We start from the raw sequence: 45,683 nt of genomic DNA, 5'->3' as shown, positions 1-45,683 counted from the left end.
TTTTTCTGAAGGGGTAAAATACCCACGACGGTATAGGGATGCTCATCATGAGCATGGCCGCCACCACCCACACCATGGGAGCCGATGATCTGATCGCCCAGCTTTAAGCCCGTTTTTGCGGCTACCGCAGCACCCAAAACGATTTCAAAAGGTTTTTCCCAGCGTTTCCCTTCCCCTACTTCGGCCTCATACAGGTCCAGATAGTCGTAATTCGTCCCCACGATACGATAGCCTTGGTAGTTATCCCCTAAACCGAGTGGGATCACCTGCTTGACAAGCCGGTTTTGCGTAAGCTTCTGCGCTTCTTCCAGGTCAATATTCCCTGTAGGGAAATCAATATGGTAAATGCTAGAGAGTATCAGCTGCAGCGGGCTTCCTTTAGCGCCTACGACCAAGTCTATTCCCTTCGCATCCCGAGTCATTTTTCCTTCGAACTGATCCTGGACGAGCAGTAAGACAGTGATGATGGCCAGTCCCATGGCTAAGAGAACGATGTTTAACGTGGTGTGGAGTGGCTTGGCTACCAAGTATTTCCAGCTTAATTTAAACATATTCATCGGGTACCTCCTACTTCTAATTGTGTGGAAATATGCTGCTTCACCCGCTGATCATGGGTCACGACGATCAGCGCTGCATGATGTTTTTCGGCCTGTTCTTGGAGTAACGCGATGACACGCGCAGCATTCGCATCGTCTAAGCTGGCTGTCGGCTCATCGGCTAAAATAAGTTGTGGGCTGTTCGCCAAAGCTCTGGCGATGGACACCCGCTGGGCTTCTCCTTCGCTGAGGGTGGTGACTTTTTGGTCGCGCTTATGCCAGATATCCAAGTCTTTCAGCAGGGTTTCATTCCGCTTTCCATCGCGCTTTCCGAAGAAATTCGCCATCTGCAGGTTTTCCATCACTGTGAGTGGGGCTAGAATATGCGGTTTTTGGAAGATAATACCGATGTGCTGCCCTCGAAATTTGTCTAAGGCAGCCCCTTTTAAGGCATAGAGGGACTGTCCTGAGATGTGGACCGAGCCGGCCTTTGGGGCGAGAAGCCCCCCTATAATGTGTAACAAAGTCGTCTTTCCACTTCCAGACTGCCCTAAAATGAGCAGCTGCTCTCGCTCCCGAAGTTGCACCTCCGGTAGCTGAAAGGGCTTGCCCTCTACATAAGAGAAGGAGAGTTGGTTCGTTTCTACAAGCATGTTTAAGGGTTATGATTGGGTAATGACTGCGGCAGATCGAGGAAAAAGGTCGTTCCTTTCCCCTCTTCCGACTGAAAGGAGAGCAGGCCGCCGAGTTCCTCCACGCAGCGTTTTACGATCGCCAGGCCGAGTCCGTAGCCCTCGACTAATCCGACATTCGTGGCGCGGAAAAACCGTTCGAAAAGCTTGTCCTGCTCGCTGAGGGGGATCCCGATTCCCCTATCCGCGATCGTGATAAGCAAGCGATCTCCCTCTCCCCGAGGTCAAGTTTGACTATCCCCCCCTCCGGTGAGTATTTTAGTGCATTCGACAGTAAGTTATCGCAAATTTGATGCATAAGATCGAGGTCGGAATAGATAAATTCCGGCACATGCTGCTGATTAACGGAAATCTGTACCTGAAAGTTATGCGCTAGCTTGACCATTTCGAGCAGTTCACTTATAAAAGTAGGCATGTGGATTTGCTGGCGCAATGCCTGCAGCTTTTTCTCATCCGACTTCCCGATGAGCAGCATCCCGTTTAGCATGTTGTTTAGGTTTTGCACGGCCTTTTCGATGCGAGCAGCATGACGCTGGAACTTGGGAGCCAGCTCGTGATCGAACTCGGCATATTTTGAAATCAACTGAGAAGAAGAGAGGATAGAGGTAAGTGGGGTTTTAAAGCCATGGCTCACATTCAGCACGATTTTCGTCTTGAGGTCATTTAGCTCCTGCTCACGCGCTAAGGCCTGCTTCAGCTCGGCATTTACTTTATCGAGTGCCCGGGTGCGGGCTTTAACCTTTTCTTCCAGCTCCTGACTGTAGCGCTGCATGTCTTGCTCTCGGCGGTAGCGTGATACCGTAAGCTCGATGACCATATACAGCTCGCGCTCATCATAGGGTTTAGTAACGTAAGCGCCAGGGTTCGTCCCCACTACTTTTTCTAAGGTGGCATGATCGGAATGTCCGCTGATGTAAATGACTGGAAAACCGTATCGAGCATTAATAATTTCCGTCGTAGTGATACCGTCTAACTCTCCACCTAGTGTAATATCCATTAAAATCACGTCGGGCCTTTTGGTGGTCAGCATGTCTAAGGTCTGCTCTCCCGTGGTCGCGATACCGATAATCTCATAAGAAGAAGCTTGTAAGACCTTCTTCAGCACCATGGCGGAGACGAAGTCATCCTCAGTAATGATTATTTGTATAGGTTTCATGTAGTCGTCTGATTTTGTTCTACAGGAAGCAGGATCGTCACCTGCGTACCTTCACCCTTTTTACTGGACACATCGATCGTCCCCCCCATTAGTAGGACAGCATTTTTCGTGATAGCGAGCCCCAAGCCTGTCCCCTCATAAGTGCGGGAGTAGCCTGCGCTCTCCTGCTCAAAAGGCTCGAAGAGTTTCTCCATAAAATGATCACTCATCCCGATGCCCTGGTCGTGGACAGAAAAAACAAACTGATCCGCCTGTTGACAGACTCGAATATGAATCAGGCCTTTCTCGGAATATTTGATGGCGTTTCCTACTAAATTATTCACGATCATAGCGAAATAACGTTTGTCTAAGGCGGCCTTTAAGTGAGGAGTCTCATACTTGGTCGACAAAAGCAGTCCCTTATTCATCGCTAAGGTCTTTAGCGGTAGCAGCAGACGTGCTAAAAAATCGTTGACCTCCACCTCTTCGATTTCTAAGCCTACCTTGTTCGCTTCGATTTTAGATAAATCGAGGATACTATTAATCGTATGCAGCAGGCGCTCGCCGGATTCTAAGATAATTTCCAACTGTCGGCAGAGCGCTGCATCATTTTTCCGCTGAGAAATCACATACTCCGTGCTCCCCATGATGCCGTTTAGCGGCGTGCGAATCTCATGACTGATATTCGAGATGAAATTAGATTTCATCCGATTCGCTTCCTCGGCACGCTCTTTCGCTTCTTTCAGGCTCCGCTCATAGGCACGCAGCTCGGTGACATCTTGAAAAACAGATAATAAGACCCCTTTCCCTTTAAAGCTGGTATTTAAGCGCGTGGCATAAATCTCAATCAGCTTCTCACCAGCTTTAAACGGCATCAAGAGTTCTAATGTGGCCGAGTGGCTGCTTGTCGTTTCGATAAGTGAAAGAATCTTTGGTCTTTGCTGGTCATAGTAAAGTGGGTCCGTGAAGAGATCTTTAATATATCCCTCTTCTATCGTTTTTTCTTCTAATCCCACTAAACTCGATAAGGCGGGATTAGCGGCTATGATTTTACCCCCCTCTATGGAAAGAAGAAGGCCGTCCCGAGAGCTGTTCCACACATTTCGAAACTGCTCTTCCATCGTGAAGGCTTCTTTTATTTTTTCATCTATGGCACGGCGTAGCTCGCCCTTATCCCGATACTGCCTCCAAAAGCTCGCTATCAAAATCCCTAATCCCAAAGTGAACAGGAAAAGCAAGAGCAGAAACCACCAAGTAAGAAATAAGGGTGGGTTTATACGGAAAGTCTCCGAAGACACGATATCTGAGAAAACCTGATTGCCAAACCCTGCTTGCAGCTGCAACTGATACGTTCCGGGGGGAAGATTATCGAAATAAAGCACATTTAACCTCGGGTTTATCAGTTCCTGCCATTCCTCATGCAGCCCGTCGAGCCGGTAGCGAATGACCAAGTTCGAGAGCTGAGAGAAACTCGTCGCTCGATAGCTAATCGACACATTGTTCTTGGTGTACGGTGTGCTGCGGATTCGCCTGATGGCAATGCCATTGCTTCTTGATCTGGGAGCCGCGTAGCGATGATGCCTACTTTAGGCGCTGGCTGTGTAAAAGCATCCTCCTGACCCCGATAGACTGAAAGCCCAAATTGAGTACCGATTAAGACCCCCTTATCCGGATAATCCAGGAGCGCACTTCTGTTTACTTCGGAGCCAGCCAGACCGCTTTTTTCATCTAAAACCCGTAAGGAGCCCTGTTTGTAAGTGGTCACTCCACGATCAGTTCCCATCCAAAGCACCCCTTTACTGTCTCGCATTAAGGCATAGACTGGATTTTGAAGCTTTTGATTATTCCAAGAGAAGTCATAGAGGCTGTCTGCCTTATAAATTTTAAGGCCTCGGCTGGTGCCAATGAGCAAACTATCCCCCTCTTCTAGGTAACTGTAGGCATTAAAACAGATAAAATGTTCGCCCTTTATAAGTGTAGGAACCTGAATCCCCTCACCTCCCTGAAGTAATATATAGCGGCCATCAGCAAGCTTATCTATCTTGCGAAGATAGCCATAGCGCTGCTTAAAGGCTAAAAACAGGGAATCGGTTATATCCTCTCGGTAAAGTTTATCTCCCTGATCTCCAGGACGCGCACGGTAGACGCGCTTCCTCCCAAGAATAAACAGCTCTTCTCCCACCACATGTACGGACGTAATAAAATCTTCCTTAGGAGAAGGGCTCAGCTGGATCCGTCCACCTCCCAGATCCAAATAGCCGACCCCCCCTTGTCCCGAGGAAAAATAACGCCCGCATCCTGCCATGCACTAAAGTTGGTCACCCTATACTTGGGCTGTAGCCCACTGCCGCGAAGCACTAGCGCTCTTGGTTCCTGCTCCATATCCCAGCGTACGACAGCATGATTAAAGCCCACCAGAAGATCACCATCGGGCAGCTGGTGTAAGGCCGTCACTTCATCGTCTGGAAAATAGCCAGAAGTATAATTTTGAAAGCGTAGGGAGTTGATGTTCACTAAACCTCGATGAGTAGCGATCCAGATGATACTCTCGCGGTCCACTAAAAAATCAAAGATGTGATAGGCTTTTATAAAATCGGTGGCATCGACATGAATCAGTTCCTCTTTCTCAGCGATAAACTGGTGGAGCTGGGAATTGAAAAAGAAAAACACCTTACCCTTATCTGCCCGAAGCCCGAAGTACTCCTTTTCACTATAGGTATTCCGAGTAAAATCTCGGGATAGCAGGCGGTCTACATGTAAAAAAGCACTCCCCTCTGCTAAAAAGCCATTTCCCAGGTAATAAAATTTCCCTGTGCTCTCATCATAATCCATCTGGTAAACGGATGCTGGAAGCAAAGGAGAAGACAAGGTGTGCTGCGTAAGTTTTTGACTCTGAAAGTCAAAGATAGCGTGTTCAAAAAACAAGGCAAGCTTGTTTTGATAGCAATAGACTGATTTCAGCTCTCCGACTGTCGCTTTCGGTTTAGCAAAACGCTCCCAGCGCTGTCCTCCGATTTTCGCGATATTTAAAGTGGCTTCGGAATGCAATATTAAACGCTTAGCAGCACCGACACCGGATACTTTAAAGGAAGCATAGCCCGAGAGTAGTTCCTTTTCGATCTCATCGGGAATATGCACCGGGTACCAAGCTCCATTTTTCAGGTACTGCAGCTGAAAGCGCTCGCCACGCTCTACTAGCCAAAGTACATTTTCTTCGTCTTGAAGTAGTTTCCGTGAAGACACCTCACCCTCCGTTTCATGCGCATAGGTCCGAAACCCATCCGAATAAAAAACACCTGCATTCGTATGCATCCAAATTAGTCCCTGATCATCCTGCACCACCTCATACACATGGTCGGTAGGTAGCTCTACTCCTTTAAGCTGCCGGTTAAAATGGAAGCTTTGCCCCTTCCCTGATAGAGGGAAGAAACTCATGAAAAGAAAGAAAAGTAAGAAAAGCGATTGTTTCATGTGCGAAACGGAGAGTTAGATCTAGCTGATTTTCAAGTGCGCTTTAAAGATACCAAAATAAGTGGTAGTTCCACAAAACGAGCAGCACAGCAGGGGCTTCACTTGTTTTAGTGGCTTGATTTTCCCCTCCGGGCAAAACACACGTAAGTTCTTTACGAAAAATAGTCCGTTTGTTATGCAGCTATAGCTATTTACAAGGATATTCTTAAGAATTCTTTTTGTGATAGGCCGTATTCTTATATTTTTGTGAAAACTTAAAAATTCGAAGCATGAGCGTTTTAGTCAATAAGCATTCAAAAGTGATCGTGCAGGGCTTCACCGGTTCTGAAGGCTCCTTTCACGCACAACAAATGATCGAGTACGGCACTAACGTGGTCGGCGGTGTTACTCCTGGAAAAGGTGGAAGCACACACCTGGAAAAACCTGTTTTCAACAGTGTCGAAGAGGCTGTACAAAAAACAGGAGCAGATACCTCGATCATTTTCGTTCCGCCGGCTTTCGCGGCTGATGCGATCATGGAAGCAGCTGATGCAGGTATCAAAGTCATCATTGCGATCACCGAGGGTATCCCTGTGGCGGACATGATGAAAGCGAAGCCCTACATCAAAGAAAGAGGCGCTACGCTTATCGGCCCGAACTGTCCAGGTGTTATCACACCAGGAGAAGCGAAGGTGGGTATCATGCCTGGTTTTGTATTCAAGAAAGGACGTATCGGCATCGTTTCGAAGTCAGGTACCCTAACCTATGAAGCTGCTGATCAGGTAGCAAAAGCTGGTTTAGGCGTATCCACTGCCATCGGTATCGGTGGAGATCCAATCATCGGAACTTCTACAAAGGACGCGGTGAAACTTTTAATGGAGGACGATGAAACCGACGCGATCGTCATGATCGGTGAAATCGGCGGTAGCTACGAAGCTGAAGCTGCACGCTGGATTCGTGAAAATGGCAACAAAAAGCCTGTGGTAGGCTTTATCGCTGGACAAACAGCACCTCCAGGACGTAGAATGGGACATGCGGGTGCGATCATCGGCGGTGCAGACGACACGGCAGAAGCTAAAATGCGCATCATGGCGGAGAATGGCATCCACGTGGTAGACTCCCCAGCTGAAATCGGGGCCGTAATGGCTAAGGCGCTAGGCATCGAAGCATAATAGCAAAAAAGGTGAAACTTACGCCTACTGCTAAAGGCTTTACCTCTAATCATACCGCATATAAAAGGCCACCTGTTTCCATCAGGTGGCCTTTTCGTTTGTGGTTAGTGGATTGGTTGTAGTAGTGGTTAATTAGTTATGACAAAAGAATGGTCTACTTCATTCTAAGGTGAGTGAAAACCTTAATCTTCTACGCGGTCTAATTTATGCTCCTGCTCAAACTGATTACGCTTAATTTCGAAACGATCGATCTCTTCCTGTAAAAGATCTAAGCCCTCATTAAATCGTGTGAATAAATCTGCCATATTTTTTTCCATGGTCGAGAAATTAAACTCCATAGCCTCTAACTGCAGATGAGAGACTTTTTCCACCATGGAGGTTTGCGTGTTTTTCAAATCTCCTAATAGGCGTAAAGCCTATCCATTTTCTCTAATTTCTCTCTATTTGTCATGATTATTAGTGTTTATTTGTGCTAATCATTACAAACAAAGTGCCAAAAAACAGATTTATGGGATTCGTATTCCAAGTACGCAACGATGAGGAAACATTCTGGTCACAGGAAAACCCCTATATGAAGCTATCATGAACTTTTTCTTGCGGTAGCGGAACCAAGGGAAAAAAACATGAACTTTCATACGGAAAAGAACGGATGCGACTACCCGCAGCGTACCCTTAATCCCATATAGTTAACATACGCATACGGATGATGAGCTTTCATGTATTTTTAAAGCATGCCGGAGAACAGGCACAAGAAGAATCCGCTATTCGAAGGGTCACCCTTCCGAAGAACACGTACCTGTATAAGGCACCCGAGAAACCCAACACGATTTTTTTACTAGAAAAAGGCCTGGTAAAAATCGGTGCACACACCGCTGAGGGCGAAGAAATGCTCTATGATGTCTTACATGAGGGCGCATTTTTCGGTAATTTACGCTTTCTGGATGGTCAATTTTCGGAGTTTGCGAAGACCCTTACCGCAGTCGACTGCCTCCAGGTGGACCTGTTGTTTTTTAAACAGCAGGTATGCGAGGTCCCCGCACTAGCGGCCTGGTTCCAAGAAAGCCTCGTGCGCCGCTGGTGTAGAATGGAGACACGCCTGCAGCAGCTTTGCCACCTGAGCCCTCTAGAAAAGCTTAGCTTTATCGGAGAGCATCTCAAGAGTCCCTTCCAGAAAAACCAACCCGCAGCACAGGAAATCCTCCCACTCTTAAGCGCTGTAGAGCTCGCCCAGCTCACTGGCCTGAGCAGACAGACCATCGCCAAATGGCAAAAAAAAAGGCTGTCAGAAGACAGCCCACTCGAGTTAAGCATTAAACTTTGCGCGGAGCGCGCCGCCATAGAAACACTGGCAGAGCGAGAAATACGCCGAAAATGCTGAAGGTAAGTCCCCCGATAGTGCCGATGGCCAGAGAAAACCAAAAAATCTCGTTTTGTCCCTCGATGAGGAAGGGAATCAGGCCAAAACAAGTCGATAAAATCGTAAGCATAATCGGAATGGCTTTACCCGTAACCGCCTTAATTACCCTTCGGTTATAACTTCCCACCTGCATGTTATTTAAATCATTTACGATGAAAATGGCTGCATTTACCGCCAAGCCACCCAGTAAAACGAAGGCGGCATAGCCTCCCTGATCGAAGTAAAAATTAAATAGAGAGAAAATATAGAAGAGCCCAATAAACGAAATCGGAATAATGGCGATGATGTAAAAGGGCTGTTTCAGGTTCTCGAATAAGACCGAGGTAATAAAGAAAATCCCTACGATTAGCACCAGAATCAAGCTGTACTGGCGCTTGGCCTTTTCCCAGTTCCAACTCCACGTCTGCTGCTTGGCAGAAAATCCGATCGGCATCTCATTTTCCATTTCCTTCAGCATCTCCTCTAAGTATTCATTCCCGAATTTATGTGAACCCATGTATTCGAAGGACAACGAACGCACATACTGCCGATCCTCTTTATGCAGCGCATTCGTGGTAAACTCCTTTTGTAAGGAGCCTAAGCGCGCCACTTTCAGCACGCGGTCTTCCCCTGTGATGAGGCTCGTCTCCTCTAAATCGAACTTGGAAAAGCTATTGGCCTGCTTTTCGCGCACCTCTACCGCATAATTCTGATTATCCAGGCGCACGACAGCACTTGTGCCCGTGGGCTTTGAGACATCATTTAAGGCGGAAACCAGTTGAAATTGGTTGACCCGATTTAATGCTAAAGCCTCCTGATCGAGGCGCAGCACGAATTCTTCGGTTTTTTGCTCGTTATAGCTGAGCCGCTCGTTTGTATTGACTTCCTGGATGCGCTTATGGCGCAAAAGCTTTTCAGCCAGCCGCTCTGCCTGCCGTTCCAGCTCATCGTAGTTATAGCCTTTCAGCAGGACACGGAAAGAAGGAATGCCCCCACCACCAGAACCGGTATAGAAGCCTGTCCGACCCCGTAAATGTTCCAGTTGGCTCCAGACCAGTCCGTAGACATCATGGAAAGCCTTCCTTTTAACTGGTACGGGAGTGCACCTTTCTCGTAAGCCTCCTTAAACGTGATGGTGATAGAGGCATTTTGGCCGGAGGCCACCGAGGTCACGAACTGATCGATGCCTTCCACCTGCTTCAGATACCCTTCGAACTCCCGCATGATAAGATCCATTTGCTCCAGGGTATTCCCGAAAGGCAAGCGCGCCTGTACGTACAAGCGGGTTTTTTCCGCCTCCCGGTAGCTGGACTTTTCGTAAACACCGCGGACAAACATGCGCAGCCCTCCTCCTAGAAATTTATCTACATAGGGGCGCATCTCCTCCTGATAAAAAGAGCTCCCCACCGTGGCATTATACCACTCCTGCCCTTCCCACTTGGCGGGCAAGAAAAAGATGGGAAAACCAAAAAGGAGTAGGAGGAAGAAAATAAAGGTCTTGCGAAAACGTGCCACCAGCTGCACACTGCGCATATACGCTCGGAAAAAACGCGCCCGACGACGTAAATTAGCTAAAGACAGCGTACGCCGTGCATGCAGTTTTTCGCCCATGATGGCCGCATACATCGCTGGAGTGAAGAGTAATGCCACCAAAAGGGACACCCCTAACATCACCGCCACGACGATCGAAAATTCAATGAGGTTTTTTTGATCCTCCTCGGGAAGGAAAAAGACAATCATCAGCGCAGCTATAGTGGTTAAGGAAGCTGCTAATAAAGCCAGAAAAACTTTGCGATTTTTATGCTTATGGAGATGATCCATCATGATAATGGCATTATCTACGATGAGCCCAAAGGAAATCGTCAGTCCTGCCAGAGAATACAGGTGAATATCTACCCCTAACACGTACAAAATAATACTCGTCAAGCAGAGATTCACGATAATCCCTACAAAAAGCACCGCTAGATAAGCCGGGTTCCTGTTAATCAAAAAGATAAAAACAATCAGAATCAAAATAGACAGCCCGGAGCGCTTGTAGATTTTATTCAACTCCTTATCTAAAAACTCGGTGTCGTCATTTTCTAGGCGCACCTCGAAACCCGTCGGCAGCAGGGCGGAGGCCTCTTGGATAGCTGCTTTCACGGCATCTGCCAGCAGGACCTTATTCACCCCATCGCGATTGTAAACCGACAGCGTGACCGAATTATTGCCATTAATACGGTAGTGGCTTTTAGCCTCCTCTTCTTCTAAGGTGATTGTGGCGACATCTCGAATGCGCACTTCCTTGCCATCTGTGGTGCTGAGGAGCAGGTTTTCCAGCTGCTCGATATCCGCCAGTTCGTTAACGATCTTGACGTAAAGGGTTTCATCACGCTCATTCGAAACCGCTCCCGGATAGTTCGTCCCAAAGGCCCGCTGCAGCGCACTCTCTATCGCTGCTTTTCGAAGCCCTAAGGCCTGCAGCTTCTGAATGTCGTAAGTCACATAGAGCATCAGCGTATTGGCCCCACGTATCAGCACCTCCTCCACCTCGGGAATCGTATTTAAGGACGCCTTCAGCACATCCTCTGCGATTTTTCGAATCTCGAAACTCGCAAATGGCCCGTTTACTGAATAGGTTAAAATCGGATTTTTTTCATCCCGCGCACGCGCCTCACTTTGGGCCAAAACCGGGTAGGAAACCTTTTCGTCCAGAGAAGGATACACCTGCCGAATCAGTGCCGCCGCCTCGAACTTCTTATACTCCATATTAGCATCCTTATCGAATATCAAGCGGATGTATCCCGAATTATAGTTCGAAACCGAGTTCACATGCTTGAGCTCTGTCAGCTGGCTTAACGCTCCTTCTAGTGGGGAAGTGGCCAGCTTTTCGGTTAGCTCAGGAGAGGCACCATTAACATTAAAGGTGACCGAAAGTACCGCCTGCCGCTCTCGAGGATTTAAGTCCACAGATAGCTTCGGTATCAGAGCGATCCCGATGATACTCAGCACGATAAAGGCGATGATAACTCGAAATGGCGTCATAACTTTAGGATTGAGTAAGCGTTTCGGGTTTTGGCTGGCGCAAAAGTTTGCGCTTCGCGCCCAAGAAATAATAACTCAAAGGCACAAAGTACAGGGCGGTAAAAGTACCTATCGTAAGACCTCCTAAAACCGAAAACACCAGTGGCCGCTGCAGGTCGGCACCCAGGCCACTACTGAAAATCACTGGAAGTAAAGCCAAAATCGTCGTTACAGAGGTCATCATAATCGGCTTTAACCGGATCTCGCCCGCCTCATACAGGGCCCGATCCAGCGCCGCACGCCCTCCCATCTCGGGGGCATACCGCACATGCAGACGATTCGTCGTGTCAATTTTTAAAATCGCATCGTTCACCATAATACCGAGCATCACCACCATCCCGATGGCAGACATAATATTCAGGGAGGTACCCGTCAGCAGCAGAACCACGAAGGCGCCACCGATGCCAAGCGGCAAGGTAAGAATCACAATCAAGGGCTGCACAAAGCTTTCAAACTGAGCTGCCAAAATAAAATAGAGCAGCAGCACGGCAATAAACAAAATCCCCAACAGCTCCTGAATCCGCTCCTGATCGATAAAATACTGACCGAAAAAGTCTACCCCTAGATTCCGCTCACGTCCCCAGTCCAAGATAGCATCAGCGAAACGCTCCGGAGACTCCTCCTCCAAAAAGACGCTCTGGAAGATGCCGTTTTTATCCGCTGTGATAAACTTGTACTGATTCTCATAATCGAACTGCACAAAGTTATACAAGGCGTACGGGACTTCATCGCGCCCTAAAAGTGTATTTTCTCGGAGCATCGTCTCGAAATCTTTCCGCTCCAGCTGCAAGCGAATGGGCGTAATTTCTCCGAAACGCTTAATATCGGTTATACCGAAATTCCCAAAAAGCTTGTTGATCCGATCTCTGGCCTCCGCTGGATTAATGCCATAAATGGCCATCCTAGCCTGATCCAGCCGAAAAACGATGGCTGCTTCCTGCAGGAGCCCTGGCCCCTCTTCGAACCGCTCCGTGGGGAAAGCACTCAGCCACTCCTGCATGCGCCGCTCCGAAACTGGCTTATTTTGCTCTAAGTCACGAAAACGCACCTCATAATACGGAATGTCACTGGCGAATAGCTGATCAAAGGCGTTCGGAGCATCCAGAATCTCTAACCCTGCTGAAGGATAACGGCTGCGCACCCAATCCCGAATCGCGGCCGTGCCACGCTCCTTCTCCTCTTCACTGGAAAAAAGCATGTAAAGACTGGCCTGCTGCAAGCTACTTTCGCCCTCAAACAGCAGAAACTGCCGCAAGCCGATGTCTGCCTCTGCCTGTAAAAAAGCCACTTCAAGCTCTTGAAGGAGGCTTTGGACCCGATTTTTATTTGAAAGTGGCCCGATAGGCTCATTCCAGTTAATCTCGATCACCGCATCCTGCTTTTGGATCGGCGGCAGCCCTGCGTGGGAATTAAAAGTGATGCACTGAAAAGTATCGGAATAAGGAGTAAGAACACCGCATAGGCGATGCCTTACGGGCAAAAATACCCAAGTAGAGCCGCTTATACCCTTTGCGCACCGCGCAAAAAAACCGACTATCCTCCGCAAAAGTCCGCTCCTCCGCGCCTCGGTGCAGCAGATTATACAGCATCGGAAGCAGTACGAAGGCCACCACCAAGCTGACCCCTAAAATGGCGGCCACCGCGATCGCCTGATCGAAGAAAAGAGCTCCAGAGATACCGCTGAGGAAAATGAGCGGAATAAACACCGCTAAAGTCGTCAAAACAGAACTAATCAGGGCGGACATCACCTCATTTACCCCCTCCGCACAGGCCGCTAAAAGAGGTAAACCCTCTAAGCGCTTCCGCGCAATGTTATCCATCACGATGATGGCATTGTCGATGAGCATCCCCAGCCCTAAGGCCAAACCAGATAAAGAAATTACATTTATGGAGAGCTCGAAGAAATAAAAAACAATGAAACTGATTAAAAGCGAGCTGGGTAGGGAAATCCCAATTATGAGAGGAATGCGGTAATTCCCCATGAAAATAAAGAGACACCCCGAAGGCAAACAAGCCCCCGAAAAGCAAACTGCTACTCAAATTATCAATCCCCGCATTCAGTAATAGGGACTGATCTTGCGTCAACTCAAAATCCAAATAGGTAAATTCCTCTCCGAAGCGATCCACTGCGGCATAAATCTCCGGCATCAGCTCATTTAACTTGGCAGAAGCCTGCTTATGAATCGTCATCACCAAGCCCTCTTCTAAGCCCGAAAGGTGAAAGCCTAATGGCTCCGTTTCGGCATAACTCACCTCCGCCAGTCGGCTAATCGGAACAGCCACCCCCTCCTTCGTCAGCACCGGAAGCCGGCTGATGTCCGCCGGATTATCTATCCGTGTCGCTAAACGCAGAAAATAACGAAACTGCCCATCTTCCACACTGATCCCAGGTAGCTCTTCGTTGCCCTGACGAATCGTCTCGATTAAACTAGTCTCCGAAATCCCGAGCGCCGCCAGCGCCTCCTTGTTAGGACGAACTGCGATCATTCGCTCCCGGCGACCATTAATATCTACTAAGGAAACCCCTTTCAGCTGCTCGATACGCTTTTTTAAAATACTCTCTGTTAACTGACTCAGCTCATAGAAATCCAAATCCCTATTCGGCTTGATCTGTAAGCGTACGACAGGAATATCATTTGTGTTTATCCGAATTACCTGCGGCCGATCCAGATCACGGGGCAGCCCATTCGTCAGCCGATCGATTTTTTCATTCACCTCGATGTAGGCCAGCTCCATCTGGGTACCAAAAGCAAAACTAAGCCGTACAGTCCCTGTCTCACTGCCAGCTTTGCTTTCCATAAATTCCAGCCCCCCGAGCGTCTGAAGCCTTTCCCGTATAGGCGAAAGCACGTTCTGCTCGATCGCCTCAGGAGAAGCATTCGGATAGTTGACCTTTACCACGATCTGTGGCACATCGATAGGTGGCAGCAGAGAAATCGGCAAGGTCCTAAACCCTATATACGCGAACACCATCAGGGCCACGAAGATCATGGTCACCGCGATGGGGCGCTCTAATAAAAATCGAATCATACCTTAATCGTTTACCACCTGCACCGGCGCTTGATGTGCCAGCTGTAAATTATTCGACGTAATCACCGTCATGTTTTCCTCTATGCCACTCAAGATTTCTACCTCACGGCCATTATCCTTACCCACCTCCACATAGTTCCACTTGGACTCATTATTTTCTATGGTGAAGACCACCGGCCGCCCAGAACGATACACCAGCGCCTGCTTGGGCACCACCAGACTATTGTTTTGGGGCGCACGAATCACCGCCCGCGCATTCATCCCCGGTAGTAAGGTACCCGGATTCCGGATCAGCACCCCCCACCTGCACAAGGCCATTTTCATCTACCTTAGGATTAAGACTGCGCAGCGTACCCACCCGCATCTCACCCCCACTAACCGGGTAAATTTCAGCCTCCTGATTCAGACTTAATAGCGAAATATCCGATTCTAATACCTTCACCTTTAACTCCAAACTATTCGTGTTCACGATCTCTAGCAGCTCCGCACCTGCACTCGCCACAGCCCCCTGCTTCAGCTTCACATTCGCTACCTGCCCACTAATCGGTGCCACAATCTCCCCTTTTTCGAAGTCCCTCTCCGCTTCCTTCAACTCGATTTCCGCGATAAGCACACCGGAATTTGCTTTCAGCTGCTCCTGAATAAACTGCTTGCGCTCTTCGTCATCGCCTTCCATGATCCGCTCGAAGTTTAAAAGTTCAGATTCGTATTTGGCCAGCGCGTTGCGCAAAGCAATCTTCGCCTTTTCCACCTTAAATGCAGCCTCCTCAGGAGCTAAAGTGGCGAGCACCTGCCCCTTCGTAACCCGATCCCCCTCTTTAACACGCAACTCACTCAGAAAACCAGACCGCTCTACGACCACCAGCACCTCCTCTAAAGCATCGACCTTTCCTGTAGCATTAATAAGGTAATCAAAAGACCTACGCTCAGAGACTGCCGTACGCACAGGAGTAGCCGAAACCTCCGCACGAAAATTAGAAGCAGGAATCTCTTCTTGCTTTTCCTTCTCCTCCGCACAGGAGCTGAAGAGCAGGCCTGCGGCCAAAACTGAAAAAAAGAAGGTATAAACACTAGCTTTCATAGGGTATTTTCTAATTCAGGGTTATATAAAAGTTGATCATTCGCAAAATCATAGAGCGTAAGTCGCCTCAGCTCATAATAGGCCTCCCAGTACGCTTTTAAAGCGGTAATGTAGCTCTCCTGTTCTGGTCTTTTTCCTGCTGCGCGATCGTCAGATCAGTGAGCGAAAAAGAAGACTCTTGATAACGACGTAACGCCAAATTATACCGCTTTTCGGCCACCTTGTCTGCAAGCTCCGTAATTTCTAAGCGCTCTTTCAGCATAGAAAAGTTACGTACCTTGGTAAAAATCTCCTGCTCGAAATTGATGATATCCTGCTCTACCGTGTACTGCACCAGCTCCCTATTGGCACGCGCTGCCCATTCGCGCCTTATTTCTCCCCCAGTCTAAAACGGGAATGAAAAACGACATATTCACTAGCGTTTGCGTGTTCGGGTTCGTGTAAATATCTGTCCACTGCAGCGCAGCATTATTCAATCCATAGCTCGCATTTAGATTTAAAGCAAATCGCTCCCCACGCGCACGAGCCACAGCCGCCTCCGCTTCTAAATTCTGAATGTCAAATTTCACCGCATCCGCCCTATTCTGAAAAGCCAAATCTAATGCCTTAGAAAAATCAATCTGCGCCTGCGGAATCTCCGCTGGGGTTAGTAAAATCAACTGGCTGCGCTCATTCAAGCCTACAAAAGCCTTTAAAGATAGGGAAGAACGATCCAGATCAAGTTGCGCCTGCGCTAAATCCTGCTTGGCCTGTAGCACTTGCAGCTCGATCTGCAGCAATTTATCCTCATACGTGGCACCCATTTCGTAACGTCGCTGCTCGATTTTATAAATGTCTTGGGTGTTCAGTAAATTTAAAGAAGCGATTTCTACGTTCGCCTGCGCTACTAAAAAATCAAAATAAATACTCGTTACGATAAAATTAATTTCCTCCATCTCCTCCACAAAGGCCTTATTCGCAGCCTCGTACCGCAGAGGTTCGATCATCTTATCCCATTTTAACGGATTAAATGCAAAGATTGGCTGATTTAAACGAACGTTTACCGGTACTCCCTGCCACTGCGTCTGAGGAAAGCCCTCCGGTGCTAAAAAATTATCAAAACGACTGGTAGAAGAGTTGACCGAAATCCGTCCCCCAGTAGCCGCAATCTCCTGCTCCATCCCAATCTCCAAATCAGCTAAATTTTGCCTCACCTCACGAAAAAGAATAGAGCCATCAGGCTGCACGACATTCGAAAAGGCCTGTGAAAACGCCGGCACTGTACCCCCTAATCGAAGCTGCGGATTATAATTCGATCGAAACAGACGATAGTTCCAGTAATTATTCTCCCTCCGCGTCTCTGCTCGCTTAGCGGCTGGGGACTGGGCGCGCGCACGGCGCAAGACATCCTCTAAACTCAATACAAACCGCTCTTCCTCCTGACTCACCGCCTGTGCGTACAAGGAGGAGTAAAAGCTAAGAAAAAGGAAGTTTAAGAGTAAAAAGCTACGTAAAAATAAGTCGAACACTCTCATTTACCATAATTTTTAGATCTTAAGTTTACGTACGAAAAGTTAATAATCCTATCAAGGCTTAATTTTTTTTACAGTTTTTAACAATAAAATCTAAACAATGGTCGCCAGAGGCTAGAACCACACCTTCCCTTGAAACATTCTAATAAAAAGCACGACCCGATGACGAAAACGCCACCGGGTCGTGCAAAAAAAGAAGCCCAATAAAAAAAGAGGCCCGATAAGGACCTCTTTCATTACTTCGCGTAATTCACTGCCCGCATCTCACGGATCACGGTTATTTTAATTTGACCAGGATACTGCATCTCCTTTTCGATTTTTTGTGAAATATCGAACGATAGCTTGCTTGCCGTCACATCATCCACATGCTCTGCATCCACTAATACACGCAGCTCACGACCTGCCTGCATCGCAAAACATTTATTGACACCATCGAAGCTAAGCGCTAAATCTTCCAGCTCCTTCAGACGCTTGATGTAGCTGTCCATAATCTCTCTGCGTGCTCCCGGACGTGAACCAGATATGGCATCTGCTGCCTGCACGATGGGCGAAATCATCGCCGTCATCTCGATTTCATCATGGTGCGCACCGATAGCATTACATACCTCAGGATGCTCCTTGTATTTTTTCGCTAGCTCCATACCCAAAATAGCATGAGGCAGTTCCGCTTCTTCTGGCCATACCTTTCCGATATCATGGAGTAAACCAGCACGCTTAGCCAGTTTTGCATTTAGCCCCATCTCAGCAGCCATGGTCGCCGACAGCTTGGCCACCTCTCTGGAGTGCTGTAAGAGGTTTTGACCGTAAGAAGAACGGAAACGCATGCGTCCTACCATCCGGATAAGCTCTGGATGTAAGCCATGAATGCCTAAGTCGATACAGGTACGCTCACCTATCTCGATAATTTCCTCCTCAATATTCTTTTCGGTCTTCGCCACGACTTCCTCGATTCTGGCAGGATGTATTCTACCATCCTGCACCAGACGATGTAGCGATAAACGCGCGATTTCACGACGTACAGGATCGAAACCTGAAATGATAATCGCCTCTGGGGTATCATCTACCACGATTTCCACCCCGGTAGCAGCTTCTAAAGCGCGAATATTACGCCCCTCTCTACCGATGATCTTTCCTTTAATGTCATCACTCTCGATATTGAAGACAGAGACACAGTTTTCGATAGCATGCTCTGTAGCCGTACGCTGGATGGTATCCAAAACGATTTTTTTCGCCTGCTTAGTCGCTGTCAGCTTAGCTTGATCCAGAATATCCTTGATCTGAGAAGAGGCCTTCGTAGTCGCCTCATCGGTAAGCATTTCCACAAGCTGTTCCTTCGCTTCCTCACGCGTAAGACCTGCGATTTTTTCTAAGTCAGAAATACGCTGTGTCGTCACGCGCTCCAGCTCCTCTTTCTTCATTTGAACCGAATGAAGCTGCGCCTTTAAATTTTCTTTCTTGCTATCCAGCTCAGCTTCTTTGCGCTTTACCTGCTCCAGCTCCTTCGCTAAGAGCTGATCCCGCTGCTTTAACTTGTTTTCATTCGTGATTAAGATGCTTTTCTTCTTGCTCACTTCCTCTTCGAAGTCTGCCTTTAGCTTCAAGTATTTCTCCTTAGCTTCTAAAATACGGTCTTTCTTAATGGACTCTCCCGTAATCTCAGCTTCTCGGATGATACTTTTCGCCTTTTCCTTAGCATCTTCTTCGATTTTTTTATTGTTGCTCTTTAAAAACAGGCTCGCCACAAAGGCCCCCAGGCCTAGGCCGATGACGCCTGCGATAATCGTGTATAAGGACTCTCCCATAGGTTATTAAATTTAAGTTAACCCCCGATGAAGCGGTCCCGAAAAAAGAGAAAATAGAATAAGCTATAAAAGACCCTCTAACTGCTCATTAATAGCATGCAGCTTCGTAGAGAGCTGCTCGCGATCGGCCGTACTGAGAGACTCCTGTTCCATGGAAGCAACCATACAGTCAAACGCCACCATAGCGAGTAAATCTTGCTTATCATCCAAGCCAAAGGTCTCTCGATACTGCTTTATTTTTTCATTTAATAATTTACCCGCTTGTCTGATTCTGGCCTCATCTGCCACTTTTACCTTCATCGGGTATTCCCGATCTCCGATCTTGATGCGAATAGAAAGAGTATCCATCATTCAGACAAATAAGCGATTATAAGATCGATTTCGTGTATATAATTATTAAGCTTTTCTCTTAATTCAGAGGACTCACGATCTGCAATCGGTAAGTTCTTTACAAGTTTAGTGATTTTAATTTGATTTTTAAAATCTACCAAGCTGCGCTGCTGCTCATGCAGCTGCTCAGCCTGCTGCTCCGCGAGGCGCTTTAACTCCACATTTTCAGCCTGCAAAAGCTCCATACGCTCCTGTAAACGCTGTACGAGTAAGTGTAATTTATCCAGCTCCTCATGTAACATATTTGTGCTTATTTTCGAATAACCGCACCTAATTCCTTCTCGAAGGCATCCATCAAGCGCTGCATCGTCTTGTCGATTACCTTATCTGTTAACGTCTGCTTGACGTCCTGCAATATAAAGCTTAACGCATAGGCTTTCTTATCTTCTGGAAGTTTATCGCCTTGATAAACATCGAAAACACCTAAGCGCTGTAAGAGCTTTCCACCTGTCTTATGCGCTAAAACAGACACCTGAGCGAAAGATACCGAGCGATCTAAAACCAGTGAGAGATCCCTGCGTACCTCAGGGAACTTACTGATTTCCTGATACTGCTTGAGACCTTTCGCCTTTTTTACCAGTAAATCCCAGCTAAGATCCACATAAAATACCTCCTGCTTCACACCTGCTAGCTTGGCTATAGCACTAGAAAGCAAACCACAGCTCCCTAAAACCTGCTCACCGATAAACCACTGAATCGCATAATCAAAAGGCGCGGCATGCACCACTTCCACCTTACTCGGCTGAATACCCAGCTTTTCGAATACCAGCATCACCGCCGCATGCGCATCCTCGAAACCTACCGCAACACTTTTTTCACGCCAAGACTCCGCATGCCGCTGTCCCGTTAGCCACATCCCAAGACGCGAATCCTCCACATAGGCCCCATCGACCTTTCTATACGTAGTCCCGAACTCCAGCAACTTGAGATCTTTCTGACGTCGGTTAATGTTATGTGCACAAACTTCCAAACCGCTGAAAAGTAGCGTCTGGCGCATAACATCTAAATCTTCACTCAGCTTATTTAAGATCTCCACATGCTGAGTAGGATCTAGAAAACCACTCTTCTGCACGTACTCGGCTTTCGTTAGCGAGTTCGTCATGATCTCGTAAAAGCCACGAGAAGTGAACAAATCAATTAAGCGCTGCTGCAACTGCTGCTTATCCTTACTAGGGTGCAGGGCTAAATAGTCTGTATCCAAGGTCTCCGAGAGTGGAACACGGTCAAAGCCATAAATCCTTAAGATCTCCTCGATCACATCCGCCTCACGTGTAACATCGACGCGGTAAGGTTTCACCACCGCCGTGAACCCGAGATCGGAAATGTCTTGAACACCAATCTCTAGGCCTGCTAAAATCTGAAAAATCTCCTCCCTAGGAATGCTCACCCCGATTAAACGATCTACATGCTTGAATAACACGGGAATCGCCACATCCTCCACAGGAACAGGGTATAAATCAATGAGACCAGAAGTTACATGCGCGCCGGTCAGCTCCTGCAGCAGTAAAACTGCACGCTTTAGCGCATAAACAGGTAAATTGGGATCAGTGCCACGCTCGAAACGGAAAGATGCATCTGTCTTCAGTCCATGTAAAAGACTCCCTCTACGGATTACGTCCGGGCTAAAACAAGCACTTTCTAAAAAGATAGCACTTGTTTCCGCTGAAACCCCACTGCTGGCACCACCGAATATCCCGGCCATGCAAAGCCCCCCTCGTGCATCACAGATCATTAGCTCCTCACCTGTTAAGGTGCGCTCTTTCCCATCTAAAGTGATAAAAGGCGTGCCTGCCGGCAATTTTTTCACCTCGATTCCTCCTTCGATTTTCGCTAAATCAAAGGCGTGCAGCGGCTGACCTAAATCATGTAGCACATAATTGGTGACATCCACCACATTGTTAATCGGCTCTAATCCTAGCTTACGTAAAAACTGCTGCAACCACTCCGGAGAAGGTCCTACTTGAATACCCGCTAAGGTAATGCCCGCATAGCGCGGACAGTCCACAACATCCGCCACAGTCACCTGTGGAAGTGCAGCCCCAGTAGGTAACTGGAAGGAGGAAACATCCGGCCGACAAAGCGCCCGCTGTAATAAAGCCGCTAAATCCCGCGCCACTCCCAGGTGTGAGGCCGCATCGGCTCTATTGGGCGTAAGCCCGATTTCCAACACATAATCTGGAGCTAAGTCCAAATAGTCTGTAGCAGGTGTGCCGTTCGCTAAATCGGTTTCTAACACCATAATACCTGCATGGCTTTGCCCTAAGCCCAGCTCATCTTCAGCGCAAATCATCCCCTCAGAAACTTCTCCTCGGATTTTCGCTTTTTTAATCGTTAAGGGCTCCCCCTCAGAAGGGTAGAGGGTGCGCCGACGGTGGCTACAAGCACCTTTTGGCCAGCGGCCACATTCGGTGCCCCACAGACGATGGGAACTACCGTTTCCGGACCGATGGCTACAGTACAAGCACGTAATTTATCTGCATTCGGGTGAGGCACACAGGTAAGCACTTCGCCCACCACGACACCTTCTAAACCTCCTTGGATCGAATCATAACGGGTTATTCCCTCCACCTCTAAACCAGAGCCAGTTAATAGCGCCGCGATCTCTTCAGGTGACTCAGGAAGATGTAAGTAGGTATGAAGTTGATTAATGGATATTTTCATGGATAAAATTTCTCGTCTAAAACACAAAAATAAGAGATTTGACCGAAGGTGGAGGCCAAAGCTCTTATTTTATATCCATGATTCACCGCTTAGAAAGGGAAAAACAGAGGAAGCTACAGCTCATAATCCTTTTCACCTGCAAAAATCGGAATACTCAGCTCATTTTCGGCCGGAGGTATCGGACAAGCGTAGTTTGGATTATACGCACAATAGGGGTTATAGGCCAAATTAAAATCGATCGTAATGCTGCTTTGGCCATCCTGCCGCAAGTCGATGTAACGACCACCCCCATACGTTCCCTCCCCATTCGACTTGTCGTTAAAAGCAAGAAAGAAATTACGTTTATCTGCCTCATTGGCTGCTTGCAGCAGCAAAAGCCTGTGCTGAACTCCCTTTAGCTCGAAAACCGCATAACTATGCTTGATATACTTCCCTACAGAGCCATCCGTTTTTGGAATCTCTAACATTTTTTTGTTTTGAACAGGCTCGACACGCGCACGCACCCTGTAGGCAGGGTCTATAGGGAAATAGTCCAGTTCCTGCAAATCACGCTTTTGCTCGGCGGAAAGCGGAGACTCCGTATTAAACTTGAGATATTTAAACTGTCGATCGCGCTCCCGCTCTATTTTCTCTACATAAACCTCCGGATCATCCGTCCGTGTAAGGGTGTACACAAAAGCAAGAGCCACCACGACTAATACGCCCACTAAGAGAATGTTACGCTTATTCATCGCTCAATTTACTTATAAGATTCCTTCATCCGCAAAACTATAGTAGCCGGCATCTGTAAAAATCACATGGTCTAGAACGGGAATCTCTAGACTCTTGCCGACCTCCAATAGCCTTTTAGTCAAACGCCGGTCCGGTTCAGAAGGTTTTAAATTCCCAGACGGGTGGTTATGGACTAAAATCATGGACGAAGCTAGGTAATCTAGCGCATACTTGAAAATTAATTTCGGATCTGCGATGGTGGCATTTGTCCCCCCACTACTTATTTTCACCGTTCGAAGCACCAAGTTCGCACGGTTAAGTAACACGATGTAAAAGTGCTCGATTAGCTCATCCAGCAAAACAGGCTTCATCAGTGTGTAAACGTCCGAAGAAGAACTGATACGCGGCTTTCGCTCCGACTTGGTCTGCCCCCGCCGCCGACCCAGCTCCATCGCGCTCACGATCGTAATCGCCTTGGCTTCTCCTATGCCCTTAAAACGCATCAAGTCCTTCGGCTGCATTTTAGCCAGTGCACTTAAATCTCCCTCCACCTCGCGGAGCAAATCCCGCGCTAAATCGACCGCACTCTGCTGAGCCGTACCACTGCCTAATAAAATAGCGATTAACTCCGCATCCGTTAAATTCACCTTCCCCTTGTGAAGCAGCTTCTCCCTAGGCCTATCTTCTTCGGCCATGGCTAAAATTTTTGTACTTATGAGCATAATTCTAACTGAAAAAATATAAAGAATACCCAAAGATACCCTCCAACTATCCACTAATCGGGAACTAAACGCTTAAAAAAGAAGAAACAAAAAAAAACCACCCCGAAAGAGGTGGTCTGAATACTTGCATTCATTTAAAAATTAGAGTGCATTCACAAGCTTCGTCAACTTCGACTTCTTGTTAGATGCATTATTCTTATGAATCACGTTTTTCTTCGCTAACTTATCGATCATAGAAGTAACCTTCTTCAGTAACTCCTGAGCCTCAGCTTTGTCTGACGTGTTCTTTAATCTCTTGATAAAGGTTCTGGTCGTCTTCGCCTGATACCTGTTTCTTAGACGCTTTGCCTCATTCGCACGAATTCTCTTAAGCGCTGATTTGTGATTTGCCATATCTTTAGTTATGTTAATGCTTTAGTATTCCGCCTTTAAACGGAGTGCAAATTTAATTCAATTATTTGTAACCACAAAAAATTGCCTCATAAAGAGAAAAGAATTTTTAAAACCATTGCGCCAGCCACGCCCACTAAACAGCTTAAAAAGCCAAAACGCCACCTTTTCTACTCATAAGCACCGCAAATATACATAAAAACATTTACAAGCAACTAATCTCCGACTACTTCGGCCAGAGCCCCGACCTTTGTCCCAAAACCTATGGCACACTTGTTCTTACTCTGCGGCCTAACGCTCTGGGGCTTCCACGCACATAAATTAATCAACCAACAGGCGGTCTACTCCCTACCGCCCGAAATGCGCTCCTTTTTCCTTCTCCATCAAGAAGAGCTTCGTGAGCTGGCAGTAAACCCTGACAAACGGCGTTTTGCGGTCAAAGGCGAGGCAGAAAAACATTTCATCGATTTAGAAGCATTCGGCGACAGTGCCACTTATACCCTCCCACGAAGCTGGACAGCAGCAAAAGAGACCCTCGGAGAAGAATTCCTACGTCAAAACGGCATCCTCCCTGGAATCTCTACCTAACGCAGCTCCGCCTAGTGGAAGCCTTTAAAGGAGGGGACCCCAAAGTAATCCTCCGACTGGCAGCAGATATCGGCCACTACATCGGAGACGCACACGTCCCCCTGCATACCACTAAAAATTACAACGGACAGTACACGAACCAATACGGCATCCATGGCTTTTGGGAAACTCGGCTCCCTGAGCTGTTTAGCGCAGAATATAATTTCTTCGTCGGAGGGGCGAGCTACCTCCCGAATTTCAGAGAAAAAATCTGGCAAGTCGTCCGCGAAAGTCATGCACTACTCCCCATGACCTTAGAAGTAGAACGCCAACTCAGCACCACATTCCGAAAAAAAGGAAAATACAGCTACGAAGAACGCTCGGGCCGGACAGAAAAAACATATTCCTTTGCCTTCAGCCAAGCCTATCACCAAGCCTCGAGGGCATGATCGAAGACCGAATGCGCCAAGCCATTAAGGTTACAGCTGACGCCTGGTACAGTGCCTGGGTGGAAGCTGGACAGCCTAAACTAGGCCCTTAAACGAATAAAACCTAGCCTAAACCCAACCATTCCTATGTAACATTCCTTCCAATGCCCGACTTCAGCACCCTCAGTCTACTATCGCCCCCTTACGCGTAGCGTCCTGCAGTAGCGGCTAATGCCTGCTCATAACGAGGTAATAAGGCTGGATCCGAGCTTAAATAGTCTCGAATCGCTTGCGCCAATGTCGCAAAAGTCTTTCGGAAAACCGCTTCATCCTCCTCTAAAAGCGTCACACGGAAACCCCGTAAATCGGAACAAAACGAACTGATTGGAACCACACAAATCCCCGTTTGCCCCAGCAAATAATAAACAAAGCGTTTATCTGCAGGCAGTCCCGGCTCCGCCACCCAACGAGCGACCTCTTGCGCTATGGCCTCATTCGCTATAGGTAAATACTGCCGATCACTCAGCAGCAGGGGGTCAAAAACAATCGTATTATAAAATGCACCATGCGTAGGATTAAAATGAATTCCCGGAACCCCCTCCAGAAGCTCTTGCATCCATGCACTTCGACGCCCGATCGCTTGGTTGTTTTCTTCCCGATAGCGTATATACTCCGGATGCTCCATGATCTTAGGAATGGCCAGCTGAGGTAAAATGGTCGAACACACTTCGATCATCTTCGCATTTTCCAACGTCTGCACCAATTTATTAAACTCCTTCGAAGCATCCCGATTATAAAACTCCATCCATCCACAGCGCGCTCCCGGCCAAGGAAACTCCTTCGAAATCCCTTTTAATGAAATGCCCGGTAAATCTCCGATCACCTGCGCGAGTGGAACCGCCTCATACCCATTAAAGGTGATGTGCTGGTAGATTTCATCCGCAATCAGCAGCAAATTAAACTCCCGTGCGATCGCCACGAACTGCTCTAAAACTTCCCGCGGATAGACCATTCCCGTCGGATTATCTGGATTGATAATTAAAATACCGACGATAGAAGGGTTATACTTTACTTTATTATATAAATCTTCCATATCCGGCAGCAGTGATTCTCTGGATCCAATCGATAGGTGATCGGTGCCGCATTCGCATGGGCAGCCTCCGCCGAACTGTGTGTGCTGTAAGCAGGACTTGGCCCGATAATCCGCGCCGTAGGAATTAAAAACTGGTATAATTTCGCTATCGCGTCTCCCAGACCATTAAAAAACAAAATATCCTCCGCTGTAAGCTGGCAGCCTCCCTGGGCATTATTCTTTTCCGCTAAAAAGGCACGCGTAGCCGGTACTCCCTTAGAATCTGCATAACCGTAGCTGACATCCTCCTGCACCAGCTCTGACACGATCGCCTTCATCCAGCTCGGAATCTTATTGTTTTTCTGAATAGGGTCTCCGATATTCTCCCAGGTTATCGACTGCCCCAGTGCTGCGATGTTCCGCGCCTTTTTCACGATACCGCGGATCTCATAACTCAGCTCTTCCGCCCCTGGTCTTAAAAGTAATGTTCTCATAGTCCTACGCTGTGCTTAGCCAAATATACAGTATTTCAGACGTATGCTTACGAATACGGTAAAAATATTTAACTAAAAATAAAAAAAGCATCAGCGCACACGAAAAAAGCCGGCTTAGATGTAGGTCTCTAAGCCGGCCTTCCTTTTGCTTTGCGCCGAGGCGCAAAGGCCAAGCATGAAATACTTACTTCAGCTTCTTGTACTTAATACGCTTCGGAGTCAGATCCCCCAGACGCTTTTTCTTATTCTCCTCATAATCGGAGAAGTTCCCCTCAAACCAGTACACCTGAGAATCGCCCTCGAAGGCTAAAATATGCGTACAAATACGATCTAAGAACCAGCGGTCGTGGGAAATCACCACCGCACAGCCGCCAAAATTCTCCAGCGCCTCTTCCAAGGCACGTAACGTATTCACATCCAAATCATTCGTGGGCTCATCCAATAGGAGTAAATTCCCGCCTTCCTTCAGCATCATGGCTAAATGCACGCGGTTACGCTCACCGCCGGAAAGCACACCCACCTTTTTTTCCTGATCAGAGCCCGTAAAGTTAAACTTGCCCACGTAGGCGCGCGCATTGATCTCCTTACTGCCCATCTTGATGATTTCATTACCACCAGAGATGATCTCATAAACCGTCTTATTCGGATCTAAACTTCCATGTTCCTGATCTACATAGGAGAGCTGCACGGTCTCACCGATCTCAAAATCCCCCGCATCAGGCTTTTCTTGGCCCGTGATCAGCTTGAAAAGCGTCGACTTACCCGCACCGTTCGGCCCGATAATGCCGACGATCCCCCCTTGTGGCAAGTTAAAGCTCAGGTTTTCGAAAAGTAGCTTCTCCCCGTAGGCCTTAGAAACTCCGTTTACCTCGATCACTTTGGCACCCAAGCGAGGCCCTGGAGGGATGTACAGCTCTAACTTGGCCTCTTTTTCCTTCGACTCCTCACTTAAAAGCTTGTCATAGGCATTTAAACGCGCCTTGCCTTTAGCCTGCTTGGCCTTCGGCGCCATGCGGATCCACTCAAGCTCCCGCTCTAAAGTCTTCTGACGCTTAGAGGCCGTCTTTTCCTCCTGCTGCAGGCGCTTTTGCTTTTGCTCTAGCCAAGAAGAATAATTACCTTTCCACGGAATCCCCTCTCCGCGGTCAAGCTCTAAAATCCAGCCAGCCACATTATCGAGGAAATAACGGTCGTGCGTCACGGCGATAACCGTACCTTTATACTGCTGTAAGTGCTGCTCCAGCCAAAGCACCGACTCTGCATCCAAGTGGTTCGTCGGCTCATCGAGTAACAGCACATCCGGTTCCTGCAGGAGCAGACGGCAGAGGGCCACTCGGCGTTTTTCTCCCCCAGAGAGATTTCCTACGATGGCTTCGGAGGGCGGCAGGCGCAAAGCATCCATCGCCTTCTCTAACATCGTGTCAAGCTCCCAAGCATTCGCTGCATCCAGTTTCTCCTGAACCTCTCCCTGACGGGTAATCAGCTTGTCCATAGCATCGGCATCCTCCATCAGCGCAGGATCCATAAACTGCTCATTAATCTGCTCGAATTCCTTTAAGAGAGCGACCGTTTCGGCCACGGCCTCTTCCACCACCTCCTTCACCGTTTTTTCCGGGTCCAGCTGGGGTTCCTGCTCGAGCATGCCCACAGAGTAGCCCGGAGACCAGACCACCTCGCCGAGAAACTCCTTATCCATGCCCGCTATGATGCGTAAAAGGGAACTTTTTCCCGAGCCATTCAGACCGAGAACACCGATCTTAGCGCCATAGAAGAAGGAAAGGTAAATATCTTTAAGTACTTTTTTCTGAGGAGGGTAGATTTTTGACACCCCCGCCATAGAAAAGATGATTTTTTCAGAACTCATACGGTAAATATTAAGTTAGACAATCCTTAGAGACAAAGATGGTAAAAATACTTGTTTCTTAGGATAAATGCGATTGAATTAATTAATTTGCACTTTAGTGAGGGTAAAACAACTAACAACCTATTAAGTCAAAATGGAGCATCCATACGGATACATCAAAGAGGGGAAAGTCTACTTGAAAGGCTTTTTGAATCAGGAAGATAGGGTAATAGGCGAGGTCAAAGAAGACGAAGCTTCTACCATCAAGTATTTCGAAGAGCGTTTCGAAATGCTTTTAGAAAAAGTAAACAAGCTCAAGCAGGATATCGAAGAGAACCAAAACAAGGGTTCTTTCCTGATGAAGCTCATCCACCTGCGTGACTCGCTCTATGCCTATGACGCCTTAGGGGATTTCGTCCCCGTAATCGAGGAATTAAATGGCATACAGACCTATCTGGAAGAAATCATTCAGCAGAACAGGGAAAGAAATAAAACCATCAAGGAAGGACTCATCATGGAGGCCCTAGACCTGAAAGATTCTGACGAATGGAAGGAAGCCGGAGAGGCTATGAAGGAGCTGAAAATGCGCTGGATTAAAACAGGTCCGGTGGACAAAGAGCTCGAAGAGGAAATGGAAAGAACCTTTAATGCCATACTGGACTATTTTTTCGATCGACGTAAGCAGTTTTTCGATGAGTTAGCCAAACAAGCAGAGGTAAACATCAAGACCTATGAATCGCTCGTCATGCAGGCTCAGCAGGCCTTTAACATGCCGGACGCGAAAAAAGCCTTCGAAATCAGTAAACGCATCCAAAAAGAATGGAAGGAAGCCGGAAGAGTGCCAGCCGAAAGAAGAGCTCCCCTCTGGGATGAGTTCTCTAAGCTGAACAACAGAATCTTCAGCCGCTACCGCAGAAGTTTACAAACAGGCCCCCAACTTCGCCCTTGGGAAATTACCAAGAAGATGGAGGAAATGCTCGCCGAAGTCAAACGAATCGCAAAAAGTCCGAGCACCTACGAAGGAACCAACACCGTAAAGAAAATTCAAGGGGAATGGAAAAAACTTCCCCCACGCAAGCCTAGAGAGGCTAAATTACTCATGAGCTCTTTCCAGTTCTTCGCCGAGGTGGCATTCGAAAAAGCTTCTTAGAAAAACTCGCCAAAGGGAAGTACGAGGACTACAGAGAAATGCCCGCAGATGAACAAAAAAAGATAAAAGCAGGCATACTAAAAGACCTCCTTCAGCGTGATGAAAAAGAACTGGAAACCTTTAAAGATAATGCAGAAAACTTCCGTACAGACGAAGGAGACGCAGCGATGATGATTAGACGCAAGCTCAGTACGTACAAGCGAAAAGTGGATGTAAAAAATTATATCCTGAAAGAACTTTCAAACATTTAGGACGTTATGCATTAAAAATTTCAGAAGATTTCTATTTTTGCATTCCTTTTTCAAGGCGTTAAAACATTAAACGAAAAGACTATGTATTGGACATTAGAATTAGCTTCATACCTGGAGGATGCTCCATGGCCAGCGACTAAGGACGAATTAATCGATTATGCGATTCGTTCCGGGGCTCCGCTTGAAGTAGTCGAAAACCTTCAGGAGCTAGAAGATGATGGCGAACCGTATGAGAATATCGAGGAAATTTGGCCTGACTACCCTACTAAGGACGACTTTTTCTTTAATGAGGACGAGTACTAAAACACTCTCCTCCACATGATTAAAGCCTAAGGTGTACCCACACCTTAGCTTTTTTAGGTCCCTAAGTTTACTTAGGGCTAATTTTACACCACTTTATTTTAATAAGACTTCAGCTCAATCCCTCCGAAAAGCACTGAGCCCGTGATCAATAGGCGCCCCGCCGACTTCCGCGCTTTCTGATGCGGAAACCGCGGCATGCGCTTATCCTCCACCCCAGCGAAAATATGGGTACTGATGATATCCACCTGCCAATCCTGCGGCAAAATAAGCTTCACCCCTCCAAATGCCACATCCACATGCAAGCTCACCTCCCTATCGAGCTGCGTATTCGATAAATCCAGCTCCACTCCCGCGAAATAAACAGAAAATTTACCTCCCGAAAAACTCCCCACAGGTAGTCTGCGCTCGATCCCCGTAAATAAAGCATTGATGTGAAGTGACTCCAATGCTTGCACCTCGGACTCCTCCATATGCACTGAAGCCTGATCCTGCTCCTTTTGAGGTTCTCCCGAACCAAAGCCCTGTCCAGCCACAGCACCAGGAGACGCCCCGGCAGAAGTAAAAGCACGTGCAGCCTCCGTAGATTTAGGCTGCTTCTGGGAAAAAAGCATGGCCAGCTGTTCCTCCTGTCGTTTTTTACGAATCAAAAGATAAATCCCACAACTAATAAACAAGGCAGGTAAAATAAAATCTTCCCAGCCACTGGGAAAACGCACAAAATCACGAAGTAAAAAGACCGACCCAATCAGTAAAAGGATATAGCCAGCAGCATTTTTAAATCTACTGCTGATACCGATAGCAGCACCGATGAACATTAAAATCACTTCCCACTTGAATAACCATCTAGGAAGAGAAACGTCTAGCGCACGCAGGAGCAGGACTCCCCCCGCAGCGAACAGGATTATGGCCAATGTAATCTCAGAAGAGTTTTGACCCACTGGTGTCTTTTTCATAATAGGAAATGCTGGTTCTATACAAATGTACAGAATTTATCATTTGCCCCACAGGCAAAGAATAAAACATCAAAAAACCAGACCAATGCCTCCAAATAAAAATAACTGAGCTTCCAGACAGCCACTTCACCGCATACCCCTTATCCTTACCAACGACGAAAAGTCAATTTCCCTCTCTTGCTAACAAATACGCGGCGAACTCCATATCCTCAGGAGTCGTGATCTTAATGTTCTCTAAATTACCAGCTATGAGGTGGACGGCTTTGCCACTATGCTCGTACACGGTGGCATCATCTGTGAAGTGCGCCAGTTCCCCGGCCGTAAAAGCCGCTTGAATGGCCTCCAACCGAAAGGTCTGTGGGGTCTGAACCAAACGAAACGCTTGTCTTTCCCTCGCCCTAGACCTTCCCGAATCCTCGATTTCGCGAATAGAATCTTTCAGCGAAACTACTGCCACAGCACTTCCATGCGTCTCAGCCTCCACAAAGCTCTTACGAATCACCTCATCTGCCACGAAGGGGCGCACCCCATCGTGAATCGCCACTAGTCCCTCCTGAGGAGGGATAGCGCGCAGACCATTTCGGACAGACTGAAAACGGCTTTGGCCCCCGGCCACCACCTGATGCGCTACCTTAGAGCCGTGCTCAGCACAGAGTGCCTCCCAAAACAAAAAGTCTCGCTCTGGTAAAACCAAAAGCAAGTGAGCATCCGGCACTACGGTAGCGAATTTTTCTAAGGTACGGATGAGGACCGGTCGACCGCCGATTTCCAAGTATTGTTTGGAGATGCTGGCCCCCATACGGGAACCATTTCCTCCAGCCACGATGATAACGAAACGCTTCATAGCTTATCACTTCACTTAACAGCTGCTGCCGCCAAGGGGTAGATTATAAAATTAACATCGCATCCCCATACGAGAAGAAGCGGTACTTTTCTTTGATAGCCTCCTGATAGGCACGCATAATCAGGTCATATCCACCGAAAGCCGAAGCCGTCATCAGCAGCGTAGACTCCGGAAGGTGGAAATTCGTGATCAGTGCATTAGCAATCTTAAACTCATAAGGAGGGATAATGAACTTATCCGTCCAGCCTGCACTCGCCTTCAACCTGTTATTTGCAGTCACAGAAGATTCGATCGTTTTCAGAGAAGTCGTCCCTACCGCCACGACACGCTTTTTCTGGTCTAAAGCCTGATTCACATGCTCCACCGTTTCCTGAGGAATCTCGTAGTTCTCTGAATCCATTTTGTGCTTGGTGAGATCTTCCACGTCCACTTGGCGGAAAGTCCCTAAGCCCACATGTAACGTGATGGGAGACACTTGCACCCCTACCAGCTCTAAGCGCTTTAAAAGATGTGGCGTAAAATGTAAGCCCGCCGTAGGTGCTGCCACCGCACCGACATGCTTGGCAAAAATCGTCTGGTAGCGCTCACGATCTTCTGGCTCCACCTTCCGCTCGATATGTTCCTTAATGAGCGGCGTTTCACCTAAAGAATCGATCGCCTTATAAAAGGCCTCGTCCGTTCCATCGAAGAGAAAACGAATCGTTCTGCCGCGAGAAGTGGTATTATCGATCACCTCAGCCACTAAATCGCTATCCCCAAAGTACAGCTTATTGCCCACGCGAATCTTACGCGCAGGATCCACGAGCACATCCCACAGCCGCAGCTCTTGGTTTAACTCGCGCAATAAAAACACCTCGATTTTAGCACCCGTTTTTTCTTTATTGCCATACAGGCGGGCAGGAAAAACCTTGGTGTTGTTCATCACGAATACATCACCCTCTCCGAAATAGGTGACGATTTCCTTAAAAAGCTTATGCTCGATTTCACCCGTGGCGCGGTGTACCACCATTAGACGAGACTCGTCTCGATTGTCCACAGGATACTGAGAAATAAGTTTTTTCGGTACTTCAAATTTGAAATCGGATAACTTCATATAAGGAGATATAAATAGCTAGTTAGGTAGACTTTACGACTAATCGTAAAAAATGCAAAGATAATAAGAAAAAGTCCCTAAATCTACATATCTTCGGTAATTGTTTTAGACCAAGCCCTTTACTGTGATTTTCCTTAAGCTAACGTACGAAAGTCTGCGCTTTGCGATGCAAGCCCTGCGCTCGAACCTCACCCGCACCGTTCTTTCCCTCCTCGGGGTGACGGTGGGAATCTTCGCCATCATCGCGGTATTCACCGCTGTGGACTCCCTAGAACGCAGCATTAAAAATAGCTTCAGCTTTTTAGGCAGTAATGTGATCACCATTAATCGCTTCGAATTCGTGGGCTCAGCAGACTACCCCTGGTGGAAATACTTCCAGCGGCCCTATAACACCTACAGCGAATACCAGTTTTTATCCAATCAGCTTCGGAACGCAGAAGGCGTCAGCTTTTTCGCTAACGCCAGTGTTACCGTGCAAGCTGGCAACAATTCCTTTCGGGGAACCAACCTAACCGGTGTCACCTTTTCCTACAAAGATGTTTATGACGTCCCGATCGAATTTGGACGTTATTTTACCGAAATCGAAACGAACGCAGGCCGAAATGTGGCCTTAATCGGGGTGAAACTAGCCCGAAACCTCTTCCCAGGACAGGATGCCCTCGGCAAAGAAATAAAAATTAAAGGCCGTAAGTTCGTCGTCATCGGCATCTTCGAAGAGGAAGGTGAAGGACTCTTCGATGCGCCTTCTAAAGATGAAGCCTGTATCATTCCTTTTTCTGCCTTCACTAAAATTTATTATGTGGGCAATCGCGGCATCGAGCCCGACATCGCCATTAAAGGCCCAGACGATGAGCAGCAAATGATCGCCCTCGAAAACGAGATCATCGGCCTTATGCGAGCCAAACGCGGCTTAAAGCCGACAGAAGAGGACAACTTCTCCTTAAACAAGTCCGAATTCATCATGAACACCATCGGCTCCATCTTTTCCGTGATCAGCATCGCAGGGGCAGTCATCGGAGGCTTTTCCATCTTAGTCGGAGGCTTCGGCATCGCGAATATTATGTTCGTATCTGTGAAAGAACGAACCACCATCATTGGAGTACAAAAATCCCTCGGCGCGAAAAACTTCTTTATCCTCTTCCAATTCCTTTTTGAGGCCGTATTTCTCTCACTCATCGGAGGGCTGGGAGGCATCTTACTGGTGTACTTACTCACCTTTATCCCCGTAGCTCCTTCGAATTCGTCATGACCTTTAAAAATGTCATGCTGGGCGTTACGATTTCCTCCGTCATCGGCGTGCTCTCAGGAATCGTCCCAGCCACCTTAGCCTCCCGACTAGACCCCGTGGAGGCCATCCGAGCGAATTAATAGGATTACAGGAAGAATTAAACGGTAAAGAGGGCCCAGAATGGGTGACCGTCCCCTTTGCGCGTAGCCGCGCAAAAAAAACATCCCCGACACGTCTAAACCTGACTGTCGGGGATGTTTTTTATATGCTCAAAACCAGAAAGGGAGATAGCCTTAACCTTCTGCCTCTTCACCACGCTCCTCCGGCAACTTGGCACCGAGACCCGCTTTCTCCTTGATCTTGCGCTCTAATTCTTCCATGAGCTCAGGGTTATCCAAAATCAAATTCTTGACTGCATCCCGACCCTGGCCCAACTTATTTCCATCATAGGAGAACCAAGAGCCCGCCTTCTTAATAATATCAAACTCCACACCCAGATCGATGATTTCACCTACCTTAGAAATCCCCTGACCATACATGATATCGAATTCTACTACCTTAAATGGAGGTGCTACCTTATTCTTAACCACCTTCACTTTCGTGCGGTTTCCAAGGATGTTATCTGCTCCTTCTTTAATCTGACCGATTCTACGGATATCTAAACGAACAGAAGCATAAAACTTGAGCGCATTCCCCCCCGTCGTCAGTCTCAGGGTTACCGAACATCACACCGATTTTTTCCCGTAGCTGATTGATAAAGATACACGCACAGCCCGTTTTATTAATCGCTCCTGTCAACTTACGCAGCGCCTGCGACATCAAACGAGCCTGAAGACCCATTTTACTATCTCCCATGTCGCCCTCGAGCTCACCCTTTGGCACGAGTGCCGCCACGGAATCGATCACGATAATATCGATGGCCCCGGAACGAATTAAATGTTCTGCGATTTCGAGCGCCTGCTCACCATTATCGGGCTGCGAGATAAGTAAATTCTCCGTGTCGATCCCCAGTTTTTCTGCATAGGTCTTGTCGAAGGCATGCTCTGCATCGATGAAGGCCGCTAAACCGCCCTGACGCTGCGCCTCAGCGATACAGTGCATCGTTAAGGTAGTCTTACCCGAAGACTCTGGACCGTAAATTTCGATTACCCGACCTCGTGGAATCCCACCGATCCCTAATGCCATGTCTAAACCTAAAGAACCCGTGGAAATGGCAGGAATGTCTAAGACTTTGTTATCACTTAGCTTCATGACAGTCCCCTTTCCATAGGACTTCTCTAATTTATCGATAGTCAGCTGTAAAGCCTTTAGTTTTTCGCTCGCACTACTCATACTTTCTAATTAATTTTTCTTAACAAACAAGGATTCTCGAAATTACGTATTCTATCTTTGGTGAACAAACTCCAAACACTTACAAGTGGTTTTAAACACTCCAAAGAGTTTAGAGCTCCTAAAGAAAAGGATTTCCGACCATCCATACATGAAGTCCTTCTCTTTGACGTTGTAAAGATTGGAATAAGATTTGAAAGCATGCGCATATCATGAATAAATCCCTTCGATTAAGTCTTTTTGTGTCACTCATTGTCACACTTTCTGCCTTTACGCTTCCTGATCCAGGGCATGCGCAGGCGAAGAAGCGCGCATTCACGAAGGGGGAATCCTTAAAATTCACCGTCAGCTATGGGTTTCTAAATGCCGCAGAAGCCGTTATGGAAGTAGCTCCAGAAGTGAAGCGCTTTAATGAGCGCCCCGTCTATAAAATCGATGTCACTGGACAAACTCTGGGAATCTTTAAACTATTTAAAGTAAACGATACCTGGGGCACCTATCTGGACACCGCCCGCCTCATCCCTTATCACTCCTATCGCTTTTTAGAAGAAGGTAAATACCGCAAAAATGAACGTGTCTATTTCGACCAGCAGAAAGGCAAGGCCGAAATGAAGCTCTTTGATAGGGAAGATACGAAGGTCGTGGACACGAAAACATTCGATATCCCCCAGCAAGTACAGGACATCGTTAGCGGCTTTTATTACCTTAGATCCATGGACCTGGGACGCCATAAGCCCGGTGACGTCATTACCATTAATGCTTTTTCGATAAACAAACCTACGCCATCAAGTTAATTTACGAGGGGAGGGAAACCCTCAAAACCAAGTTGGGCACCTATGAAACCATGCTCTTCACCCCCGTAATGCCGCCAAACAAACTCTTCAAGGGAGAGTACCCGGTTACGGTATGGATTTCAGACGACGCGAACAAGATCCCGCTTAAAATTAAAGCCAAGTTAGTCGTAGGCGCCCTTCACATGGACCTGGTAGAGGCAAGCGGCATACGTAATAAATAGGTTACTATTTTTTAACATTCTCTTCACATTCAACCGATTTTATCGGTGGCATGTTGTGTTTTCTTAATTCCTAAGTGAAAAATAGCCGAATTCACCCTGCTTTCATTAATTTAGGGTCATCAAAAAACCTTTAGCAGCACGCTTAACATGAGTGAAAAACCGAAAGTCAGGATTCTGGTGGTAGACGATGAGCCAGACATCATAGAAATCTTGACCTATAACCTCGAAAAAGAAGGTTACGATGTCGCCTCCGCAGAGGATGGCGTGAAAGCGGTAAAGACAGCCGCCCGATTTAAACCCGATGTCATACTTTTAGACATCATGATGCCCCTACAGGATGGAGTGGAAACCTGCCGGCAGCTCCGAGAAAATCCAGACCTTAAAAATACTTTTATCATTTTTTTAACAGCCCGCGCTGAAGAATACAGTGAGGTAGCTGCCTTCGATGTAGGAGCAGATGATTACATCACCAAGCCCATTAAGCCTCGCGCCCTGATGAGCCGCATCGCTGCCCTTTTCCGCCGCGAATCAAAAAAGGAACAGGAATTATCCCAAATCAAAATCCGGGACCTCACCATCGACCGCACGAGCTACACCATCGATAAAAGCGGTAAAACCATCACGCTGCCGAAAAAAGAATTCGAACTCTTGTATTTCCTCGCGAAAAACCCTAATATGGTCTTCAGTCGCGACGATTTATTGCAAAACATCTGGGGTGCCGACGTATTCGTCCTCGCACGCACCGTGGATGTACACATCCGAAAGGTGCGCGAAAAAATCGGTGACGACTATATTACCACTGTAAAAGGAGTGGGTTATAAGTTCGACTTAGGTTAATCTATGATGTTTACCACATCCCGCGGGATAGCATTAATTTTAGGATTGGCGATCGCTTCTGTAACGGTCGCCTTTTTGTCCATCATGGAGGCCGCCACCCCCACGCTGCTCGTAGTGGCCTGGAGTATGGCCTTCGCCTCCGCCTACCTACTCACACTGGTCACACTGGAGTTTTTAATCTTTAAGGAGATCGCGAACATCTACTCCCTCCTCGAAAAAATCCAGAAAAAAAGACCTGACTGGCCTAAAGGATAAGCCCGCTAAACCAGGCCTTTCTCCGCTAAAAAACATAAACGCCACGATAAATAACTACGCGCTGGCGCGCAATAAGGAAATCGAGACACTCCAGAAAAATGCCGCCTTCCGGCGTGAGTTTATCGCAGACATCTCACATGAACTGAAGACTCCCATCTTTGCCGCCCAAGGCTACATCGAAACCTTACTCGAAGGCGCCGTAGATGATGATGCTGTCCGCTATAAATTCCTGAAAAGAGCGGCTAAAAGCCTCCACTCCCTGGATCGCCTCGTGCAGGACCTGCTCACCCTAAACCGCATGGAAAGCGGGGTGGTCAAATTCAACCTGGAAGTCTTCGACCTACGCGCACTACTGGCTGAGGTCATCGAAGAACTCGAGCAAAAAGCCGAAAAAAGAGATGTCCTCATCCGATTCTACGTAGATAAAAACCAGTCCTTCTTCACGAAAGCGGATCGAGAAAAGATTTTTCGGGTCTGCCAAAACCTCATCTCGAATGCCATTAAGTACAACCATGAAGGCGGTGAAGTAGAGGTCAGCCTGAAAGCCCAAAAAAACCGCCTCCACGTATCTGTAAAAGATAATGGCAAAGGAATTCCCGCAGAAGACCTAAAGCGAATTTTCGAACGCTTCTACCGAGTGGAAAAAAGTAGAAACCGCGAAGCCGGCGGTACAGGCCTTGGCCTCGCCATCGTAAAACACATCCTAGAAGGACATAAAAGTAAAATTTCCGTCAGCAGCACCGTAGGAAAGGGCTCCCTCTTTAGCTTCAGCCTCCCTGCCGCAGAAGTGAAATCTGGAGCTAAAGCCTTATCTTTGTAAAAAAAATCATACCCATGTCTACTAGCACGCTTCCCCCTCAGCTGCGCACGGTGCAGGTGACCCGCTACCGGATGCCACTGCGCGAAGGGGGATCACTCCCTGCCCTGGCTGATGCTGACGATGGATTCTCCTATGTCGTGAAGTTTAAAGGCGCGGGTCAGCGTGAAAAAGCCTGATAGCAGAACTCCTCGGCGGAGAAATCGCCCGCCTGCTCGGGCTAAAAGTCCCTGAACTGGTCTTTGCGCAGCTAGATGAAGCCTTCGGCCGATCGGAAGGAGACGAGGAAATCCAAGACCTACTAAAAGGTAGCCAAGGCCTTAATCTGGCCCTGCATTTCCTGTCCCATGCCATCACCTTTGACCCCGGCGCCACCACCGTAGACGCTGAACTGGCCTCGAAAATCGTCTGGTTAGACGCCTTCATTACGAACGTGGACCGCAGCTTTCGAAACACCAACATGCTCTGGTGGAACAGAGAGCTCTGGCTCATCGACCACGGAGCCTCCTTTCTTTTTCATCACAACTGGGAAAACTGGGAAAAGCAAGCGCTCAGCCCCTTCCCCCTCATAAAAGACCATGTCCTACTACCCCAGGCTGCACAGCTCGCAGAGGTAGATGCGGTCTTCAAGAAGCTGCTTACAGCTGAGAAATTGCAGCAAATAGTAGCCCTTATTCCCGATGAATGGATCTTAGCCTCTCGGGACGTCGAGCACCCAGAGGAAGGCCGCGCCATTTATGCCGCCTACTTGGAAAGCCGCTTGAATCATACAGAACACTTTATAAAAGGAGCGCAAGATGCCAGGAAAGCACTTATATGAATATGCCGTCCTCCGAATCGTACCCCGCGTGGAACGGGAGGAATTCGTTAACGTAGGCGTGCTTATCTGCTGCAAGCAGCAAAAGTTTTTAGCCTGCAAGCTCAACAGGACCTCCATAAAGTATTAGCCCTGGACCCCAGCGCCGACCTGGAGACGATTCAAAACTACTTAACCGCTATCGCGCAGATTTGTGCTGGCAAAAACCCGAACAGCCCCATCACGCAGTACGATGCCGCAGCCCGTTTTCGCTGGCTGACTGCTAACCGCAGCTCCATCTTGCAGACCTCCCGACCGCATGGGGGATTCGCCGAAGACCTCGAAGAGACGCTAAATGCACTTTACAGGGCCTTTGTCGCAGACTAAATACCATGCAGAAGAGCTGGGCAGGAGTCGATAAGAATATATTCTGAGCGAAGTATTTTCAGTAATCAACTTTATTGCCTACTTTTGCGCCCTTATTGGTAGCGAACTGCATGAAAAAAATTGATTTTAAGACGCTCGTGCTGTTTGAAAACGAGGATTACCTCGTAGTCAATAAGCCTCCCTTTTTATCGACGCTGGACGATAGGCATGAAGCCCAGAATATGCTGGAACTTGCCAGAGCATACACCCCTGATGCCCAGGTTTGTCATCGCTTGGACAAGGAAACTTCCGGATGCCTTGTTATCGCCAAACACCAGGAGGCTTATCGTAACATCGCGATACAGTTTGAAAACAGAGAAGTGCAGAAAGTGTATCATGCCGTTACAGCAGGGATACATCGCTATGAGGAAGTTCTAGTGGACCGAAACATAGTGGCTACCAACAAAGGAATCGCGCGCATAAACAAAGAGGGGAAGCCCGCTCAAACACGAGTCAGAACCCTGAAGACGTACTATGCGCATACGCTATTCGCCTGTGAACCGATTAGCGGTCGCCTGCACCAAATCCGGGTCCATTTGGCCTATCTAGGCCACCCGATCTGCTGCGACACCACGTATGGGGGCGCACTGATCTATCTGTCACAGCTGAAGCGGAGGTTCAATTTAAAAAAAGGCACAGAAGAGCTGCCTATCTTACAGCGCGTAGCCTTACATGCCTACGGAATCTGCTTCCAGGGAACAGATGGTCAGACCATAAAAGTGGAGGCCCCTTACCCAAAGGATTTCGATGTACTGGTACGACAGCTGGAGAAGAACAGCTAAGTGCAAGAAAATGTGAGGTATAGCATGCTTTCTTTTGCATATGAAAGAAAAAGCATCTATCTTTGTGTCCCTTTTTAGGGGATTATTGTATTTAATAAGCTCATAATTAAACATTTACACAGTGGATACATTAAGCTATAAGACCAAATCCGCGAATGAGGCAACTGTAGACAAGAATTGGGTGGTTGTGGATGCCCAAGCTGCAGTTTTAGGTCGCTTTGCGAGTGAGGTAGCACGTATTTTGAGAGGTAAGCATAAACCAAACTTTACCCCTCACGTGGACTGCGGTGATAACGTGATCGTTATTAACGCCGAGAAGGTTAGATTAACCGGTAATAAGTGGAACGATAAGGTGTACGTACGTCACACGGGATATCCGGGTGGTCAGCGTATCTCTACCCCACGTATGTTGAAGGAAAAAGACGGACGTATTCTCGTAGAGAAAGCGGTACGTGGTATGCTTCCTAAGACAAGACTGGGTCGTCAGCTATACCGTAACCTATTCGTTTACGAAGGCCCTGAGCATCCGCACGCCGCTCAGCAGCCGAAAGAAATCAAATTCTAATCGATCAGCAGTCTATGGAAATTATCAACACTATCGGTAGAAGAAAAACCTCTGTTGCGAGAATCTACCTAAAGCCAGGGAATGGTACTATCACCGTAAACAAAAGAGAAATCGCTGTTTACTTCCCTTTCGACTTACATCAGATCGTGGTCAAGCAGCCTTTAGCGCTTGTGGGCGAGGATGGAAAATATGACATCAACATCACAGTAGATGGTGGTGGCATCAAAGGCCAAGCAGAAGCTGCCCGTATGGCGATCGCTCGTGCGCTTTGCGAAATCAATGAAGAATTTAGATCTCCGCTTAAGAAAGAAGGTTTCCTAACACGTGATCCACGTATGGTAGAGCGTAAGAAGCCGGGTCGTAGAAAAGCGAGAAGAAGATTCCAGTTCTCTAAGCGTTAATCGGAATCTACTTATTATACTCTTTAGAAAAAAAATTATTCAATGGCACAAATCGAATATAAAGACTTACTGGATGCTGGTGTTCACTTTGGACACTTGACGAGAAAGTGGGATCCAAGAATGGCTCCGTACATCTTCATGGAGAAGAACGGTATCCATATCATTGACCTAAACAAAACGCTTGTTTGCCTCGAAGAAGCATCCAATGCAATCAAGCAAATCGTTCGCTCTGGCAAAAAAGTAATGTTCGTCGCGACGAAAAAGCAGGCGAAAGACTTAGTAGCTGAAGAAGCAAAAAGACTTAACATGCCTTACGTAACCGAAAGATGGTTAGGAGGTATGCTCACAAACTTCGCCACCATCCGCAAATCTCTGAAGAAGATGTCTTCCATCGACAAAATGATGAAGGAAGAGTCTTATAAGAACATGGCGAAGAAGGAGCGTTTGATGATCACACGTCAAAGAGAAAAACTGGAAACGGTTCTCGGCGGTATCGCTGACCTTACACGCCTTCCAGCAGCTCTTTTCGTAGTAGACATCAAAAGAGAACACATCGCCATCGCCGAAGCACAAAAGCTTGGTATCCCTGTGTTTGCTTTAGTTGATACGAACTCTAACCCGAATGAGGTAGATTTCCCAATTCCGGCAAATGACGATGCGTTCAAGTCTATCTCTCTTCTCGTAAAACTCTTTGGCGCAGCGATAGAAGAAGGTCTATCCGAGCGTAAAAGAGATAAAGAAGATGCGAAGCAGCAAGAAGAAGAAGCAGCTAAGAGAGCTGTTGATGCTGACTCTGCTGAATAATTCGATTTGACAGCATGTTTACAAAAAATTGAACATACGGTAACGCCCTGTGTTCAATTTGTTTAATATTCGGAGGCTTAGCCCCCTCCACTCCCCCTGCCTTTGCCGCAGCGAAACCCCTAAAAAGATATACAACCTCTTACATAAACTTTCTAAATCATGGCGATTACTGCAAAAGAAGTTAACGAATTAAGAAAAATGACCGGAGCCGGTATGATGGACTGTAAAAAAGCCCTAACCGAAGCGGAAGGTGACTTTGAAAAGGCAATCGATATCCTGAGAAAAAAAGGGCAAAAAGTATCTGCCTCCAGAGCAGATAGAGAAACGAAAGAAGGTACTATCGTAACGCGTGTAAATGGCACTACTGGTTACCTACTTTCATTAACGTGCGAGACGGACTTCGTAGCGAAAAACGAAGAGTTCGTGGCATTCGCGAACACAGCCATCGCATTAGCCACTGAAAACCAAGCGAAAACAGTAGAAGATATCCTCGCACTACCTCTAGATGGCAATACAGTAGGTGAAAAAATCATCGAACTTACAGGTAAAATCGGTGAGAAAATCGAAATCTCTCACTACGAGCAAGTAGAAGGCGAAGCTGTCGTTCCTTACATTCACTCGAATGGTAAATTAGGTGTTCTCGTAGCACTAAAAAATACTAGCGGTACTGATGTGGAGGAAGCTGGCAAAGATGTAGCCATGCAAATCGCCGCTATGAACCCGGTGGCTCTAGATAAAGACGGTGTGGATGCTTCTGTAGTAGAAAGAGAAATCGAGGTAGGTAAAGATCAAGCAAGACAAGAAGGCAAGCCGGAAGAAATGCTCGAGAAAATCGCTATCGGTAAACTAAATAAATTCTACAAAGAAAATACCCTGCTAAGCCAAACGTTCGTGAAGGACAACAGCAAGTCTATCGCGCAGTACTTAGACAGCGTAAGCAAAGGCCTAACCGTAGCCGCATTTAAGCGTGTAGCGATCGGATAAGATCTTGGGCGCTGCCCAAATTACAAAAGGCTGATTTCTCGCGAAATCAGCCTTTCTTTTTTTAAAAAACATACCTTTACCCTCGATTAGCCACGACCCGCCTGCATCAGCGCTTCGATTTCTTCCGCTTCGATGGGAATCCCGGCCATTAAATCTTCGAACCCGTCCTCCTGGATGACAATATTGTTCTCCAAACGAATGCCGATGTTCTCCTCCAACACATAAATCCCCGGCTCCACGGTGAAAACCATTCCCGCCTCTATCGGCGCATGCATCGTTCCTACATCATGGACATCCAGCCCCAGGTGATGTGAGGTGCCATGCATAAAGTATTTTTTGTAAGCCGGCCAGACAGGATCTTGATTCTTTATATCCGTGCGATCGATCAAGCCTAAGCCGAGTAGTGCAGACTCCATGATCTTTCCGACCTCCTTATGGTACTCCTGAATGGAAATTCCAGGACGAAGCAGCTGCATCGCCTCCCGCTGCACGCCTAAAACAGCATCGTAAATCGCACGCTGACGCGCGGTAAAACGCCCACTTACAGGAATCGTGCGGCTCATGTCTGCATTGTAGTTGCCGTACTCCGCACCTACATCGAAGAGCAAAAGATCCCCCTCTTGACAGACGGCCTTATTTTCGACATAGTGTAACACACAAGAATTACGTCCTGAGGCGATGATCGGCTCGTAGGCAAACCCGCGGCTGCCGCGTCGAAGAAATTCATAACTGTACAGCGCTTCGATCTCATATTCCCGAATACCCGGCCGCACCTCGCTAAAACGCGCCGAAAACCTGCCTCCGTAATCGCACAGGCACGACGCAACTGTTCCACTTCTTCCGGCTCCTTCACGCTGCGAAGCTGATGCAGGAGCGGCGCCAAGCGCTTATACGTGTGAAGCGGAAAACGCTCCTTGCAGCTGCTGATAAAACGAGCATCTCGGCTGGAGATTTCCACCGTCGCCCGTAAATGCTCATTCGTATTCAGATACACCTGCTCACTCAGGGCCATACAGATAGAGAATATACGATCAAACTGCGACAACCACTCCACGCGCGCCACACCGGAAGCCGCCTGAGCCTCCTCTTTCGTGTATTTATGGCCCTCCCAAATCGCTATATGCGCATCCGTCTCCCGAATAAACAGCACCTCTCGGTACTGCACATCCGGGCAGTCCGGACATAATAGCAAGATCGTCTGCTCCTGATCGATGCCCGTTAAATAAAACAAATCTGAATTTTGCTTAAACCGCATCGTCCCGTCCGAATTCGTCGGTAAAATATCATTCGCATGGAGCACCGCCACGGAGTTCGGCAGGAGCTGCGCCCGCAACTTGTCCCGATTTCGCTGGTAAAGTGCCGCTGGTAATGTCGTATAACGCATAAGTCTTTTCGCTTAAAAGGTAAAATCTTTACTTTCAGGCCTCCGGCCCGTTCCAAAGACGAAAATACGAGCTTTAATCGACAATCCCCAGCCCGAGAAATTCAACAAATAAATCCTTATATTCGCAGGTAAAATAATGCCGGAAGGACACTTTCGCCCTCCGGAGCTTTTTATCCGTACCGTATTTTCATGGCCTATCAGTTAAAGGAGTTACCGAATGGTATTCGCATCGTTCACCAAGAAATCACCCACACTCGGCTCGTCCACTGCGGATTTATCCTCGACATTGGCAGCAGAGATGAGACCCCGGAAGAAGAGGGGCTGGCACATTTCTGGGAACATATGGCCTTTAAGGGAACCAAAAAACGGAAGGCCTTTCATATCATCAATCGCCTAGAATCCCTCGGGGGTGAACTTAACGCCTACACCACCAAAGAAAAAATTTGCTTCTACAGTTCGGTCCTGCACACGCACTTTGCGAAAGCGGCAGAGCTCCTCTGTGACATCACCTTCGATAGCATCTTCCCGCCGAAGCAGATCGAAAAGGAGCGACAGGTCATCCTCGAGGAGATGGCCATGTACCGGGACTCTCCGGACGACAGCATCCAGGACGACTTCGACGCCCTCCTCTTTCAGGGGCACCCCTTGGGCGGAAATATCCTCGGGAACGAGAGGACAGTTTCGGGCTTCGCCCAAAAGGATTTTAAAGCCTTCATCGAAAAAAATCTCGACACGCGAAAAATCGTATTCTCCGTCGTCGGAAACATCCCCTGGGAAAAAGTCCTGCGCACCGTAGAAGGCTTCCTAAGCGCTATCCCTTCCCGATTTTTGACGCGGGAGCGTCTCCCCTTCACCCAGTACGTCCCGAAACTGCAGACGGCGGAGAAGGAAATAACCCAAGCCCACATGGCCCTCGGAAAGGTCAGCTATGGCCTGAGCCACCCCTACCGCTACCCCTTTTTCCTGCTGAATAATATCCTCGGAGGGCCCAGCATGAACAGCCGGCTGAACATGGCACTGCGGGAAAAAAACGGATACGTCTATGGCGTGGAAGCCCACTACCAGACCTTTCATGACGTGGGCTTCTGGGGCATTTTTTTTGCCACGGAAGTGGGCACCCTGACGAAAGCCCATACCCTAGTCCGAAAGGAACTGAAAAAACTGCGCGAGAAAAAACTGGGCACCCTGCAGCTGCACATGGCGAAGGAGCAGGCCGTGGGCCAAATGGCCATGGCAGAAGAAAACTACGCCGCCCTGATGCTGGTCTTTGGGAAAAATATCCTCGATAAAAACGAAATCCCAAGCCTAGAAAGTATTTTC

The 45,683-nt window shown here is 47.7% G+C and carries 38 protein-coding genes and 11 pseudogenes (1 of these 49 only partly in view); 19 read left to right on the top strand and 30 right to left on the bottom strand.

Features of this window, described 5'->3' with window-relative positions; translation table 11 throughout:
* The 7 genes from A3SI_RS11235 to A3SI_RS11210 form a co-directional block, all read right to left on the bottom strand.
* Positions 1 to 557, bottom strand: a 557-nt coding sequence (locus A3SI_RS11235) for an ABC transporter permease (protein ID WP_009055941.1), incomplete at its 3' end; no start/stop codon positions are given.
* Positions 554 to 1,189: an ABC transporter ATP-binding protein gene (locus A3SI_RS11230; RefSeq protein ID WP_009055940.1), complete on the bottom strand. Its 636-nt coding sequence runs from the start codon at positions 1,187 to 1,189 to the stop codon at positions 554 to 556. The genes A3SI_RS11230 and A3SI_RS11235, both read right to left, overlap by 4 nt.
* Positions 1,190 to 1,191: 2 nt before the next feature.
* Complete coding sequence (locus A3SI_RS22735; RefSeq protein ID WP_083836500.1) at positions 1,192 to 1,431, bottom strand: sensor histidine kinase; 240 nt, start codon at positions 1,429 to 1,431, stop codon at positions 1,192 to 1,194.
* Positions 1,335 to 2,384: a hybrid sensor histidine kinase/response regulator gene (locus tag A3SI_RS11225; protein ID WP_009055938.1), complete on the bottom strand. Its 1,050-nt coding sequence runs from the start codon at positions 2,382 to 2,384 to the stop codon at positions 1,335 to 1,337. Before A3SI_RS11225 ends, A3SI_RS22735 begins: the two co-directional genes overlap by 97 nt.
* Positions 2,381 to 3,859: an ATP-binding protein gene (locus A3SI_RS11220; RefSeq protein WP_083836499.1), complete on the bottom strand. Its 1,479-nt coding sequence runs from the start codon at positions 3,857 to 3,859 to the stop codon at positions 2,381 to 2,383. Before A3SI_RS11220 ends, A3SI_RS11225 begins: the two co-directional genes overlap by 4 nt.
* A complete protein-coding gene (locus tag A3SI_RS11215; RefSeq protein ID WP_009055936.1) occupies positions 3,763 to 4,617 on the bottom strand; it encodes a two-component regulator propeller domain-containing protein in 855 nt (284 codons plus the stop codon). The genes A3SI_RS11220 and A3SI_RS11215 overlap by 97 nt, the downstream gene beginning before the upstream one ends.
* On the bottom strand, positions 4,587 to 5,834 hold the full coding sequence (locus A3SI_RS11210) for a ligand-binding sensor domain-containing protein (RefSeq protein ID WP_009055935.1): 1,248 nt from the start codon (positions 5,832 to 5,834) through the stop codon (positions 4,587 to 4,589). Before A3SI_RS11210 ends, A3SI_RS11215 begins: the two co-directional genes overlap by 31 nt.
* Positions 5,835 to 6,103: 269 nt before the next feature.
* Here A3SI_RS11210 and sucD point away from each other — a divergent pair, with 269 nt between their 5' ends.
* The gene (gene sucD, locus A3SI_RS11205; protein WP_009055933.1) at positions 6,104 to 6,985 is read left to right on the top strand and encodes a succinate--CoA ligase subunit alpha; all 882 of its coding nucleotides are present in this window, start codon (positions 6,104 to 6,106) and stop codon (positions 6,983 to 6,985) included.
* A gap of 182 nt (positions 6,986 to 7,167) precedes the next feature.
* On the opposite strand, the gene A3SI_RS11200 is transcribed toward sucD, so the two are convergent.
* Positions 7,168 to 7,359 (bottom strand): hypothetical protein, encoded by a 192-nt coding sequence (locus tag A3SI_RS11200; protein WP_009055931.1) that lies wholly within the window; start codon positions 7,357 to 7,359, stop codon positions 7,168 to 7,170.
* A 329-nt stretch (positions 7,360 to 7,688) separates the two neighbouring features.
* On the opposite strand from A3SI_RS11200, the gene A3SI_RS17560 reads away from it, so the two are divergent.
* The gene (locus A3SI_RS17560) at positions 7,689 to 8,363 is read left to right on the top strand and encodes a Crp/Fnr family transcriptional regulator (protein ID WP_050977505.1); all 675 of its coding nucleotides are present in this window, start codon (positions 7,689 to 7,691) and stop codon (positions 8,361 to 8,363) included.
* Here A3SI_RS17560 and A3SI_RS11190 read toward each other — a convergent pair.
* From A3SI_RS11190 to rpsT, 15 genes and pseudogenes are all read right to left on the bottom strand, one after another.
* Positions 8,296 to 11,405: pseudogene (locus A3SI_RS11190) on the bottom strand (efflux RND transporter permease subunit). The gene A3SI_RS17560 and the pseudogene A3SI_RS11190 overlap by 68 nt on opposite strands.
* Positions 11,406 to 11,409: 4 nt before the next feature.
* Complete coding sequence (locus tag A3SI_RS22730) at positions 11,410 to 12,813, bottom strand: efflux RND transporter permease subunit (RefSeq protein WP_316929173.1); 1,404 nt, start codon at positions 12,811 to 12,813, stop codon at positions 11,410 to 11,412.
* 40 nt (positions 12,814 to 12,853) lie between these two features.
* Positions 12,854 to 13,426 carry an efflux RND transporter permease subunit gene (locus tag A3SI_RS22725; RefSeq protein ID WP_316929172.1) on the bottom strand — a complete coding sequence of 191 codons (573 nt, stop codon included), beginning with the start codon at positions 13,424 to 13,426 and terminating at the stop codon, positions 12,854 to 12,856.
* 76 nt (positions 13,427 to 13,502) lie between these two features.
* Positions 13,503 to 14,417 (bottom strand): annotated as a pseudogene (locus tag A3SI_RS22720) (efflux RND transporter permease subunit); the annotation flags it as partial.
* A gap of 60 nt (positions 14,418 to 14,477) precedes the next feature.
* Positions 14,478 to 14,735, bottom strand: coding sequence for an efflux RND transporter periplasmic adaptor subunit (locus tag A3SI_RS22715; RefSeq protein ID WP_316929171.1), 258 nt, complete (start codon positions 14,733 to 14,735; stop codon positions 14,478 to 14,480).
* A complete protein-coding gene (locus A3SI_RS11180) occupies positions 14,695 to 15,555 on the bottom strand; it encodes an efflux RND transporter periplasmic adaptor subunit (RefSeq protein ID WP_316929170.1) in 861 nt (286 codons plus the stop codon). The genes A3SI_RS22715 and A3SI_RS11180 overlap by 41 nt, the downstream gene beginning before the upstream one ends.
* 97 nt (positions 15,556 to 15,652) lie before the next feature.
* Complete coding sequence (locus A3SI_RS22710; protein WP_316929169.1) at positions 15,653 to 15,889, bottom strand: TolC family protein; 237 nt, start codon at positions 15,887 to 15,889, stop codon at positions 15,653 to 15,655.
* Positions 15,890 to 15,896: 7 nt separating this feature from the next.
* The gene (locus A3SI_RS11175) at positions 15,897 to 17,069 is read right to left on the bottom strand and encodes a TolC family protein (RefSeq protein WP_316929168.1); all 1,173 of its coding nucleotides are present in this window, start codon (positions 17,067 to 17,069) and stop codon (positions 15,897 to 15,899) included.
* Between the two features lie 233 nt (positions 17,070 to 17,302).
* Positions 17,303 to 18,868, bottom strand: a complete 1,566-nt coding sequence (rny, locus tag A3SI_RS11170; RefSeq protein ID WP_009055927.1) for a ribonuclease Y — start codon at positions 18,866 to 18,868, stop codon at positions 17,303 to 17,305.
* 63 nt (positions 18,869 to 18,931) lie between these two features.
* A complete protein-coding gene (locus tag A3SI_RS11165; protein WP_040670746.1) occupies positions 18,932 to 19,216 on the bottom strand; it encodes a cell division protein ZapA in 285 nt (94 codons plus the stop codon).
* The gene (locus A3SI_RS11160) at positions 19,216 to 19,500 is read right to left on the bottom strand and encodes a hypothetical protein (RefSeq protein WP_009055924.1); all 285 of its coding nucleotides are present in this window, start codon (positions 19,498 to 19,500) and stop codon (positions 19,216 to 19,218) included. The genes A3SI_RS11165 and A3SI_RS11160 overlap by 1 nt, the downstream gene beginning before the upstream one ends.
* Positions 19,501 to 19,508: 8 nt before the next feature.
* Positions 19,509 to 21,919 (bottom strand): annotated as a pseudogene (pheT, locus tag A3SI_RS11155) (phenylalanine--tRNA ligase subunit beta).
* A 113-nt stretch (positions 21,920 to 22,032) separates the two neighbouring features.
* Positions 22,033 to 22,650, bottom strand: coding sequence for a DUF1684 domain-containing protein (locus tag A3SI_RS11150; protein ID WP_009055923.1), 618 nt, complete (start codon positions 22,648 to 22,650; stop codon positions 22,033 to 22,035).
* A gap of 12 nt (positions 22,651 to 22,662) precedes the next feature.
* Entirely contained in the window at positions 22,663 to 23,352 is a 690-nt protein-coding gene (gene radC, locus A3SI_RS11145; RefSeq protein ID WP_040670728.1) for a RadC family protein, read from the bottom strand.
* A gap of 141 nt (positions 23,353 to 23,493) precedes the next feature.
* Positions 23,494 to 23,745, bottom strand: coding sequence for a 30S ribosomal protein S20 (gene rpsT, locus A3SI_RS11140; protein WP_009055921.1), 252 nt, complete (start codon positions 23,743 to 23,745; stop codon positions 23,494 to 23,496).
* Between the two features lie 261 nt (positions 23,746 to 24,006).
* On the opposite strand from rpsT, the gene A3SI_RS17555 reads away from it, so the two are divergent.
* Both A3SI_RS17555 and A3SI_RS17550 read left to right on the top strand, forming a co-directional pair.
* Complete coding sequence (locus A3SI_RS17555; RefSeq protein WP_050977504.1) at positions 24,007 to 24,330, top strand: phospholipase C/P1 nuclease family protein; 324 nt, start codon at positions 24,007 to 24,009, stop codon at positions 24,328 to 24,330.
* Positions 24,331 to 24,344: 14 nt separating this feature from the next.
* Positions 24,345 to 24,758: a phospholipase C/P1 nuclease family protein gene (locus A3SI_RS17550; RefSeq protein WP_050977503.1), complete on the top strand. Its 414-nt coding sequence runs from the start codon at positions 24,345 to 24,347 to the stop codon at positions 24,756 to 24,758.
* A 181-nt stretch (positions 24,759 to 24,939) separates the two neighbouring features.
* Here the strand turns inward: A3SI_RS17550 and A3SI_RS11130 are convergent.
* Together A3SI_RS11130 and ettA are read right to left on the bottom strand one after the other, a co-directional pair.
* A pseudogene (locus tag A3SI_RS11130) lies at positions 24,940 to 26,303 on the bottom strand (pyridoxal phosphate-dependent aminotransferase).
* Between the two features lie 184 nt (positions 26,304 to 26,487).
* Entirely contained in the window at positions 26,488 to 28,167 is a 1,680-nt protein-coding gene (gene ettA, locus A3SI_RS11125) for an energy-dependent translational throttle protein EttA (RefSeq protein ID WP_009055920.1), read from the bottom strand.
* Positions 28,168 to 28,300: 133 nt separating this feature from the next.
* Here ettA and A3SI_RS11120 point away from each other — a divergent pair, with 133 nt between their 5' ends.
* The 3 genes from A3SI_RS11120 (at position 28,301) to A3SI_RS11115 (ending at position 29,850) form a co-directional block, all read left to right on the top strand.
* Positions 28,301 to 29,296: a DUF349 domain-containing protein gene (locus tag A3SI_RS11120; RefSeq protein WP_009055919.1), complete on the top strand. Its 996-nt coding sequence runs from the start codon at positions 28,301 to 28,303 to the stop codon at positions 29,294 to 29,296.
* Between the two features lie 38 nt (positions 29,297 to 29,334).
* Positions 29,335 to 29,547 (top strand): hypothetical protein, encoded by a 213-nt coding sequence (locus A3SI_RS22705; RefSeq protein WP_009055917.1) that lies wholly within the window; start codon positions 29,335 to 29,337, stop codon positions 29,545 to 29,547.
* Between the two features lie 81 nt (positions 29,548 to 29,628).
* On the top strand, positions 29,629 to 29,850 hold the full coding sequence (locus tag A3SI_RS11115; protein WP_008625540.1) for a DUF2795 domain-containing protein: 222 nt from the start codon (positions 29,629 to 29,631) through the stop codon (positions 29,848 to 29,850).
* 98 nt (positions 29,851 to 29,948) lie between these two features.
* Here the strand turns inward: A3SI_RS11115 and A3SI_RS17545 are convergent, their stop codons facing one another.
* From A3SI_RS17545 to queA, 3 genes are all read right to left on the bottom strand, one after another.
* Entirely contained in the window at positions 29,949 to 30,803 is an 855-nt protein-coding gene (locus A3SI_RS17545; RefSeq protein WP_009055916.1) for a cell wall-active antibiotics response protein, read from the bottom strand.
* Between the two features lie 163 nt (positions 30,804 to 30,966).
* Positions 30,967 to 31,647 carry a 2-C-methyl-D-erythritol 4-phosphate cytidylyltransferase gene (locus A3SI_RS11105; protein WP_009055914.1) on the bottom strand — a complete coding sequence of 227 codons (681 nt, stop codon included), beginning with the start codon at positions 31,645 to 31,647 and terminating at the stop codon, positions 30,967 to 30,969.
* A 43-nt stretch (positions 31,648 to 31,690) separates the two neighbouring features.
* On the bottom strand, positions 31,691 to 32,740 hold the full coding sequence (gene queA / locus A3SI_RS11100) for a tRNA preQ1(34) S-adenosylmethionine ribosyltransferase-isomerase QueA (protein ID WP_009055912.1): 1,050 nt from the start codon (positions 32,738 to 32,740) through the stop codon (positions 31,691 to 31,693).
* A 124-nt stretch (positions 32,741 to 32,864) separates the two neighbouring features.
* On the opposite strand from queA, the pseudogene A3SI_RS11095 reads away from it, so the two are divergent.
* A pseudogene (locus A3SI_RS11095) lies at positions 32,865 to 34,108 on the top strand (ABC transporter permease).
* A gap of 153 nt (positions 34,109 to 34,261) precedes the next feature.
* On the opposite strand, the pseudogene recA reads toward A3SI_RS11095, so the two are convergent.
* Positions 34,262 to 35,300, bottom strand: a pseudogene (recA, locus tag A3SI_RS11090) (recombinase RecA).
* A gap of 209 nt (positions 35,301 to 35,509) precedes the next feature.
* Between recA and A3SI_RS11085 the strand changes: the two are divergent.
* The 10 genes and pseudogenes from A3SI_RS11085 (at position 35,510) to tsf (ending at position 42,979) form a co-directional block, all read left to right on the top strand.
* Positions 35,510 to 36,312: pseudogene (locus tag A3SI_RS11085) on the top strand (DUF3108 domain-containing protein).
* Positions 36,313 to 36,459: 147 nt separating this feature from the next.
* The gene (locus tag A3SI_RS11080; protein ID WP_009055907.1) at positions 36,460 to 37,149 is read left to right on the top strand and encodes a response regulator transcription factor; all 690 of its coding nucleotides are present in this window, start codon (positions 36,460 to 36,462) and stop codon (positions 37,147 to 37,149) included.
* A gap of 6 nt (positions 37,150 to 37,155) precedes the next feature.
* Positions 37,156 to 38,224: pseudogene (locus tag A3SI_RS11075) on the top strand (sensor histidine kinase).
* A 14-nt stretch (positions 38,225 to 38,238) separates the two neighbouring features.
* Positions 38,239 to 39,041, top strand: a pseudogene (locus A3SI_RS11070) (HipA family kinase).
* Positions 39,019 to 39,404, top strand: a pseudogene (locus A3SI_RS18295) (DUF3037 domain-containing protein). The pseudogenes A3SI_RS11070 and A3SI_RS18295 overlap by 23 nt, the downstream one beginning before the upstream one ends.
* Positions 39,405 to 39,514: 110 nt before the next feature.
* Complete coding sequence (locus tag A3SI_RS11065; RefSeq protein WP_009055906.1) at positions 39,515 to 40,225, top strand: RluA family pseudouridine synthase; 711 nt, start codon at positions 39,515 to 39,517, stop codon at positions 40,223 to 40,225.
* A gap of 121 nt (positions 40,226 to 40,346) precedes the next feature.
* Positions 40,347 to 40,790: a 50S ribosomal protein L13 gene (rplM, locus tag A3SI_RS11060; protein WP_009055905.1), complete on the top strand. Its 444-nt coding sequence runs from the start codon at positions 40,347 to 40,349 to the stop codon at positions 40,788 to 40,790.
* Between the two features lie 14 nt (positions 40,791 to 40,804).
* The gene (gene rpsI, locus A3SI_RS11055) at positions 40,805 to 41,191 is read left to right on the top strand and encodes a 30S ribosomal protein S9 (protein ID WP_009055904.1); all 387 of its coding nucleotides are present in this window, start codon (positions 40,805 to 40,807) and stop codon (positions 41,189 to 41,191) included.
* A 42-nt stretch (positions 41,192 to 41,233) separates the two neighbouring features.
* Positions 41,234 to 41,995 (top strand): 30S ribosomal protein S2, encoded by a 762-nt coding sequence (rpsB, locus tag A3SI_RS11050; RefSeq protein WP_009055903.1) that lies wholly within the window; start codon positions 41,234 to 41,236, stop codon positions 41,993 to 41,995.
* Positions 41,996 to 42,154: 159 nt separating this feature from the next.
* Positions 42,155 to 42,979, top strand: a complete 825-nt coding sequence (tsf, locus tag A3SI_RS11045; protein WP_040670726.1) for a translation elongation factor Ts — start codon at positions 42,155 to 42,157, stop codon at positions 42,977 to 42,979.
* Positions 42,980 to 43,065: 86 nt separating this feature from the next.
* Here the strand turns inward: tsf and A3SI_RS11040 are convergent.
* Positions 43,066 to 44,363 (bottom strand): annotated as a pseudogene (locus tag A3SI_RS11040) (aminopeptidase P N-terminal domain-containing protein).
* 189 nt (positions 44,364 to 44,552) lie between these two features.
* On the opposite strand from A3SI_RS11040, the gene A3SI_RS11035 reads away from it, so the two are divergent.
* Positions 44,553 to 45,683, top strand: partial view of a M16 family metallopeptidase gene (locus tag A3SI_RS11035; RefSeq protein WP_009055896.1) — the 5' portion only. 99 nt of this gene lie beyond the right edge of the window; only the first 1,131 of its 1,230 coding nucleotides appear in the window; its start codon is at positions 44,553 to 44,555; its stop codon lies off the right edge, out of view.

This window comes from Nitritalea halalkaliphila LW7 (genome assembly GCF_000265075.1).
GTDB lineage: Bacteria > Bacteroidota > Bacteroidia > Cytophagales > Cyclobacteriaceae > Nitritalea > Nitritalea halalkaliphila.
This window is presented reverse-complemented; position numbering and strand designations above follow the sequence as displayed.

Bases quoted from the DNA above. Each gene is read 5' to 3' on its own strand.
- A3SI_RS11230 (WP_009055940.1), bottom strand. From the start codon at position 1,189: ATGCTTGTAGAAACGAACCAACTCTCCTTCTCTTATGTAGAGGGCAAG.
- A3SI_RS11225 (WP_009055938.1), bottom strand. From the start codon at position 2,384: ATGAAACCTATACAAATAATCATTACTGAGGATGACTTCGTCTCCGCC.
- A3SI_RS11210 (WP_009055935.1), bottom strand. From the start codon at position 5,834: ATGAAACAATCGCTTTTCTTACTTTTCTTTCTTTTCATGAGTTTCTTC.
- sucD (WP_009055933.1), top strand. From the start codon at position 6,104: ATGAGCGTTTTAGTCAATAAGCATTCAAAAGTGATCGTGCAGGGCTTC.
- A3SI_RS11200 (WP_009055931.1), bottom strand. From the start codon at position 7,359: ATGGTGGAAAAAGTCTCTCATCTGCAGTTAGAGGCTATGGAGTTTAAT.
- A3SI_RS17560 (WP_050977505.1), top strand. From the start codon at position 7,689: ATGATGAGCTTTCATGTATTTTTAAAGCATGCCGGAGAACAGGCACAA.
- A3SI_RS22725 (WP_316929172.1), bottom strand. From the start codon at position 13,426: ATGGGGAATTACCGCATTCCTCTCATAATTGGGATTTCCCTACCCAGC.
- A3SI_RS22715 (WP_316929171.1), bottom strand. From the start codon at position 14,735: ATGAATGCGCGGGCGGTGATTCGTGCGCCCCAAAACAATAGTCTGGTG.
- A3SI_RS11180 (WP_316929170.1), bottom strand. From the start codon at position 15,555: ATGAAAGCTAGTGTTTATACCTTCTTTTTTTCAGTTTTGGCCGCAGGC.
- A3SI_RS11175 (WP_316929168.1), bottom strand. From the start codon at position 17,069: ATGAGAGTGTTCGACTTATTTTTACGTAGCTTTTTACTCTTAAACTTC.
- rny (WP_009055927.1), bottom strand. From the start codon at position 18,868: ATGGGAGAGTCCTTATACACGATTATCGCAGGCGTCATCGGCCTAGGC.
- A3SI_RS11165 (WP_040670746.1), bottom strand. From the start codon at position 19,216: ATGGATACTCTTTCTATTCGCATCAAGATCGGAGATCGGGAATACCCG.
- A3SI_RS11160 (WP_009055924.1), bottom strand. From the start codon at position 19,500: ATGTTACATGAGGAGCTGGATAAATTACACTTACTCGTACAGCGTTTA.
- A3SI_RS11150 (WP_009055923.1), bottom strand. From the start codon at position 22,650: ATGAATAAGCGTAACATTCTCTTAGTGGGCGTATTAGTCGTGGTGGCT.
- radC (WP_040670728.1), bottom strand. From the start codon at position 23,352: ATGCTCATAAGTACAAAAATTTTAGCCATGGCCGAAGAAGATAGGCCT.
- rpsT (WP_009055921.1), bottom strand. From the start codon at position 23,745: ATGGCAAATCACAAATCAGCGCTTAAGAGAATTCGTGCGAATGAGGCA.
- A3SI_RS17555 (WP_050977504.1), top strand. From the start codon at position 24,007: ATGGCACACTTGTTCTTACTCTGCGGCCTAACGCTCTGGGGCTTCCAC.
- ettA (WP_009055920.1), bottom strand. From the start codon at position 28,167: ATGAGTTCTGAAAAAATCATCTTTTCTATGGCGGGGGTGTCAAAAATC.
- A3SI_RS11120 (WP_009055919.1), top strand. From the start codon at position 28,301: ATGGAGCATCCATACGGATACATCAAAGAGGGGAAAGTCTACTTGAAA.
- A3SI_RS22705 (WP_009055917.1), top strand. From the start codon at position 29,335: ATGCCCGCAGATGAACAAAAAAAGATAAAAGCAGGCATACTAAAAGAC.
- A3SI_RS11115 (WP_008625540.1), top strand. From the start codon at position 29,629: ATGTATTGGACATTAGAATTAGCTTCATACCTGGAGGATGCTCCATGG.
- A3SI_RS17545 (WP_009055916.1), bottom strand. From the start codon at position 30,803: ATGAAAAAGACACCAGTGGGTCAAAACTCTTCTGAGATTACATTGGCC.
- A3SI_RS11105 (WP_009055914.1), bottom strand. From the start codon at position 31,647: ATGAAGCGTTTCGTTATCATCGTGGCTGGAGGAAATGGTTCCCGTATG.
- queA (WP_009055912.1), bottom strand. From the start codon at position 32,740: ATGAAGTTATCCGATTTCAAATTTGAAGTACCGAAAAAACTTATTTCT.
- A3SI_RS11080 (WP_009055907.1), top strand. From the start codon at position 36,460: ATGAGTGAAAAACCGAAAGTCAGGATTCTGGTGGTAGACGATGAGCCA.
- A3SI_RS11065 (WP_009055906.1), top strand. From the start codon at position 39,515: ATGAAAAAAATTGATTTTAAGACGCTCGTGCTGTTTGAAAACGAGGAT.
- rpsI (WP_009055904.1), top strand. From the start codon at position 40,805: ATGGAAATTATCAACACTATCGGTAGAAGAAAAACCTCTGTTGCGAGA.
- rpsB (WP_009055903.1), top strand. From the start codon at position 41,234: ATGGCACAAATCGAATATAAAGACTTACTGGATGCTGGTGTTCACTTT.
- tsf (WP_040670726.1), top strand. From the start codon at position 42,155: ATGGCGATTACTGCAAAAGAAGTTAACGAATTAAGAAAAATGACCGGA.